52 protein-coding genes and 1 pseudogene (2 of these 53 running past the window's edge) are annotated in these 56,868 nt (G+C 58.0%); 33 read left to right on the top strand and 20 right to left on the bottom strand.

Going from position 1 to position 56,868, the window contains the following annotated elements:
* Positions 1-562, bottom strand: partial view of a carbonic anhydrase gene (locus AC6BYQ_RS05395; RefSeq protein ID WP_063919049.1) — the 5' portion only. The gene continues 92 nt to the left of window position 1, outside the view; the window shows 562 of its 654 coding nt (coding positions 1-562); the start codon lies at positions 560-562; the stop codon falls past the left edge of the window.
* A 114-nt stretch (positions 563-676) separates the two neighbouring features.
* On the opposite strand from AC6BYQ_RS05395, the gene cynR reads away from it, so the two are divergent.
* Positions 677-1,627: a transcriptional regulator CynR gene (cynR, locus tag AC6BYQ_RS05390; protein WP_498056451.1), complete on the top strand. Its 951-nt coding sequence runs from the start codon at positions 677-679 to the stop codon at positions 1,625-1,627.
* Here the strand turns inward: cynR and AC6BYQ_RS05385 are convergent.
* Positions 1,551-1,982, bottom strand: a complete 432-nt coding sequence (locus AC6BYQ_RS05385) for a hypothetical protein (protein ID WP_498056450.1) — start codon at positions 1,980-1,982, stop codon at positions 1,551-1,553. The two genes, cynR and AC6BYQ_RS05385, sit on opposite strands and share 77 nt — an antisense overlap.
* Positions 1,983-2,073: 91 nt before the next feature.
* On the opposite strand from AC6BYQ_RS05385, the gene AC6BYQ_RS05380 reads away from it, so the two are divergent.
* Both AC6BYQ_RS05380 and AC6BYQ_RS05375 read left to right on the top strand, forming a co-directional pair.
* On the top strand, positions 2,074-2,985 hold the full coding sequence (locus AC6BYQ_RS05380) for an alpha/beta hydrolase family protein (protein WP_498056449.1): 912 nt from the start codon (positions 2,074-2,076) through the stop codon (positions 2,983-2,985).
* 204 nt (positions 2,986-3,189) lie between these two features.
* Entirely contained in the window at positions 3,190-4,782 is a 1,593-nt protein-coding gene (locus tag AC6BYQ_RS05375) for an ABC-F family ATPase (protein ID WP_071532835.1), read from the top strand.
* Between the two features lie 104 nt (positions 4,783-4,886).
* Here AC6BYQ_RS05375 and AC6BYQ_RS05370 read toward each other — a convergent pair whose 3' ends face one another.
* Together AC6BYQ_RS05370 and AC6BYQ_RS05365 are read right to left on the bottom strand one after the other, a co-directional pair.
* On the bottom strand, positions 4,887-5,363 hold the full coding sequence (locus tag AC6BYQ_RS05370) for a FidL-like protein (RefSeq protein ID WP_498056448.1): 477 nt from the start codon (positions 5,361-5,363) through the stop codon (positions 4,887-4,889).
* A 1-nt stretch (position 5,364) separates the two neighbouring features.
* A complete protein-coding gene (locus tag AC6BYQ_RS05365) occupies positions 5,365-6,177 on the bottom strand; it encodes a winged helix-turn-helix domain-containing protein (protein ID WP_498056447.1) in 813 nt (270 codons plus the stop codon).
* Positions 6,178-7,249: 1,072 nt separating this feature from the next.
* On the opposite strand from AC6BYQ_RS05365, the gene AC6BYQ_RS05360 reads away from it, so the two are divergent.
* From AC6BYQ_RS05360 to AC6BYQ_RS05310, 11 genes are all read left to right on the top strand, one after another.
* On the top strand, positions 7,250-7,780 hold the full coding sequence (locus tag AC6BYQ_RS05360) for a fimbrial protein (RefSeq protein WP_498056446.1): 531 nt from the start codon (positions 7,250-7,252) through the stop codon (positions 7,778-7,780).
* 99 nt (positions 7,781-7,879) lie between these two features.
* A complete protein-coding gene (locus AC6BYQ_RS05355; protein ID WP_498056445.1) occupies positions 7,880-8,440 on the top strand; it encodes a fimbrial protein in 561 nt (186 codons plus the stop codon).
* 17 nt (positions 8,441-8,457) lie between these two features.
* On the top strand, positions 8,458-11,028 hold the full coding sequence (locus AC6BYQ_RS05350) for an outer membrane usher protein (protein ID WP_498056444.1): 2,571 nt from the start codon (positions 8,458-8,460) through the stop codon (positions 11,026-11,028).
* A gap of 29 nt (positions 11,029-11,057) precedes the next feature.
* Positions 11,058-11,810, top strand: a complete 753-nt coding sequence (locus AC6BYQ_RS05345; RefSeq protein WP_498056598.1) for a fimbria/pilus periplasmic chaperone — start codon at positions 11,058-11,060, stop codon at positions 11,808-11,810.
* A 46-nt stretch (positions 11,811-11,856) separates the two neighbouring features.
* The gene (locus AC6BYQ_RS05340; RefSeq protein WP_498056443.1) at positions 11,857-12,408 is read left to right on the top strand and encodes a fimbrial protein; all 552 of its coding nucleotides are present in this window, start codon (positions 11,857-11,859) and stop codon (positions 12,406-12,408) included.
* Complete coding sequence (locus AC6BYQ_RS05335; protein WP_498056442.1) at positions 12,401-12,964, top strand: fimbrial protein; 564 nt, start codon at positions 12,401-12,403, stop codon at positions 12,962-12,964. The genes AC6BYQ_RS05340 and AC6BYQ_RS05335 overlap by 8 nt, the downstream gene beginning before the upstream one ends.
* 16 nt (positions 12,965-12,980) lie before the next feature.
* The gene (locus AC6BYQ_RS05330; RefSeq protein WP_498056441.1) at positions 12,981-13,523 is read left to right on the top strand and encodes a fimbrial protein; all 543 of its coding nucleotides are present in this window, start codon (positions 12,981-12,983) and stop codon (positions 13,521-13,523) included.
* An 11-nt stretch (positions 13,524-13,534) separates the two neighbouring features.
* Positions 13,535-14,038: a fimbrial protein gene (locus AC6BYQ_RS05325; protein ID WP_498056440.1), complete on the top strand. Its 504-nt coding sequence runs from the start codon at positions 13,535-13,537 to the stop codon at positions 14,036-14,038.
* Between the two features lie 83 nt (positions 14,039-14,121).
* A complete protein-coding gene (locus tag AC6BYQ_RS05320) occupies positions 14,122-14,970 on the top strand; it encodes an MrpH family fimbial adhesin (RefSeq protein WP_498056439.1) in 849 nt (282 codons plus the stop codon).
* A 535-nt stretch (positions 14,971-15,505) separates the two neighbouring features.
* Positions 15,506-17,050 carry an EAL domain-containing protein gene (locus AC6BYQ_RS05315; protein ID WP_498056438.1) on the top strand — a complete coding sequence of 515 codons (1,545 nt, stop codon included), beginning with the start codon at positions 15,506-15,508 and terminating at the stop codon, positions 17,048-17,050.
* Between the two features lie 454 nt (positions 17,051-17,504).
* Entirely contained in the window at positions 17,505-18,062 is a 558-nt protein-coding gene (locus AC6BYQ_RS05310; RefSeq protein ID WP_498056437.1) for a helix-turn-helix transcriptional regulator, read from the top strand.
* Between the two features lie 206 nt (positions 18,063-18,268).
* Here the strand turns inward: AC6BYQ_RS05310 and moeB are convergent, their stop codons facing one another.
* Both moeB and moeA read right to left on the bottom strand, forming a co-directional pair.
* Positions 18,269-19,024 (bottom strand): molybdopterin-synthase adenylyltransferase MoeB, encoded by a 756-nt coding sequence (moeB, locus tag AC6BYQ_RS05305; RefSeq protein WP_498056436.1) that lies wholly within the window; start codon positions 19,022-19,024, stop codon positions 18,269-18,271.
* A 2-nt stretch (positions 19,025-19,026) separates the two neighbouring features.
* Positions 19,027-20,265: a molybdopterin molybdotransferase MoeA gene (gene moeA / locus AC6BYQ_RS05300; protein ID WP_498056435.1), complete on the bottom strand. Its 1,239-nt coding sequence runs from the start codon at positions 20,263-20,265 to the stop codon at positions 19,027-19,029.
* A 157-nt stretch (positions 20,266-20,422) separates the two neighbouring features.
* Between moeA and AC6BYQ_RS05295 the strand changes: the two genes are divergently transcribed.
* The 8 genes and pseudogenes from AC6BYQ_RS05295 (at position 20,423) to AC6BYQ_RS05260 (ending at position 28,281) form a co-directional block, all read left to right on the top strand.
* Positions 20,423-20,959 (top strand): DUF924 family protein, encoded by a 537-nt coding sequence (locus tag AC6BYQ_RS05295; RefSeq protein WP_016928462.1) that lies wholly within the window; start codon positions 20,423-20,425, stop codon positions 20,957-20,959.
* 358 nt (positions 20,960-21,317) lie between these two features.
* Positions 21,318-22,274 carry an isoaspartyl peptidase/L-asparaginase family protein gene (locus tag AC6BYQ_RS05290; RefSeq protein ID WP_063919054.1) on the top strand — a complete coding sequence of 319 codons (957 nt, stop codon included), beginning with the start codon at positions 21,318-21,320 and terminating at the stop codon, positions 22,272-22,274.
* A gap of 19 nt (positions 22,275-22,293) precedes the next feature.
* Entirely contained in the window at positions 22,294-24,171 is a 1,878-nt protein-coding gene (locus AC6BYQ_RS05285) for a dipeptide ABC transporter ATP-binding protein (RefSeq protein ID WP_498056434.1), read from the top strand.
* 23 nt (positions 24,172-24,194) lie between these two features.
* Positions 24,195-25,730 (top strand): glutathione ABC transporter substrate-binding protein GsiB, encoded by a 1,536-nt coding sequence (gene gsiB, locus AC6BYQ_RS05280; RefSeq protein WP_498056433.1) that lies wholly within the window; start codon positions 24,195-24,197, stop codon positions 25,728-25,730.
* Between the two features lie 52 nt (positions 25,731-25,782).
* The gene (gsiC, locus tag AC6BYQ_RS05275) at positions 25,783-26,703 is read left to right on the top strand and encodes a glutathione ABC transporter permease GsiC (protein ID WP_025302141.1); all 921 of its coding nucleotides are present in this window, start codon (positions 25,783-25,785) and stop codon (positions 26,701-26,703) included.
* A gap of 9 nt (positions 26,704-26,712) precedes the next feature.
* Entirely contained in the window at positions 26,713-27,621 is a 909-nt protein-coding gene (gsiD, locus tag AC6BYQ_RS05270) for a glutathione ABC transporter permease GsiD (protein WP_019454428.1), read from the top strand.
* A gap of 106 nt (positions 27,622-27,727) precedes the next feature.
* Complete coding sequence (locus AC6BYQ_RS05265; protein WP_029988820.1) at positions 27,728-27,964, top strand: type II toxin-antitoxin system CcdA family antitoxin; 237 nt, start codon at positions 27,728-27,730, stop codon at positions 27,962-27,964.
* Between the two features lie 2 nt (positions 27,965-27,966).
* Positions 27,967-28,281, top strand: a pseudogene (locus AC6BYQ_RS05260) (CcdB family protein).
* A 35-nt stretch (positions 28,282-28,316) separates the two neighbouring features.
* On the opposite strand, the gene fghA reads toward AC6BYQ_RS05260, so the two are convergent.
* Genes fghA through ptrR form a run of 3 tightly spaced genes read right to left on the bottom strand, consistent with a single transcriptional unit; the run spans position 28,317 to position 31,249 of the window.
* Positions 28,317-29,159: an S-formylglutathione hydrolase gene (gene fghA / locus AC6BYQ_RS05255; RefSeq protein WP_498056432.1), complete on the bottom strand. Its 843-nt coding sequence runs from the start codon at positions 29,157-29,159 to the stop codon at positions 28,317-28,319.
* 14 nt (positions 29,160-29,173) lie between these two features.
* On the bottom strand, positions 29,174-30,298 hold the full coding sequence (locus tag AC6BYQ_RS05250; protein ID WP_063919057.1) for an S-(hydroxymethyl)glutathione dehydrogenase/class III alcohol dehydrogenase: 1,125 nt from the start codon (positions 30,296-30,298) through the stop codon (positions 29,174-29,176).
* A gap of 30 nt (positions 30,299-30,328) precedes the next feature.
* On the bottom strand, positions 30,329-31,249 hold the full coding sequence (gene ptrR / locus AC6BYQ_RS05245) for a putrescine utilization regulator PtrR (protein ID WP_498056431.1): 921 nt from the start codon (positions 31,247-31,249) through the stop codon (positions 30,329-30,331).
* Positions 31,250-31,354: 105 nt separating this feature from the next.
* On the opposite strand from ptrR, the gene AC6BYQ_RS05240 reads away from it, so the two are divergent.
* The 7 genes from AC6BYQ_RS05240 to mglC all read left to right on the top strand — a co-directional run bounded on the left by AC6BYQ_RS05240 (position 31,355) and on the right by mglC (position 39,725).
* Positions 31,355-32,512: a YbfB/YjiJ family MFS transporter gene (locus tag AC6BYQ_RS05240; protein ID WP_498056430.1), complete on the top strand. Its 1,158-nt coding sequence runs from the start codon at positions 31,355-31,357 to the stop codon at positions 32,510-32,512.
* A 244-nt stretch (positions 32,513-32,756) separates the two neighbouring features.
* On the top strand, positions 32,757-33,422 hold the full coding sequence (gene folE / locus AC6BYQ_RS05235) for a GTP cyclohydrolase I FolE (RefSeq protein WP_004938969.1): 666 nt from the start codon (positions 32,757-32,759) through the stop codon (positions 33,420-33,422).
* Positions 33,423-33,501: 79 nt separating this feature from the next.
* Positions 33,502-34,674 (top strand): DUF418 domain-containing protein YeiB, encoded by a 1,173-nt coding sequence (gene yeiB / locus AC6BYQ_RS05230; protein ID WP_440528907.1) that lies wholly within the window; start codon positions 33,502-33,504, stop codon positions 34,672-34,674.
* Positions 34,675-34,801: 127 nt separating this feature from the next.
* Positions 34,802-35,839: an HTH-type transcriptional regulator GalS gene (gene galS / locus AC6BYQ_RS05225; protein ID WP_498056429.1), complete on the top strand. Its 1,038-nt coding sequence runs from the start codon at positions 34,802-34,804 to the stop codon at positions 35,837-35,839.
* Between the two features lie 264 nt (positions 35,840-36,103).
* Positions 36,104-37,096, top strand: coding sequence for a galactose/glucose ABC transporter substrate-binding protein MglB (gene mglB / locus AC6BYQ_RS05220; protein ID WP_498056428.1), 993 nt, complete (start codon positions 36,104-36,106; stop codon positions 37,094-37,096).
* Positions 37,097-37,194: 98 nt separating this feature from the next.
* Positions 37,195-38,703 carry a galactose/methyl galactoside ABC transporter ATP-binding protein MglA gene (mglA, locus tag AC6BYQ_RS05215; protein ID WP_019454418.1) on the top strand — a complete coding sequence of 503 codons (1,509 nt, stop codon included), beginning with the start codon at positions 37,195-37,197 and terminating at the stop codon, positions 38,701-38,703.
* Between the two features lie 11 nt (positions 38,704-38,714).
* Positions 38,715-39,725: a galactose/methyl galactoside ABC transporter permease MglC gene (mglC, locus tag AC6BYQ_RS05210; RefSeq protein ID WP_004938953.1), complete on the top strand. Its 1,011-nt coding sequence runs from the start codon at positions 38,715-38,717 to the stop codon at positions 39,723-39,725.
* A 63-nt stretch (positions 39,726-39,788) separates the two neighbouring features.
* On the opposite strand, the gene sanA is transcribed toward mglC, so the two are convergent.
* The 10 genes from sanA to metG form a co-directional block, all read right to left on the bottom strand.
* Positions 39,789-40,532: an outer membrane permeability protein SanA gene (gene sanA, locus AC6BYQ_RS05205; protein ID WP_004938948.1), complete on the bottom strand. Its 744-nt coding sequence runs from the start codon at positions 40,530-40,532 to the stop codon at positions 39,789-39,791.
* Positions 40,533-40,758: 226 nt separating this feature from the next.
* Entirely contained in the window at positions 40,759-41,700 is a 942-nt protein-coding gene (locus tag AC6BYQ_RS05200) for a glycosyltransferase family 2 protein (RefSeq protein WP_498056427.1), read from the bottom strand.
* A 211-nt stretch (positions 41,701-41,911) separates the two neighbouring features.
* Complete coding sequence (locus AC6BYQ_RS05195; RefSeq protein WP_498056426.1) at positions 41,912-43,351, bottom strand: MOP flippase family protein; 1,440 nt, start codon at positions 43,349-43,351, stop codon at positions 41,912-41,914.
* Between the two features lie 496 nt (positions 43,352-43,847).
* Entirely contained in the window at positions 43,848-45,545 is a 1,698-nt protein-coding gene (locus AC6BYQ_RS05190) for an NAD-dependent malic enzyme (RefSeq protein WP_498056425.1), read from the bottom strand.
* A 221-nt stretch (positions 45,546-45,766) separates the two neighbouring features.
* The gene (cdd, locus tag AC6BYQ_RS05185) at positions 45,767-46,651 is read right to left on the bottom strand and encodes a cytidine deaminase (protein WP_019454416.1); all 885 of its coding nucleotides are present in this window, start codon (positions 46,649-46,651) and stop codon (positions 45,767-45,769) included.
* A gap of 137 nt (positions 46,652-46,788) precedes the next feature.
* Positions 46,789-47,484 carry a CidB/LrgB family autolysis modulator gene (locus tag AC6BYQ_RS05180; RefSeq protein WP_063919061.1) on the bottom strand — a complete coding sequence of 232 codons (696 nt, stop codon included), beginning with the start codon at positions 47,482-47,484 and terminating at the stop codon, positions 46,789-46,791.
* On the bottom strand, positions 47,481-47,888 hold the full coding sequence (locus tag AC6BYQ_RS05175; RefSeq protein WP_019454414.1) for a CidA/LrgA family protein: 408 nt from the start codon (positions 47,886-47,888) through the stop codon (positions 47,481-47,483). Before AC6BYQ_RS05175 ends, AC6BYQ_RS05180 begins: the two co-directional genes overlap by 4 nt.
* Positions 47,889-48,026: 138 nt before the next feature.
* Positions 48,027-49,235, bottom strand: coding sequence for an MFS transporter (locus AC6BYQ_RS05170; protein WP_019454413.1), 1,209 nt, complete (start codon positions 49,233-49,235; stop codon positions 48,027-48,029).
* A gap of 131 nt (positions 49,236-49,366) precedes the next feature.
* On the bottom strand, positions 49,367-50,434 hold the full coding sequence (locus AC6BYQ_RS05165; protein WP_498056424.1) for a sugar ABC transporter substrate-binding protein: 1,068 nt from the start codon (positions 50,432-50,434) through the stop codon (positions 49,367-49,369).
* A gap of 222 nt (positions 50,435-50,656) precedes the next feature.
* Positions 50,657-52,684: a methionine--tRNA ligase gene (metG, locus tag AC6BYQ_RS05160; protein WP_025159975.1), complete on the bottom strand. Its 2,028-nt coding sequence runs from the start codon at positions 52,682-52,684 to the stop codon at positions 50,657-50,659.
* 159 nt (positions 52,685-52,843) lie between these two features.
* Between metG and apbC the strand changes: the two genes are divergently transcribed.
* Positions 52,844-53,956: an iron-sulfur cluster carrier protein ApbC gene (gene apbC, locus AC6BYQ_RS05155; protein ID WP_019454410.1), complete on the top strand. Its 1,113-nt coding sequence runs from the start codon at positions 52,844-52,846 to the stop codon at positions 53,954-53,956.
* A 48-nt stretch (positions 53,957-54,004) separates the two neighbouring features.
* Here the strand turns inward: apbC and AC6BYQ_RS05150 are convergent, their stop codons facing one another.
* Positions 54,005-54,634: a phosphatase PAP2 family protein gene (locus tag AC6BYQ_RS05150; protein ID WP_498056423.1), complete on the bottom strand. Its 630-nt coding sequence runs from the start codon at positions 54,632-54,634 to the stop codon at positions 54,005-54,007.
* 231 nt (positions 54,635-54,865) lie between these two features.
* Between AC6BYQ_RS05150 and udk the strand changes: the two genes are divergently transcribed.
* The 3 genes from udk to asmA form a co-directional block, all read left to right on the top strand.
* Positions 54,866-55,507, top strand: coding sequence for a uridine kinase (gene udk / locus AC6BYQ_RS05145; protein ID WP_004938922.1), 642 nt, complete (start codon positions 54,866-54,868; stop codon positions 55,505-55,507).
* 125 nt (positions 55,508-55,632) lie between these two features.
* Positions 55,633-56,214, top strand: coding sequence for a dCTP deaminase (gene dcd, locus AC6BYQ_RS05140; RefSeq protein WP_019454407.1), 582 nt, complete (start codon positions 55,633-55,635; stop codon positions 56,212-56,214).
* Between the two features lie 44 nt (positions 56,215-56,258).
* Positions 56,259-56,868, top strand: partial view of an outer membrane assembly protein AsmA gene (gene asmA, locus AC6BYQ_RS05135; RefSeq protein ID WP_498056422.1) — the start only. Its footprint extends 1,223 nt past the window's final position; the window shows 610 of its 1,833 coding nt (coding positions 1-610); its start codon is at positions 56,259-56,261; its stop codon lies beyond the right edge, outside the window.

The following is a 56,868-nucleotide window of genomic DNA, read 5'->3' as shown; positions in this document are numbered from 1 at the left end:
CGCCGCTGGCGATGTCATAGACCCAGCCGTGCAGCTTCAGGCGGCCCTGCTCCAGCGCCAGGGCGACGGAAGGGTGCGTTTTGATGTTGTTGAGCTGGGCGATGACGTTCTCGCGCACCATCGACATGACCCGCGCCTCATCGGTGGCGTGCGGATAAGCCTGATTGACCGCCCTGGCCGAATCGGCGTAGCGCAGCCAGCCGGCGACCGTCGGCAGGTGATCCAGACACTGGCAGGTGGCGATGGCGGTCATCGCGCCGCAGTCGGAATGGCCGCAGATCACGATATCCTCCACGCCCAGCGCGGCGACGGCGTACTCGACCGAGGCGGAGACCCCACCGGGTTCGGGGCCGAAGGAAGGCACGATGTTGCCGGCGTTGCGGATCACGAACAGATCGCCCGGCTCGCGCTGGGTGACCAGCTCTGGCACCAGACGGCTGTCGGAACACGAGATAAACAGGGTGCGCGGGTTTTGGCGGGTCGCCAGCCGCTGAAACAGCGCCGTGCGTTCAACAAAGGCTTCGCGCTGGAACTTCAGAAAGCCCTCAATCACCTCTTTCATCTTTTTCTCCCTGGGGTGTCGTTATGCGATGACGGCATGATGAACGCTTCTGGCTATAGGGTCTAAGACCCATTTATAATGATATCTATAGGTATTGCTAATAGCTGGGGCGCTATGCTGCTGCGACACATTCGATATTTTCTGGCCGTTGCCGAACAGGGCAATTTCACCCGCGCCGCTGAAGCGCTGCACGTCTCGCAACCGACGCTGTCGCAGCAGATCAAGCAGCTGGAGGAGGCGCTGGGGGCGCCGCTGTTCGATCGCAGCGGCAGAAGGGTGCAGCTGACCGATGCCGGGGAGGCCTGGATGCGCTATGCTCGGCTGGCGCTGCAGGATTTGGACGCCGGCGCGCGGGCGATCCATGACGTAGCGACGCTGGAGCGGGGCCATTTGCGGCTGGCGATGACCCCGACGTTCACCGCCTATCTGGTGGGGCCGGCGATCGATGCGTTCTACCGTCGCTATCCGGGAGTCACGTTGAGCATTGAGGAAATGGCGCAAGAGCGGATCGAAACGTTGCTGGCGCAGGATCGACTGGATCTGGGCATCGCTTTTGAGATGGCGCAGTCGGTGGAGGTGGAAGCCACGCCGTTGTTCAGCGAGACGCTGGAGCTGATGGTCGGCGCCGATCATCCCCTGGCGGCGCGGCGTCGGCCGCTGGCGCTGGCGGAGTGGCAACATCTGCCGCTGGCCTTGCTGAGCGGTGACTTCGCCACGCGGCAGTTTATCGATCGCTATTGCACGCAGCTCGGTTTTCGGCCGCAGGTGGCGGTGGAGGCCAATGCGCTGGGCGCCATCCTTGAGATCGTGCGGCGCGGGCAGCTCGCCACGCTGCTGCCGGCCGCCATTGCGCGCGAGAACCGGCAGTTGAAAAAGGTGGTGCTGGCCAACGCCATGCCGGCCCGGCAGGCGGTGTTGCTGCAGCGCAAAGGCGCTTACCGCAGCGCCGCCGCGCAGGCGTTTATCGCCGTATTGCAGCAACAGGGCGTTACGCCAACGCACTCCAGCGCTGCGTCATCCCGAGCAGATGCACCAGCCCGAAACCGAGGCAAATCAGCGAGCTGACGACGATGAAGCGTCGGCTGCGGCCGGTATCGCGCAGGGCGAAGGGGCCGGCGACGCCGCGCAGCAGGTAGATAAAGGTGATGATAAACAGCGCGGGCCGCAGCAGCGGCAGCGGCGCGATCAGGCCCGCGCCAGATAGCGCATACAGCGCCCAAATAAACAGCACCAGCGCGATACCGGCGGTGACGACGGCCGGGAACTTTTTACCCGCTTCCGCCGCCTTAATGAAGCGATCGCCGGCGCCGCATAGCCGATAGCCGCGCGGCCCGGCGGCGATCACCCAAATATGCAGCAGGGCGGCGATGGCGCTCAGCGCAGCGCCGATCAACAGCGCGGTGTTATAGAGGTGTGGCATGGTAGGGCTTCCCTGTCAGCAGAGTGGTTGGCATGAAGCGTAGACCAGAAAAGACGAATTAACCGAACGCAACAGGGAAGAGGAGCACGTGATGAGAGTGGCGACAGGCATGCTGAGCGTATTGGCGCTGTGGAGCGGGCTGGCGATAGCGCAATCTGCGGCGCTGACGCTGCCGCGGGAAGACAAATCGAGCATTCGTTACTATCTGGATGCCGCCGTGCCTGGGGAGACGTCGCCGGCGCTGCTGGTGATCCTGCAAGGCTCGGATTGCAACAGCGTGCGGCATATTCGTCTGGTCGCGCCAATGCGGCAGGTGTTACCGGCCGCAGACCTGCTGACGGTGGAGAAATACGGCATCGACGACCGGTTGCCGTACAGCGAAGACGTGCCGCGGTGGGATTGTCCGGACGCTTTCGTGCAGCGCGACACGCCGCAGCAGCGGGTGAGCGATGTCACCCAGGTGCTGCAGACGGTGATTAAGCAAAACGGCTATCGACAGGTTGCGGTGCTGGGGGGCAGCGAAGGGGCGGTGATCGCCAATCTGGTGACGGCCTCCTCGGGCCGGATTGACGCCACCCTGGCGTTCAGCGGCGGCGGACGATGGTTCATCGACGACGTGCGCCACAGCGCCGCCGGCGCGCCGGCGGAAGAGAAAGCCGGGCTGAACGCATTTTTACAGCAGGTGCTGGCGGCGCCGCCGTTCCCACTGAACGCCAGCGATCATGGCTATGGCTGGTGGCATGGCATGCTGAGCATCGATCAGCTCGCCACCCTGCGCAGCATCAAGACGCCGGTGCTGATCGTTCAGGGCGAGCGGGATCGCGCCGTTTCGCCGGGGGCGGTCGGGAAAATGATCGCCGAGCTGCGGGCCGCAGGCAAAACGAATATCACCTACCGGAATTATTCGGCATTGGACCATGTGATGCGGCGCGAGAACGGCGACAGCGAGATGACGCGGGTGGTGGCGGATATGCGCGCGTGGCTGGAGCAGCAGCTGCGTTGAGCGGCCATGCCACTCACAAATATTCTTGCTAATCAGGCGGTGCGCTCGTTGGGGCGTTTCGCTTGGGTATTTTCCGCTAAACCGCCTGCGGGCGGATGTGCCCGCAACCGCTCAAAATGTCACCGAAACTTCCCGCGATCTCTGCACCCCGTTGTGGCATAATGCGCGCCAAATCACATTCCCTATGTATAAAGAGCGAGCGCTGTGTTAAGCACTAACAACATCACCATGCAGTTCGGCAGTAAGCCGCTGTTTGAAAACATCTCTGTCAAATTCGGCGGCGGCAACCGTTACGGCCTGATCGGCGCCAACGGCTGCGGCAAGTCCACCTTTATGAAAATCCTCGGCGGCGATCTGGCACCGAGCGGCGGCAACGTGTTCCTCGATCCGAACGAGCGCCTGGGTAAACTGCGTCAGGACCAGTTCGCCTTCGAGCAGTACAGCGTGCTGGACACCGTGATCATGGGCCACACCGAACTGTGGGCGGTGAAGGAAGAGCGCGACCGCATCTACGCCTTGGCGGAGATGAGCGAAGAAGACGGCTATAAAGTGGCCGATCTGGAAGTGGCCTACGGCGAAATGGACGGCTACAGCGCCGAAGCGCGTGCCGGCGAACTGCTGCTAGGCGTCGGCATCCCGGTGGAACAACACTACGGTCCGATGAGCGAAATCGCGCCAGGCTGGAAACTGCGCGTGCTGCTGGCGCAGGCGCTGTTCTCCGATCCGGAAATCCTGCTGCTCGACGAACCGACCAACAACCTGGACATCGACACCATTCGCTGGCTGGAAAACGTGCTCAACGAGCGCAACAGCACCATGATCATCATTTCGCACGACCGTCACTTCCTGAACATGGTCTGCACTCACATGGCGGATCTGGACTACGGCGAACTGCGCGTTTATCCGGGCAACTACGACGAATACATGACCGCCGCCACTCAGGCGCGTGAGCGTCTGCTGGCGGACAACGCCAAGAAGAAGGCGCAGATCAATGAGCTGCAATCGTTCGTCAGCCGCTTCAGCGCCAACGCCTCCAAATCCAAGCAGGCCACCTCACGTGCCCGCCAGATCGACAAGATCCAGCTGGAAGAGGTGAAAGCCTCCAGCCGTCAGAACCCGTTCATCCGTTTCGAGCAGGACAAGAAGCTGTTCCGTAACGCGCTGGAAGTGGAGGCGCTCACCAAGGGCTTCGATGAAGGTCCGCTGTTCAACAAGCTGAACCTGATGGTGGAAGTGGGGGAGAAGGTCGCGGTGCTGGGCGCCAACGGCATCGGTAAAACCACCCTGCTGAAAACGCTGGTGGGCGACGCGCAGCCGGACAGTGGCACCGTGAAGTGGTCGGAAAATGCCCGTATCGGTTACTACGCGCAGGATCACGAATACGAGTTCGACGACACCCTGAGCGTGTTCGACTGGATGAGCCAGTGGAAGCAGGAAAAAGACGACGAGCAGGCGGTGCGCAGCGTGCTGGGCCGTCTGCTGTTCAGCCAGGACGACATCAAGAAGAAAGTGAAGGTGTTGTCCGGTGGCGAGAAGGGCCGCATGCTGTTCGGCAAGCTGATGATGCAGCGCCCGAATATTCTGGTGATGGACGAACCGACCAACCACCTGGATATGGAATCCATCGAATCGCTGAACATGGCGCTGGAGATGTACGAAGGCACGCTGATCTTCGTCTCCCACGACCGTGAGTTCGTCAGCTCGCTGGCGACGCGCATTCTGGAAATCACCCCGAACAAGGTGATCGACTTTACCGGCAACTACGAAGACTATCTGCGCAGCCAGGGTATCGTGTAACCCTCACGGCAACGCATCAGGGCGGGAATTATCCCGCCCTTTTTTTATTCTGCAATTCTTCCCGTGCGGCAGAGCGAAGCTAAGCGGCAGCGGATTTGCCTGGCTTAACGCGATATGCAGACCATCAGCGGTTTGGTCAGCGTCCTGAGCAGAATGAGATGTTCATTCAGCCGTACGATCCCGGCATAGTATGTGATGCCGGCCGCAGCAGGCAGAACCGCCTGATTCCAGACCGCATTGGGAGCGTTGTCTCCCGACTTTATTTTTTCGCTGCTGATGGTGACTTTGCTGATCCCAGTGATTTCTGAGGGCAATGTCGTGTAGTAATCATCACGGTTAACCGTGAACGTTTCCCCCTTAAAGGTCAGGGTTCCTGTCGAAAATACCACGCCGTAGTCACTTTTAGGGAAGATGATGGTGCTGTTCACTTTGGTGCCAACGTCTTGATTGGCAAAGCGCGTGTTAGCGATGTATTGCGCATCGCAGTAAAAGGCGCGATCCTTTGATTCAAAGGAGGTTGGGGCGTTATTCCAGAAATAAATTGCCAACAGAATGAAAATTAAACTCATCACTTGCTTCATGTTAATCGCCATCCGTTGAGATATAATTTGTACAGGATCTGTAACCGGCACCGTTTCCTTTAATGCAGGCGCTGAGTAGCCTGACGTTGAGTGGGCGGCTGGAGGGCTGCGACTCGATATAGAAAATATCCGTTTTATCTTTCAGACAGTCGATTTTTTTGGCAATTATTTGAGTGATAATGTTATTGAAATTAATATTGCTGGCATCACCGATCTGGTAGATATGACATTTATTATAAACATCAATAAGTTTGGCGCCACCATTGTTACTCAATACATCATTGTAGAGAAAACTGCCGGCAGCCAATAAAGCCGAGAGTACCAGTAACACATTTTTCATGTTCAATCGCAACCGTGGGGGTTTCCACTTTACTGACTTGATCGAGACGGTGCCGATCTCCTCAACGTCGGCCGTTATGGGATGTTCTAAACCAGAGGCCTGTATATCCTCTGTTGGCATTTCAGCCATCAATACCTCATCCCGGTTCCAGGGAGCAATGTCCGCTTCAAGCTTAAATCCTATTCGGGGAATAGTGATGATGATCTCTGTTGTTACGCCTAAATTGGTGAAAGCTTTGCGAAGTTCACTAATATGATTGCTCAAAAGCGAATAGGAAGAGGTGAAACCGTACTCTTCCCATACTTTTTTTAACAGCAGATCGCGAGAAAGATGCTGTGTATTACTCATAATCAACGTGGTTAACAAACGTGTCGCCGGATTAGATAATTCAGTGAAAATTTCCGGTGTATCGCAAAGGCTTAATAGTTTGGTGTCGGTGCCGAATATCACCGCGTTGTTAATGATATATTCCATAGTGAAGCCCTGTAAGTAAGGTCAAAATTTATAACTAAGATGCGCATGAATTCTGAGATTCATTCTGCGTGAATTATTAGATTTTTATTTCAATGGAAAGTCAATCGTTAATTGTTATCCGGTTTGTGCATTTTTTGTTGGATTATGTGTTATGTTTTCAGTGAAAGAGTTTTATTGACTACATATGTCAATTCAAATGCCTTTGTTAGTTATTAAAACTATAAATATGTTTTTATTTGGTTAATCATTTTGCATTGGCGCACACGTGCGAAATATGAGTTCGTCAGCTGCGGATAGGGTCCTGCTGCCTTGGTTTGTGTGATGAATTAGATATCCTAGCATGATAATCGTAATCATTAACGCCAAGGTCGTCACGGCTATGCCGGGGATAAAGGCATTCATTCCCAGGTGTTGGTCAGGTGCCAGTGGGGGCGGAATGATGATAAATTCGCCATTGTTTTTCCGTGAGCTGTAAAGCACATCGAGCGACCCAACCACATTTTCTAACCCATACGTACGTTTCTCTCCGGCTAATAACAGGTGAAAGCACCAAGTTATGAGTTATGTTGGCATATTGCAATTATGATTAAACAACTCATTGGTCTTTTGAGCTGGGGTCTCCGCTAATTAACGGCGTGTTATTCTTATTTATATGCCAAAGGCTTTCATTTTTATTCCCGGCGTTGTGCTTTCATAAACCCGTTGCTTCAACACCTGGCCTGGTGTCGCCCCTTCTTCCCCACAGAACCCTGGTGCCTGCATGTAATAAGTTAAGGTTTTTTATTCACTGCAACGGCAGTGGATATCGTGTTCATTTAGGTATGTACGCTTATTAAAACGCATTCGGTAGTTTTATTAACTAACTTTTTCAGGTTAAAAGAATTATATATCTGCGCATTCCGCTTCCTGCTTAATATTGTCTGGCGCTCAAAGGTACTGATTCTGCGGTGCTTTGATTAGCGAACAACCCATAAAGAGGTGTGCGTCAGCAATGTGTTCCTGAGGCGTATTTACTCTCAGGCGCTTTGCGGTGCACCACGCAACGCAAAAGAAAAGGAAAATAGGGATTTTTATGAAACTGAATAAGATCATGCTGGCAGCGGTTCTGGCATTTAGCGCATCTTCCGCCGTACAGGCGGCCAGTCCCGATCAGGGACACGGCACCGTTACATTTACCGGTTCTATTATTGATGCACCATGCTCTATTACGCCGGATACGGTGGACCAGACCGTTAAACTGGGTGAGGTCACGAAAAAAGCGTTGGAAAATAGCGGCACTTCAGTACCGCAAAACTTCAGCATCAAATTGACCCAGTGCGATACCGCAACGCTGAAAAATGTCTCCAGCACCTTTACCGGCGCGCCGGCGGTAGGCAATCCGGATAACCTCGGCATCACCGGTACTGCATCCGGCGCATCCATTGTGCTGACCGACGGCTCCGGTACGCAGATCAAACTGGGCCAGGCTTCCGCCGCGCAAAGAATCCAGGACGGCAACAATGACCTGGTCTTCTCCGCCTACCTGAAAGGCGACGGTGCCAGCGCCGCCCTGATCCCGGGCGATTTCACCTCTGTGGCTAACTTCACCCTGGCTTATCAATAAGCCGGGAGCGGCCGGCCTTCGCTCGGCTGGCCGCCTTCTCATCGTGGCTTCGGTTCACGGGGCCGAAGCCCCTTTCGCTTATGGGATGAAGAACACGTTATGAAGATCCGGGATAGGGAAACGCCCGCGCTGTCTTTCCTGCTGATATTGACGCTGCCTATCGGCATGACGATGGCTTCTGCCGCCATGGCGGCGGGGCAAGATCACGGCCGTGTCAGCATGAAAGGCAGCATCATCGATTCGGCCTGCGCTATCGCCACCCAAGATCGGGAGCAAACCGTCGAAATGGGCGCCGACACCCTGGGGGAGATGGTTCATAACCGGAGGGGACAGGAAAGGCCTTTCAGCATTCACCTGGTGAACTGCTCATTAACCCCGGCGGGGCAGAAGGATCCTCGCGGCGGTTGGCCGCAGTTTCAGGTGACGTTTGACGGCCCGGCGGCCGATGGCCTGTTCAGCGTGAACGGCGCGTCTGGCATAGGCATACAAATCGTCGATACCGAGGGGCATATCGCCGTGCCCGGCGCCGCGATGCCGGCGGTTGGGCTGCTGGCCGGTGCGCCACGTTTGGATTACGCCCTGCGGCTGGTCGGGAGCCGTCAACGGCTGAAGGCTGGGGACTATCGCAGCACGATACGTTTCAAGATTGATTACTACTGAAGGAAAAGGACATCGGGATGAGAGTGCGGGAATATAGCGAGACAGCACGAACCTTATCTGTTCGCGTCTTGCCACCGGGAGGGTGGTTGCGTCCTGCGGCGTTGGGCCTTTTTCTGGCGTTATGCAGTGAAAAAACTGCGCTGGCGAACGGCGATATCCAGTTCAATACCGAGGTGCTGGATGTCAAAGATCGCGCCCGAATCGATCTTGCCCAGTTCTCTCGCGCCGGCTATATCATGCCCGGCGAATATCAGATGACGATCCGCATCAACAAGAACGAGATCCCCGATCGGGCCCTGAGGTTTCTGCCGCCGGATAACGATCCTCAAGGAAGCGCGGCGTGCCTGACGCCGGAAATCGTCAGTCAGCTGGGGCTAAAGGAGGAGGCGCAACGAGAACTGACCTGGTGGCACCACCAGCAGTGCGCCGACCTCAGCCCTTTAAAAGGGGCAGAGATGCGCGGCGATCTTGGCGCCGGCGTGCTGTATATCAATCTGCCGCAGGCCTATCTCGAATATACCAGCGAGGACTGGGATCCGCCGGCGCGCTGGGATGACGGCATCCCGGGCCTGTTGTTTGATTACCAAATCAATGCCCAGACCCGGCGGCAGCAGGGCGGCATGCACGGGAACAATGTCAGCGGCAACGGCACGGCCGGCACCAACCTGGGAGCCTGGCGGCTGCGCGCCGATTGGCAGGCCCAGCGCGATAGCGCTGCCGGCCAGGGCAACAGCCGGCAGAGCTGGGACTGGAGCCGCTACTACGCCTATCGGGCTATCGCCGCGCTGCGGGCCAGGCTGACGCTGGGGGAAAACTATCTGACTTCCGGGATGTTTGACAGCTTCCGCTATACCGGAGCCGGCCTCGACAGCGATGACAACATGCTGCCGCCAAATCTGCGCGGCTACGCTCCTGAGGTGACCGGGGTAGCGAAAACCAACGCCAAAGTCACCATCAGCCAGCAGGGACGCGTGCTGTATGAGACCACCGTGGCGTCAGGCCCTTTTCGCATTCAGGATCTGAACACGGCCGTGAGCGGCAAGCTGGATGTGAAAGTGCAGGAGCAGGATGGGAGCGTGCAGAATTTTCAGGTGGATACCGCCAACATCCCTTATCTGACGCGTCCGGGAATGGTGCGCTATAAAACGGCGTTCGGCACGCCTTCCGATTACCGGCACCACCGGGAAGGGCCGACGTTCGCCAGCGGCGAGTTTTCCTGGGGGATCAACAACGGCTGGTCCCTGTACGGCGGCGGCCTGTTGGGCGGTGACTATACCGCGCTCGCCGTCGGCATCGGCCGCGATCTGCTGGCCTTCGGCGCGCTGTCGTTCGACGTCACCCAGTCGCATGCGCAATTGCCGCAGACGGAGGCGAAATCCGGCGGATCCTACCGGGTCAGTTACTCCAAACGTTTCGATGAATACGATTCGCAGGTCACTTTCGCCGGCTACCGTTTTTCCGAACGTAACTTTATGAGCATGTCGCAGTATCTTGATGCGCGCTATCACAGCAATACCCACATCGGCAACGGTAAGGAACTGTACACCGTCACGCTGAACAAACAGTTCCGCGATGTGAACCTGAGCGCCTATTTAAATTACAGCCACCAGACCTACTGGGATCGGCCGGCAAATGATACCTGGAGTCTCTCCTTCTCGCAGTATGTCGACGTCGGGCGGTTTAAAAACGTCAGCCTGAGCCTTTCGGCTTACCGAACGACCTACAACGGCGTGAACGATGACGGCATGTATCTTGGCCTGTCCGTTCCGTGGGGAGACAGCGGCACGTTCAGCTATGGCGGCCAGTATGGTGGGGGAACCAGCAACAACTCGGCGAGTTACTACAACCGCCTCGACAACAACAATAACTACCGCCTCAGCGCCGGGATAAGCAACGACGGTCGGGGCACCGGAAGCGGTTATTTCACCCACCAGGGCGATATGGCGGAGGTTAGCGCAAATGCCGACTTCCGCGGCAGCGACTACAGCGCGCTGGGCCTGTCGATGCAGGGCGGAATAACCGCTACCGCCGAAGGTGCGGCTCTGCATCGGACCACGATCGTGGGGGGAACGCGAATGATGGTGGATACCGACGGGGTGAGCGGCGTGCCGGTTGGCGGCTACGGCGGGGTGTCTTACACCAACGCCTTCGGCAAGGCGGTGGTCAGCGATATCAGCAGCTACTACCGCAACAGCGTAAGCGTCGATATGGACAAACTGCCGCCGAACGTGGATGCCACGCGCTCGGTGGTGCAAGGCACCTTGACCGAGGGGGCTATCGGCTACCGCAAATTCGCCGTGATCGCCGGGCAAAAGGCGATGGCGGTGCTGAAACTGGCCGATGGCAGTTCGCCGCCTTTCGGCGCGGTGGTGACAAATCATAACGGCGCGCAGACCGGGATCGTCGGCGACGACGGCAACGTCTGGTTATCGGGTCTGAATGCGGGAGAAAGCATGGCGGTGAGCTGGAGCGGCGCAGCACAGTGCCGCGTCGACTTACCGGATCCGTTACCGACAGATCTTTCCCGGCGCCTGTTGCTGCCGTGTCGTCTGGCGCCCGGTGCCGCACCTGCGGCGAATCCTTCCTGAGCCCTGAGTATTGCATAAGTGAGAGCATGATGAAGACACACCGTATTTTTTCCGTTTCCATCCTGTCCGTCGGCCTGGCGGCGCTGGTTAGCCCGCCGCTGCAGGCCGCGATTGCCTTGGATCGCACGCGGGTCATTTTCGACGGCAGCCATCCCTCGACCACCGTCAGTATTTCTAACCAGAATAAAACGCTGCCCTATCTGGCGCAGGCCTGGGTGGAAGATGCCGGCGGCAAGAAAATTGACGGGCCGCTCACCGCTCTGCCACCGCTGCAGCGCGTGGAGCCAGGGGCCAAGAGCCAGATTAAAATCCAGTCTACCGCCAACCTGACGGCGCTGCCGCAGGATCGGGAAAGCCTGTTCTGGTTTAACGTGCGGGAGATACCGCCGAAGGCCAGCACCGCCAATACCCTGCAGATTGCGCTGCAGACCCGGGTAAAAATGTTTTACCGCCCGGCGTCGTTGATTGCGCCCGCTAACGAAAATAACGTCTGGCAGAAACAGCTGACCTTAACCCGGCAGGGCGATCGTTATGTGGTGAATAACCCGACCGGCTATTTTGTCACCCTGGTCAACGCCGCGCCGACGGAAAAAGGTGCGGAGCTCTCCGGCTTCCAGCCGGTGATGGTGGAGCCGAAAGGCTCCGCACCATTGGGCGTCAGCGCTGGTGCGTTGGGCAGTCATCCGGTGCTGACGTTTATTAATGACTGGGGCGGCCGACCCCAGTTGATCTTCACCTGCGGCGGCGAGCGCTGCTCGGTCAGCTCGCTGAAAGAGGGCTGACGGCATGTTTATGGGGGCACCCTGGCAGCGCGGAACGATGATAGCCATGTTGCTGCTAACCGGCATGGTGCAGGCGGCGCCACACGATAACGGGCAGGCCGATGGCGCACATGGGCACTTACGCCTTCACGGCCTGCTGTTGGAAGGGGCGTGCCGGCTGGACATGACGTCGGCGTATCAGGCGGTTTTGCTGGGCGATACGCCGAGAGGCCGGCTGCGGCATCCCGGCGATCGGGGAAGGCCGGTGACGTTCCGCCTGCGGTTTCACGACTGTATTCGCCGTGGCGGAGCGGCGACCGACCCGCTGACGGGGACCCTCAGTTGGGATGCCCGACAGCCGGTTATCACCGTCAGCTTCCTGGCGCCGGCGGATGCGGATAGGCCGGCGTTGCTGAAAACTCGCGGCATATCGGGCGTGGCGCTGCATCTGCAGGATGGGCTGGGGCGGCTGGTACGCCCCGGCCAGCAGGGGCGGCCGCAGTTCATCGAGCCCGTAGGCGATGCGTTGATTTATACGGTAACGCCGGTCAGAACGCCGGCGCCATTAACCTCTGGGCCTTATCGGGCGGTGGCGGATTTCAGGGTGAGCTATGACTGAATCCCTATTGCAACTCACGCCCCGATGCGGGGGAACGGCCCTGGCGATATCGCTATGGCTTGCCGCTGCGCTGCCGGCGGCCGGGGCGCTAAGCCCCAATCTGCAGATCATCGGCAATCTGGTGGCTGAGCCCTGCACGCTGGACGCCAGCTCTGATTTAACCGTGGCGTTCGGCTCGGTGATTAAAAAAGATCTCTATCAATATAGCCGCAGCCGCAATCAGCCGTTCACCATCGTGCTGCAGGGATGCGATCTCAGCATGGGAAAACAGGCGGTCGTGACCTTTTCGGGGACGGGGGTGGTGGGGCTGCCGGGCTATCTGGCGGTCTCCGGTGCGGCCGGCGGTATCGGTATTGGCATTGGCATGGCGGAGGTGGGGCTGCCGCCGCTGCTGCTGCCGATAGGTCGCCCCTCAACGCCATTTGCGCTGGCCGCTGGCACGAATCGTCTCACGTTTCTCGCGTGGGTTGAGGCGGTACCGGAAGCGATAGCGAAGAAAACCATCGGCGCCGGGGATTTTTCAGCAACGGCGACGTTTGTTATGAGTTACCCATAATAGGCAGGGGGAAGTGATGAAAAGACCAGGCTATGGTGCCCTGTGGATGTTGATGCTGCTGGCCGCTGAGGCCGGAGCGGCGTCGGGAGACTCGGTCAGCATGAACATCAATATTACTGCCACTGTGATGGCTTCAGGGGCATGCACGTTTAATCAGGGGGGAAGCGTGACGGTGCCCTTCGGCGATGTGCGTTATACCACTCTGTCAGGGAGTAATCAGCTGAACGGCAGCTACCGGCAAAAGCTGGTCAGCGCGATGAGCTGCAGCGGTGATACCTCAGGCAATGCGCAAATGAAGCTCGATACGCTCACTGGCAGCACCGTTTCCTACCAGGGCGCGGCGTTGCTGCCGGTCATGCAGTCTTCGGTTCAGAGCCCGTCGCTGGCCATCCGTTTGCGGGTGAACAGCACTATCCAGAATGTCGGGCAGTGGTTCCGCGTCGATCTGCAAAACCCGCCGGCTCTTGAGGCTGAGCTGGTGCAAACCGGCAGCGGCGCGGATTTTGTCAGCGGTGCCACCTTTGCCGCGGCGGCCACGCTGACGATGGCTTTTAACTGAGGAACGCATCGATGAACTATCCGTATTTCAGGCTGCCCGTGTTGCTGGCGGTCGTTTTGTTGCTGCCGTCGCTGAGCCGGGGGGCGCAAACCGGCGACAGCGTGATGTTTGTTTTTACCGGCCGCCTGATGGCCGCGACGCCCTGTACGGTGAATGGCGATAAGCTGATCACCGTAGATTTCAAAACGGTGGCGGTGAACAAGGTAGACAACGGTCAGTATGTCCGCGATATCGATTATTCGCTGAACTGCCCGAGCGCCACTGCGTCCAGTACGGTCAGGCTGCTGCTGCGCGCCGATCCGTCATCATTCGATAGCCGGGCGATGAAAACGGATGTCCCGGCGCTGGGGGTGCAGGTGCTGAACGCCGGCGCGCCAATCAGCCTCAACGCGGCAATGAATATCGATCCGGGCAACCCGCCAAAGCTGCAGGCCAAGCTGGTGAAAGATCCTAGCGGTACTCTACCTGCGCGGGCATTTTCCGCCACCGGTACGCTGGTTGCGGAATATATTTGATGCCGACATGTTCAAAACTAAAAAGTGAATGATGTGATGAAAATATTCTTGTTGATTTGGAGAAAGTCGGTGGAGATCGAAATATGAAACTATATTTGATTTTTTTTCTGCTGTGTATTAATTCAATAAAATCGATAGCAGCATTACCGGCGTTCGGAAGTGGGGCGCTTGATCAGGTGATTATGCAAGAGTTTAACTGGCATATAGACGTCAATGGCAGTGTGATAATTGATTCTGTTGTAATAAACGGTTCTTTCTTGGATCTCTATCCCTGCTCAGCTGCCTTTAAGGAGCTAGGATCTTCAGCCGGAAACTTTAAGAATTGCCAGATTTTTATTGAAGCCGGGGGGCAGGTACAATATTCTCCACTTTATACCACAGTGAATGCATTGACGGCTACAGAGGCACTGGCTTTCTGGACCCGTAAGGGCGTCGTGTTAGGTAAAGGGAGTGCCAGCTCCTATGCTTTTATCGGTATTCGGGTTGCGGGTAGTAATGGAATCAGTGGGGCGTCTTACCTGCCGAAAGGTGCGATGTCAGGGGGAGGAGAAGGAAGTGGCGGCGTACCTCCGCAGGAAACTAAACCCCCTCTGAGCTGCCAGATTTCCAGCGGCAAGATTTCTCACGGTACGATTAATAATGATGCGGTTAATGGCAATCGTGCAGTAACCAATCTTGTCGTCAGCTGTAATAACAATGCGCGTGTTGTTTTCACCGCTCCGGGCTATACGCAGTCAGGTGTTTTGCTGCAGGGGAAAGGGACATTAAACGCACGTCTTTCCATTGGTAGTACGCCGCTGGAAAAGGGTTACACTCTGGATGTCTATAATTACACCACGTTAATTGTAACCTCGGAGCTGATGAGCCAGAATCCAGCTGCGCTATCCGGCAATTACTCGGCGTCTGTTGTACTGATTGCCACCTATTCATGAAGATCCGCGTTGAAAGAGCGTAACCGTAATGCGTCGATGAAGACCCAGGTGTTTGGTCATGGTTTTTCGTTCATTATGTTCACTCAAGGAATCGCTGAAATGAGCATGAGTCAAAAAATGATGGCTTGCATCCGATAAAGAGAATTATTAACGATGAGAATTGCTGTTTCTTATTTTTCTGTCATGCATCTTGCATAAAATACTTTGGCTGCGGTATTTCGCAAAAATTTATGCTCATGGCATTGAATATTAATAGATTACGCCATCGCCTATAGTCGCTGACCAGCGTTGTTCGGTAGTTTGCCGGTCTCTATTATCTATACCGGCATCTATACCGGTCATGTGCTACGTTATGCAATCAATAAAGCGCAGATATATCTGCGCAGTGGCAGCATAGTGTAACAGCCTGTGTGCAACGCTGCGGCCGCTCAGTAAGTCGGATACACTTGAGGATATCTGTGCCGGGCGCTGGCCGGGCATTGTTGCGTTGGTTTGAACGGGCCGCGTCAAACCTGGGGTTGAGGGCTGGGCGACGATGATGAGAAAAAATACAAAATATCATTTTTCCCTGATACTGCTGTTTTTCCTGCTTATTATCGGGTTGGGCATCGCCTTTTGCTATCTGCAGATGAGGTTTTCCCTGGCCGAAGACACTCAGGCGCGGTTGGCGCAGGCGGTGGTTGGCATCGATAAAACGCTCGGCCACGCTAAGCTGGCCGCCGGCCAGGCCGAGACATTTTTGGGGCGCCCCTGCAGTGAGGAGGTGCTCACGGGAATACGCACTATTGTGGCGACGGTCCCGGATGTACGGACCGTCAGCATGGTGAAGCAGAATGAAATCTACTGCACTTCTGTTTTTGGCGGCAAGACATTCGGTTTGAATCAGGCCGATTATCCGAATGGCTCGCTGATGATGATGCAGGGAAATCGCATGACTCCCGACAAGCCGCTTATCATCTATAGTTTGCGCGACGATCGCGGCAACACCGTTCTGATTGGCATCGATAGTTACTATTTATCGAATGTTCTGCAGATGCTGGGAAATGAAGACAATCTGTATTTTAAGGTGGGTGAACGTTATTTGCGCAAGGACAATACCGTAACCGACAACCCTCAGGTAAAGATTTCGCGGCAGCTGAATTCTGAACGGTTCGATTATGTCGTAATGGCCGAGCGTCAGAGCCATTCTCTGATAGAGACGTTTTTCCGCTATGAGCGAAATCTGTTTATCGCCATTTTGTTGCTGTCGCTGCTGTTGACGTTTTTGTTCCACAGTTATCTGCGCTATCGCGGGACGCTGGAGTTTATGCTCCGGGGGGCTATCCAGAAGAAACAGCTCAAGCCTTATATCCAACCTATTGTCAATGGCCTCGATGGACGAATCGTGGGGGGCGAAGTCCTGGTGCGCTGGGAGCACCCTAAGCTGGGCTTTATTCCACCGGACAAGTTTATTGCGGTTGCTGAACAAACCGGCCTGATTAAATCCGTAACGGCTATCTGTTTTGCCGATGTGATCCGATCTTTTTATGCGCATCAGCCGGCATTGCCGGAGGGATTGTTTATCTGCTTCAACGCCAGCGCAGTCAATTTCCAGGACGATGAAATCGTCGTGCTTTGTCGACACTTCCTGAAACAGCTGGAAAAAACGAAAACGCAGTTGGTTCTGGAAATTACCGAACGTGAGGCCATTGACAATACCCCACAGACTATCGCCATAACGGAACAGCTGAGGCAGCTCGGCGTTCAGTTTTCGCTTGATGATTTTGGCACCGGCTATGCCAACTACAGCTACCTACAACAGTTTCAGCCGGAATATATCAAAGTGGATAAAGTATTCACCGCAGGCGTGAGCGGCAGTAATGCGTCTGCGCTGGTAGTGAAGAACATGATAAACCTGGCGCGTAAATTCAACTGCCATATTATTGCGGAAGGCATTGAGGATGAGCAGCAGCTGGAAGTGCTCAAGGGACTTGGGGTCGTCATCTTTCAAGGATATTATTTCTCACGTCCGATACCCGTACCGGATTATATCAATATATTAAACCGTACGAACGGCGATGGAATAGAGAGCGTGCGGTGAAAAATAATGCGCAGCTCGCCGCTGTGTTTAATCTAGGCGTTCAGCTCGTCATGTTGATTTAACGATATATTATCGGGCGATTATGGACATCTTGCGGCCATGATAGACGTGGTGAGCCTATTTTTTTATGTGTTATCTGTCCATGTCGTTTCCTCTTCCTGATTGTTTTTTCGAAACTCGTGCTGCCATCTGATGTGTTCAGGGGTATTCATTACAATGAAGGTGAAAAAAGCCTTCGTTCAGATATATCAGTTAATTGAAATGCACATGGCGGTTTAGCTGTCTGAATTTTTCTGGTTTAAAGAATTATCTACCGCTGGCTTGGGGACTCTGCTTAATATTATTTGTCTTGCAGATATAGGACTCAACTCTCTCTGGAGCGTCGAGGTTTTGTCGTTTGCCATGTTCATTCGGGGTGCCGGTGAAATGTGCCTAAGTCAATAAAGTTGGTAATATGAATCCGATAAAAATAATCATCGATGATGAGAATTACTATTTCTCATTAGGCTTGCAGCAGTGTATTACCGGTTATGCGCAGGAAAATAATAAGCCAGTGCGGTTTTTAAGCCCGAAAGACGATGAGCGGCCCCATATTGTTTTTACGACGCCGGCACGGCGCAGAACGCACTGGTGCACCTCCTGGTTTTTAGGAAGCGTGCAGTTTGTGCTCATCAGGGAGAAAGCATTAGGAATAAAAAATGACATTGGGTGTGAAGTCTATCGTGCCGGGGCGGCTGATGCGCTGCCGCCGCTATTGGCCTGGCTGTTTTCTGATAACGCATGCGCCTTGCCTGGCGCAATACCGGAGCAGGTCAGGCGGTTTACCGTGCGTGAGAAACAAGTGATGAATTTTCTACGCAGCGGGCATGAACAATCGGAAGTGGCCAGAATGATGGGGGTCAGTGTAAAAACGGTGCATAGCCATAAGCGTTCGGCGATGAATAAGCTGTGCCTGACCCGCAGGCATGATTTTATCTATTGGCTGCTGTCGTATGAGGGATATTTTATCTAATCATGATGGCAATTTTTTCCATTCCTGGATGTGAGATAGATAAGCGCCAAAAAAGATCTGCAGAAGAATGCTGACAACGAGGCGGATGTGATTTCTGTGGATGTTGCAACCCGACGGCAGCCGGGTTGATCGCTGGGAGACAGAACGCCCGAAGAATATCATCGGGCGTTGCCGCGCTGGAATGCGCCATGTTCAGAGCTTGTCCGTCACTCCTTGCCGCACACTTCACAGTGCGGATCCTGCGGCAGTTTCATCTCCCGGAACTGCATGCTCATCGCATCGAACATCAACAGCTTGCCGCGCAGCGGCTGACCATAGTCGGCCAGCAGCTTGATGGCTTCCATCGCCTGCAGAGTGCCGATAGTGCCGACCAGCGGCGCCATCACGCCCGCTTCAACGCAGGTGAGGGCGCTGTCGCCGAACAATCGGCTCAGGCAGCGGTAGCAGGGCTCGCCCGGCTGATAGGTGAACACGCTGAGCTGCCCCTCCATGCGGATCGCCGCGCCGGAAACCAGCGGCTTGCGCTGCGCGTGGCACAGACGGTTCAGCGCATCGCGCGCCGCCACGTTGTCGGTGCAGTCCAGCACCAGATCGCAGGCGGCGATCTCTGCCGCGACTGCGTCATCTTCCAAACGACCGTCGATCGCGTCGATGCAGATATGCGGGTTGATGGCGCTCAGTTCCTGCCTGGCCGAGGCGACCTTGCTCATGCCGATGCGATCGTCGCGGTGCAGGATCTGGCGCTGCAGGTTGGAGAGCGAGACGGTGTCGAAATCCACCAGCACCAGATGGCCGACGCCGGCCGCCGCCAGGTAAGGCGCGGCGGCGCAGCCCAGCCCGCCCAGCCCGGCGATCAGCACGCGGGCGGCCCTCAGTTTCTCCTGGCCGTCGAAGTCAAAGCCGCGCAGCACGATCTGGCGGTTGTAGCGCAGCGCTTCGGCGTCGGTCAGTTCCGGCAGCATGTTCAGCTCCTCAGCAGGGCGTTGAACGGCTCAATCTCCACCGTTTCACCCGCCGCCACTGAACCGCGTTCGCGCTCCAGCACGATGAAACAGTTGCCCTGGCTGTAGGAGCTGAACACGTGCGAGCCCTGGTGGCCGGTGGTGCTCACCTCCAGTTCGCCCGCGGCGTTGCTGCTGAACACGCCGCGCTGGAAGTCGAGGCGGCCCGGCGATTTCTTCAACGGCGTCAGTACCCGCGCGCGCAGGCGCGGCGGCAGGCGCCAGTCGCTGTGGCCGGCCAGCTTCGCCAGCAGCGGTTGCACCAGTTGGTAGAAGGTCAGGGCGGCGGAGACCGGGTTGCCCGGCAGGCCGCAGAACCAGGCGTGGCCCAGTTTGCCGAAGGCGAACGGTTTGCCGGGTTTGATCGCCAGCTTCCAGAAGCTGACCTGGCCCAGTTCGTCGAGCATCTGTTTGGTGTAGTCGGCTTCGCCGACCGAGACGCCGCCGCTGCTGATCACCACGTCAGCCTGGCTGTCCGCCTGTGTAAAGGCGGCGCGCAGCGCGTCGCGATCGTCGCGGATAATGCCGAGATCGAGCACTTCACAGCCCAGCTGTTCCAGCATCAGGCGCACCGCGAAGCGGTTGGTGTCGTAGATCTGGCCCGCCTGCAGCGGCTGGCCAACCGGCTGCAGCTCGTCGCCGGTGGAGAACACCGCAACCTTCAGCTTACGCATCACCTGCACTTCAGCGACCCCGAGCGAAGCCAACAGCGGCAGCTGCGCGGCGCCCAGCTTCACGCCGGCCGGCAACACGCTCGCGCCCCGGCGAATGTCTTCGCCCGCCAGACGGATATTCTGGCCGGCTTCTGCCGGTGCACTAAAACGCACGCCCTGGTCGCTCACTTCGGCCTGTTCCTGCATGACTACCGCCTCCGCACCGGCTGGGATCGGCGCCCCGGTCATGATGCGCACGCAGCTGTTGGCCGGCCATTCGCCGTCGAACGGCGCACCGGCGAAGGCCTTACCGGCGACCGGCAGCGGAACGTCGGCCTGTAAATCGGCAAGGCGCACCGCATAGCCGTCCATCGCCGAGTTGGCGAACGGCGGCACGTCGAGCGGCGAGACTACCGGCGCGGCGGTGATGCGGCAGGCGGCGGCGGTCAGGGCGACGGATTCGGTTTGCTGCAGCGGGGCGATCTGCCCGAGCATTTTTTCCAGCGCTTGCTCCAGGGAGATGAGATCGGAAGTATGGCAATGATCCATAAGAGGAACTCCGTAATCAGGGTGCGCTCAAAGAGCGACAAAGTGCGGCTATTATGGCAGAGAACGCCGGGGGGGAGAACGGATTATGCCCGCCATCTTTCGCACTGCGTCGTGAGGGCGTTCGGGTATAAACTGGGGAAAACAGAGGAGAATCATGATGCATAAACAGGTTATCGAGTTCTGGTTCGACGAGATAGAACCCATCATGTGGTTCAAAAAGGACGACGACTTCGATCGTCTGCTGCACAGCCGCTTCGGCGAAATCTGGCGGGCGGCGGCGGCGGGGGAGCTGGCGCACTGGCGCGACACCATCGAGGGACGCTTGGCGGAGGTGATCGTGCTCGATCAGTTCAGCCGCAACCTGTTCCGCGGCACGCCGCAGTCGTTCGCCTGCGACGGCATGGCGCTGGTCCTGGCGCAGGAAGCGATCCGCAGCGGCGAGTGCGAACGGCTGAGCCGCGAGCAGCGAGGTTTCCTCTATCTGCCGTTCATGCATTCGGAATCGCCGCTGATTCACCAACAGGCGCTGGTGTTATATACCGAGCTCAATAACGGCGACCAGCTGGAGTTCGAGCTGCGGCATAAGGCGATTATCGATCGCTTCGGCCGCTACCCGCATCGCAACGCGATATTGGGGCGCACCAGCACGCCGGAAGAAGAGGCCTTTTTGCAGCAGCCAGGCTCGGGTTTTTAATCGTCGGATCATCTGCGCCCGGCCGGGGAAAAAACAGCAGGCCGGGCGTCGAAATAATGATTATTCAGCGCGAACGTTTATTTCATTACGCTACGCCCCTATTTCCACATGCGGGATTACCATTAATCCCAACCGCGCTGTCAGCGGTTTTTCGATTTTCATAACTCGCTGTTTTTATTCCAATAAGCTATTTCAAGGTGCGAAACGGTCTAAGCGCGCTACGCTAAAAGCGGGGCGTGGACGTTATGCTGTACTTCCACTGTCGGACCAAATAGAGTCGAAAAAGACTGAATAATAATGATACCGCGCTCAGCTTTTTCGCTGTGCAACGGCGGGATTAACACAGGGTGTCAGGCAAATGAGCAAACCAGTGATTGCCATTCATGGCGGCGCGGGCGCAATTACCCGGGCGGCGCTGAGTGCGGAAAAGGAACGGCAGTATATTCAGGCGTTGTCCGAGATCGTGGCCGCCGGGCAGGCGATATTGGCGCAGGGCGGCAGCGCGCTGGACGCGGTGACCGAAGCGGTGCGGCTGCTGGAGGAATGCCCGCTGTTCAACGCCGGCAAAGGGTCGGTGTTTACCCATCAAGGCACCCACGAGCTGGATGCCTGCGTGATGGACGGCCGCACCTGCGATGCTGGCGCCGTCGCCGGCGTCGGCCGCATTCGCAACCCGGTGCTGGCGGCGCGCGCGGTGCTGGAAAATAGCGAACACGTGCTGTTTGCCGCCGAAGGCGCCGAGAAGTTCGCCGCCGCCCACGGCCTGGAAATGGTTCCCCCCGATTTCTTCTTCACTCAGGAACGCTTTGATCAGCTGCACCGCGCCCAGGCGGAGCAGGGCCGGGTATGGCTCGATCACGACGGCGCGGCGCAGGCCGGCGATCCGCTCGATCCCGATCGCAAATTCGGCACGGTCGGCGCAGTGGCGCTGGATGCGCTGGGCAACCTCGCCGCCGCCACCTCCACCGGCGGCATGACCAACAAACAGGCCGGCCGGGTGGGCGACACGCCGATCATCGGCGCTGGCTGTTATGCCAACAATGCCACGGTGGCGGTTTCCAGCACCGGCACCGGCGAAATCTTCATGCGCGGCGTGGCGGCCTATGACGTCTCCGCCCTGATCGAATACGCCGGCCTCAGTTTGCAAGAGGCCAGCGATCGGGTGGTGATGGAGAAACTGCCGGCGCTGGGCGGCAGCGGCGGCATGATCGCCGTCGATCGCCACGGCAATATCGCGCTGCCGTTCAACAGCGAGGGGATGTACCGCGGTTTTGGCTATGTCGGCGATGCGCCGTCCGTCGGGATTTATCGCTAATCGTTCACCGGGAGGGTGCATGACCGACGTTTCATTCCAGCCCGCCGGCGGCGGCGGGCTGTCATTGCCGCCGCAGCGTGTGCTGTCGGTGCGCGATCTGAGCATCAGTTTTCCTCAATCGGAAGGCGCCGTGGAAGCGGTGCGCAGCCTGTCATTCGATCTCGATCGCGGCGAGACGCTGGCGATCGTCGGTGAGTCCGGCTCCGGCAAATCGGTCACTTCGCTGGGGCTGATGCGGTTGGTGGAGCAGGGCGGCGGGCGCATCGTCAGCGGCGCCATGACGCTGCGCCGCCGTGACGGCGCGCTGCTCGATCTGGCGCGCGCCTCGCAGAGCACGCTGCGCAGGGTGCGCGGCGCTGACATGGCGATGATCTTCCAGGAGCCGATGACCTCGCTCAACCCGGTGTTTCCGGTCGGCGAGCAGATCGCTGAATCGCTGCGCCTGCATCAGGGGATGGATCACCGCAGCGCGCGCCAGGAGGCGCTGCGCATGCTCGATCTGGTGCGTATTCCGGAGGCCAAAGAGGTGCTGGGGCGCTACCCGCACCAGCTTTCCGGCGGCATGCGCCAGCGGGTGATGATCGCCATAGCGCTCTCCTGCAAGCCGGCGCTGCTGATCGCCGATGAACCCACCACCGCCCTCGACGTCACCATTCAGGCGCAGATCCTGCAGCTGATCCGCGTGCTGCAACGGGAGATGCAGATGGGGGTGATCTTCATTACTCACGATATGGGCGTGGTGGCCGAGATCGCCGACCGGGTGCTGGTGATGCGCCGCGGTGAGCAGGTGGAGCAAAATCGGGTGCGTGAGCTGTTCGCCGCGCCGCAGCAGGACTACACGCGGGCGCTGCTGGCGGCGGTGCCGAAGCTGGGGGCGATGGCCGATCGCCCGCTGCCGGCGAAGTTTCCGTTGCCGGGTGACGAGGGCGATGAAGTGCCGCAGGATACCGTGCCGCCGAGTGCCGCGCCGATCCTGCAGGTGGAGCATCTGGTCACGCGTTTTGATCTGCGCGGCGGGCTGTTCAATCGGGTTACTCGCCGGGTACACGCGGTGGAAAACGTCAGTTTCGATCTTTACCCCGGCGAGACGCTGGGACTGGTGGGCGAGTCCGGCTGCGGCAAGTCCACCACCGGGCGCTCTTTGCTGAAGCTGGTGGACAGCCAGAGCGGCACCATCACCTTCGCCGGGCGGCGAATCGATCAGTTGAAGGGGCCGGCGCTGCAGCACCTGCGGCGCGATATTCAGTTCATCTTTCAGGATCCCTACGCCTCGCTCGATCCGCGCCTGACGGTTGGTTTCTCCATCATGGAGCCGCTGCTGGTGCACAACGTGATGCGCGGCCGGGAGGCGGAGCGGCGCGTGGCCTGGCTGCTGGAACGCGTCGGCCTGCTGCCGGAGCATGCGCGCCGCTACCCGCACGAGTTTTCCGGTGGCCAACGCCAGCGCATCTGCATCGCACGCGCGCTGGCGCTGAACCCGAAAGTGGTGATCGCCGACGAGGCGGTCTCGGCGCTGGACGTGTCGATTCAGGCGCAAATCGTCAATCTGTTGCTCGATCTGCAGCGCGAGTTCGGCATCGCTTTTCTGTTCATTTCACACGACATGGCGGTGGTGGAGCGCATCAGCCACCGGGTGGCGGTGATGTACCTCGGGCAAATTGTCGAGATCGGCCCGCGGCAGGCGGTGTTTGACAACCCGCAGCATCCCTACACCCGCAAGCTGATGGCGGCGGTGCCGGTGGCCGATCCCGCTCACGCCCACAAACGGCAGCCGTTGCCGGTCGATGAGATCCCCAGCCCGGTACGCGCGCTGGGTGATGAACCCGTTACCGCACCGCTGGTGCAGGTTGGCGCCGGGCACTTTGTCGCCCGCCACCCGATCGCCGGTGCTTATTAAAGACCTCAGGAGAGACAAGCGACATGAAGCACACATTCAAACGCAATGCGCTGTTGGCCGCCGTACTGCTGGCGACGGGAACTGGCCCGGTTTGGGCGGCCAAGGACGCGGTGATCGCCGTGGCGTCCAACTTCACCACCCTCGATCCTTACGACGCTAACGACACGTTGTCGCAGGCGGTGGCCAAGTCTTTCTATCAGGGGCTGTTCGGCTTCGACAAGGACATGAAGCTGGTGAACGTGCTGGCGGACAGCTATGAGGTCAGCAAAGACGGCCTGACCTACACCGTTAAACTGCGCCAGGGCATTAAATTCCACGACGGCACCGCGTTCAACGCCGAGGCGGTGAAGGTTAACCTCGACCGCGCCAGCAACCCGGACAGCCATCTCAAGCGCTACAACCTGTTCAAGATGATCGACAAAACCGAGGCGGTGGACGCCAATACGGTGAAAATCGTGCTGAAGGCGCCGTTCTCGGCGTTCGTCAACAATCTGGCGCACCCGGCGGCGGCGATCATCTCGCCGGCGGCGCTGAAGCAATACGGCAAGGAGATCGGTTTCCACCCGGTCGGCACCGGGCCGTACCAGTTCGAAACCTGGAACCAGACCGATTTCGTCAAGGTGAAGAAGTTCGATGGCTACTGGCAACCGGGGCTGCCGAAGCTCGACAGCATCACCTGGCGCCCGGTGGTGGATAACAACACCCGCGCGGCGATGTTGCAGACCGGCGAGGCGACCTTCGCCTTCCCGATCCCTTACGAGCAGGCCAAGGTGCTGGAAGGCAACGCCAAGCTGGACGTGGTAGCCGCGCCGTCGATCCTGCAACGTTACATCAGCATGAACGTCACCCAAAAGCCGTTCGATAATCCGAAGGTACGTCAGGCGCTGAACTATGCCATCAATAAGGACGCGCTGATCAAGGTAGCGTTCGCCGGCTACGCGGTGCCGGCGGAAGGGCCGGTGCCGCCGGCGATCGACTTCGCCGCCCGCTATAAGCCGTGGCCGTACGATCCGGCCAAGGCGCGCGAGTTGCTCAAAGAGGCCGGCTATCCGAACGGTTTCACCACCACGCTGTGGTCGTCCCACAACCACAGCACCGCGCAGAAGGTGCTGCAGTTCACTCAGCAGCAGCTGGCGCAGGTCGGGGTGAAAGTGACGGTGACGGCGATGGACGCCGGGCAGCGCGCGGCGCAGGTGGAAAGCGTCGGGGTGAAAGACACCGGCGTGCGGATGTTCTATACCGGCTGGTCGGCCTCGACCGGGGAGGCCGACTGGGCGCTGTCGCCGCTGTTCTCCACTCAGGCGGCACCGCCGAAGCAGTTCAACACCGCGTTCTACAGCAACCCGCAGGTGGACAAGGATCTGACCGACGCGCTGGCGACCACCGATCGCGCCGAGAAACAGAAACTGTACCAGGACGCGCAGGATCGCATCTGGGCCGACGCGCCCTGGATCTTCCTGGCGACCGAACGTCTGTTGTCGGCCAACAGCAAACAGCTGAGCGGCTTCTACGTGATGCCGGATACCTCGTTCAACTTTGATAACGCCGATCTGAAATAAGGCGCCCATCCCCGCCCGTGGCCAAGCGGCTGCGGACGGGGGAAGGAATGAGATGCTCAATTATTTTCTGAAACGACTGCTGGGCCTGATCCCGACGCTGCTGATCGTGGCGGTGCTGGTGTTTCTGTTCGTCCATCTGTTGCCGGGCGATCCGGCGCGGCTGGCGGCGGGGCCGGAGGCCGACGAGGCGGTGGTGCAACTGGTGCGCAAGGATCTGGGGCTGGATAAGCCGCTGCCGCAGCAGTTCGCGCACTTCTTCGTCAACGCGCTGCGGGGCGACTTCGGCATCTCGATGGTGTCCAAACGGCCGGTGAGCGAAGAGATCGCTTCTCGCTTTATGCCGACCTTCTGGCTGACCGTGGCCAGCATGCTGTGGGCGGTGGCGTTCGGTCTGGCGATCGGCGTGGTGTCTGCAGTGTGGCGCAACCGTTGGCCGGATCGTCTCGGCATGACGCTGGCGGTGTCGGGGATCTCGTTCCCGGCCTTTGCGCTCGGCATGCTGTTGATGCAGGTGTTCTCGGTCGAGCTGGGCTGGCTGCCGACGGTGGGCGCCGACAGCTGGCGGCACTACATTCTGCCTTCAATAACCCTGGGGGCGGCGGTGGCGGCGGTGATGGCGCGCTTCACTCGCGCTTCGTTCGTCGAAGTGTTGCAGGAGGACTACATGCGCACCGCGCGCGCCAAGGGCGTGCGGGAAAGCGTGGTGGTGATGAAACACGGCCTGCGTAACGCGATGATCCCGGTGGTGACCATGATGGGGCTACAGTTCGGCTTCCTGCTCGGCGGTTCGATCGTGGTGGAGAAGGTATTCAACTGGCCGGGGCTGGGGCGGTTGCTGGTGGACTCGGTGGAGATGCGCGATTACCCGGTGATCCAGGCTGAGGTGCTGCTGTTCTCGCTGGAGTTCATCCTGATCAACCTGCTGGTGGATATGCTGTACGCGGCGATCAACCCGGCGATTCGTTACCAATGAGGACGCGGCATGATTAAGCATTGGCGGCGCAACGCTGCACTGAAGGCGATGCCGCTTATCGACCCCAACGCGGTACGCACGCCGTGGGGTGAGTTTTGGCGGCGTTTTCGCCGCCAGCGGGCGGCGCTGGTCGCCGGTCTGTTGGTGCTGCTGCTGATCGCGGCGGCGCTGCTGGCGCCTTATCTGGCACCGTTCGATGCGGAAAACTATTTCGATTACGACCGGCTGAACGAAGGGCCTTCGCTGATGCACTGGCTGGGTGTGGATTCCCTCGGGCGCGATATCTTCAGCCGCATCCTCATGGGCACGCGCATTTCGCTGGCGGCCGGGGTGTTCTCAGTGCTGGCGGGCGGGGCGATCGGCACCTTGCTGGGGCTGCTGGCCGGCTACTATGAGGGCTGGTGGGATCGCCTCACCATGCGCGTGTGCGACGTGCTGTTCGCGTTTCCCGGCATTCTGCTGGCGATCGGCGTGGTGGCGATCATGGGCAGCGGCATGGCCAACGTGATTGTCGCGGTGGCGATCTTCAGCATTCCGGCCTTTGCTCGCCTGGTGCGCGGCAACACGCTGGTGCTGAAGCACCTGACCTATATCGAGTCGGCGCGCAGCATCGGCGCTTCGGACTGGACCATCATCCTGCGGCACATTCTGCCGGGCACGTTGTCGTCGATCGTAGTCTATTTCACCCTGCGCATCGGCACCTCGATCATCACCGCCGCCAGCCTGTCGTTTTTGGGCCTGGGCGCCCAGCCGCCGACGCCGGAGTGGGGGGCGATGCTCAACGAGGCACGCGCCGATATGGTGATCGCGCCGCACGTGGCGATCTTCCCCAGCCTGGCGATATTCATCACCGTGCTGGCGTTCAACCTGTTGGGCGACGGATTGCGCGACGCGCTCGATCCGAAGCTGAAGGGGTGATGCTTTAACGTATGGCGCATATTTGAACGGGCTCAAATGTCGTCTCAATGCTACTATCGTTCAATAAACCGTGTTGTTTGCACGAAAATGAGTGAGAGAGGTGCCGATGCCAGTAAAACAACGAACGACGCAAAGTGTGACCATGACGCTGGAACGCAGTTTGTTGAGCCGTGCGCGTGAGGCGGGGATTAATCTCAGTGCGACGCTAACTGCTGCTTTAGATGCTGAGTTGCGTCAGCATGAGAGGATAAAATGGCAGGAAGAAAACCGAGAGGCGCTTGAAGCGCTTAACCGATTTAATGATGAGCATGGTTGCTTTAGCGACGAATACAGGACGTTTTAGCGATGCAATTTACGGTGTATGCGAATAGGGGGAACAGCGCGGTTTATCCCCTGCTGCTTGATGTGACGAGCGATATCATTGGGCAATTAAATCGTCGGGTTGTGATCCCTTAGTTGCCCGTTGAAAAATACCCGGGGAGTACACGACCGGAGCGCTTGATCCCGTTGATCAGATTGATTGATGACAACGAGTACGCCGTGATGACATATGAAATGGCCAGCATCCCGGTTCGGGCTTTGGGGGCCGAGTTTTGTGATGTTTCCCAGTATCGGACCAGGATAAAAGCCGCCATCGACTTTCTTCTTGACGGTATTTGAAGAAATCCGGGCGGTTTAACCGCCCGGATTTTTTATCAGCGGAACAGGTGCTCGGCGTGGAAGCGCAGGTGATCTTCCACGAAGGTGGCGATGGTGAAGTAGCTGTGATCGTACCCCGGCTGAATGCGCAGCGTCAGCGGCCAGTCGCGCTGACGCGCCAGTTCGGCCAACCGCGCCGGCTGCAGCTGATCGGCAAGGAACTGGTCGTCGTCGCCCTGGTCGATAAGCACCGGCATTTTCTCCGCGCCGCTGGCCAGCAGATGGCAGCTGTCGTACTGCAGCCATTGGCTTTCGTCGCTGCCCAGATAGGCGGTGAACGCCTTGCGGCCCCACGGCACCTGACACGGGTTGACGATCGGCGCGAACGCCGACACCGAGTGGAAGCGCTGCGGATTGCGAAACGCCATCATCAGCGCGCCGTGGCCCCCCATCGAGTGACCGAAGATAGATTGACGATCGCTGACGCTGAAGTGCTGTGCGATCAGCGCCGGCAGTTCGGCGCTGACGTAATCGTACATGCGGAAGTGACGATCCCACGGCGCCTGGGTGGCGTTCAGGTAGAACCCGGCGCCCTGGCCCAGATCGTAGCCTTCGTCGTTCGGCACCTCGTCGCCGCGCGGGCTGGTGTCCGGCATCACCAGCACCAGACCCAGCTCGGCGGCGATGCGTTGCGCGCCGGCTTTCAACGTGAAGTTCTCGTCGTTGCAGGTCAGCCCCGACAGCCAGTACAGTACCGGCGGCGGGTTATCATCGCGCGGCGGCGGCAGGTAGATGCTGAATGTCATGTTGCAATTCAGGCTCTGCGCCGCGTGGCGATAACGCTGTTGCCAGCCGCCGAACATGCGGTGCTCTTCGAGAAGTTCCAATGACAACGTCATCTCTGCCTCCTGGCTTATTGGTCGAAGTGGATAACGGTGCGGATCGATTTGCCTTCGTGCATCAAATCGAACGCTTCGTTGATCTGCTCCAGCCCCATGGTGTGGGTGATAAAGTCGTTCAGCGCGAACTCGCCGTTCAGATAACGCTCGACGATGCCCGGCAGCTGCGAACGGCCCTTGACGCCGCCGAACGCCGAACCGCGCCAGACGCGGCCGGTCACCAGCTGGAACGGACGGGTGGCGATCTCTTCACCGGCGCCTGCGACGCCGATGATCACCGACTCGCCCCAGCCCTTGTGGCAGCATTCCAGCGCGGAGCGCATCACGTTAACGTTGCCGATGCACTCGAAGGAGAAATCGACCCCGCCATCGGTCAGTTCGACGATCACGTCCTGAATCGGCTTGTCGTAATCTTTCGGGTTGATCAGGTCGGTGGCGCCCAGTTTGCGCGCCAGATCGAATTTGCTGGTGTTGAGATCGATGCCGATGATGCGGCCTGCGCCGGCCATCTGCGCGCCGATGATCGCCGACAGGCCGATACCGCCCAGGCCGAAGATCGCCACGGTATCGCCCGGCTGCACCTTGGCGGTGTTGATCACCGCGCCCATGCCGGTGGTCACGCCGCAGCCCAGCAGGCACACTTCTTCCAGCGGCGCTTCCTTGTTGATTTTCGCCAGTGAGATTTCCGGCACCACGGTGTACTCAGAGAAGGTGGACGTGCCCATGTAGTGGAAGATCGGCTTGCCGTCCTTGAAGAAGCGGGTGGTGCCGTCCGGCATCAGCCCTTTACCCTGAGTGGCGCGGATCGCCTGGCACAGGTTGGTCTTGCCGGATTTACAGAATTTGCACTCGCCGCATTCCGGGGTGTAGAGCGGGATCACGTGGTCGCCGACCGCCACGCTGGTGACGCCTTCACCGACCGCTTCCACCACGCCGCCGCCTTCATGGCCGAGGATCGCCGGGAACACGCCCTCCGGATCTTTGCCGGACAGGGTGTAGGCGTCGGTATGGCAGACGCCGGTAGCGACGATCCGCACCAACACTTCGCCTTTTTGCGGTGGCATCAGATCGACTTCCTCAATCTTCAGCGGCTGGTTCGGGCCCCAGGCAACGGCGGCGCGGGTTTTGATCATCTCCATCATAGTCTCCTCAGTGGTTTTCTTTTTAAATCAGGCGATATCGTTAACGTCTGATAAATCGTCGGGGGTGCTTTCATCAACAGCGGCGGTTTCCGTCTGTTCAATAATCAATTCTTTCAGCGCGCGCACGTTCGGCCCGAACGCGTCGCGGCGCCACAGCAGCCAGGTGGCGGTGTCGGCCACTTCCGGCGGGAGGGCGTGAACCCGTACCCGCTCATGGCCCGGCAGCAGGCTGAGCACCGAGTGCGGGATCATCGCCAACCCGGCGCCGCTGGCGACGCAGGCCAGCATCGCGTGATAGGACTGGATCTCCATGACCTGCCCCGGCCGCGCCCCTTCGTTTTTGAACCAGGCTTCCAGCCGCAGGCGGTAGGAGCAGCTGGCGCGAAAGGCGAACAGCGTTTCGCCATTGGCGTCTTTGGCGCTGTGGATCGGCGCATGATCGAGACAGGAGATCACCACCATATGTTCAGGATAGGCGATACAGCCGTTCAACTCGTCATAAGGCACCGGGCCGTCGACCAGGGCGGCCGCCAACGTGCCGGCGCGCACCCGATCGGCGATTTCGCCGGAGGTGCCGGTGGTCAGCGACAGTGAAACCTGCGAGAAGCGCTGGTGGTAAGCCGCCAACAGCGAGGGCAGGCGGGTGGCGGCGGTGCTTTCCATCGAACCGAGGGCGAAGTTGCCCGCCGGTTCGCCGGCGTGGGTGATGCTCATCGCCTCGTCGCTCAGCGCCAGAATCCGGTTGGCGTAACACAGAAAGTTATGGCCCATCGGCGACAGGCGCAGACGCTGCTTTTCACGGATAAACAGATCGGCGCCGAGCTCCTGCTCGAGCTGGCGCAGCCGGGTGGTCAGATTCGACGGCACGCGGTGCAGCTGCTCGGCGGCGCGGGCGACCGAGCCGGTTTCCGCCACGCAGCAGAACATGCGAAGCTGGGTCAGATCCATTTCATTCTCTTTTCGTGATGAACTTGATAACTATTATTCAGTTTTTGTGAGTTTAATACTGCGGCATGATACTGGCAACCTTCTTTTAACCTTTTGGATATCGATATGGCTTTACGCATTGCCTTGAGTGGTTTTGTCGCGCTGATCGTCGCGATGGGCATCGGCCGCTTCGCTTTCACCCCTCAGGTGCCGCTGATGATCGCTGAACACCAGTTCAGCCTGACCGGCGCCGGGCTGGTGGCGGCGATCAACTATTTGGGCTACCTGTGCGGTGCCTATGATGCGATGCGCGCCACGCGCCACGTCGAACGGCGCCTGTGGCTCGGCGTGTGGGGCGCGGTGGCGCTGACGCTGCTGTCGGCGCTGGCGCAGGATGCGTGGACGCACGGCGCGCTGCGCTTCGTCATCGGTTGGGCCAGCGGCTGGGCGATGGTACTGGTGGCGGCCTGGACCAACGAGCGGTTGGCGCATTACGGTAGGCCGGCGCTGAGCGCGGCGGTGTTCGCCGGGCCGGGCGCCGGTATCTTCCTCAGCGGCATGCTGGCGGTGGGCATCAACACGCTGGGGCTGACGGCGGCGCAGGCCTGGCTGGCGTATGGCGTGCTGGCGCTGGTATTGATAGGAGCGATTAGCGCCTATCTGCCGCGGGCCGGCGAGTTGCACCGCCCGAACGCAGCCCTGGAGCCGCTGCTGTTGACGCCGGCGCTCAAACGTTTGGTGTGGAGTTACAGCCTGGCCGGCTTCGGCTACATCCTGCCGGCGACGTTCTTGTCGCAGATGGCGGCGGCGCGTTTTCCCGGCAGCCTGTTAGCGCAGTTCGTCTGGCCGATATTCGGCGGCGCGGCGATGCTGGGGATCGTCATCGGTATTCTGACCCGCCACCGCCTGACCACCCAGACCCGATTGGCGATCACGCTGTGGGTGCAGGCGCTGGGCGTGCTGAGCGCCGAAGTGGTGCCGGGCGTGGCCGGTCTGGCGCTCGGGGCGTTGTTGACCGGCGGCGGTTTTCTCTGCGTGGTGCAGCTCGCTCTTCAGCACGGCCGGGAGCTGGCGCCGCGCCATGCGCGCTACATGGCCGGGTTGCTGACTACCGGCTATGCGATCGGCCAGCTGGTAGGGCCGATGCTGTCGGCGCTGTCGACCGCTTTGACCCATCGGCTGGAGCCGGCGTTGTACGTGGCGGTGGCGGCGCTGTTGGCGGCCGGCGTATTGGTGGTCAATACGCCAGCGCGGCGATTGGCGCAAAAAGCGGCGCCGCGGTGATTAAAATCCATACAAAAAACGTGGAATCCCGCAGCCGGCCTGATTGTGCTAAATGCGAATATTTCACCTGTGGATGACGCACAATCACTGGATAATCGCCGCGCTCTCATCTACAGTGGGGGCAAAATCTTGACCGGGTTCACGTTATCTATCACGAAAACTCTGCCGTCACGAGAGCAAGCAATCCGTCGGCCGCACGCCATGCCTGGCCGCCGGCGGGTTCCGTCCGCAGGAGAACAAGTACATGACATCATTAAGTAAAGAAGCCGCGCTGGTGCATGCGGCGCTGGAAGAGCGTGGTCTGGAGACACCGCTGCGCGGGGAAGTGCTGGATCGCGAAACGCGCAAACGCCGCATCAAAGAGCACATGACCGAAATCATGCAGCTGCTGAATCTCGATCTGTCCGACGATAGCCTGGCGGAAACGCCGCATCGCATCGCCAAAATGTATGTCGACGAGATCTTCTCCGGCCTGGACTACGCCAACTTCCCGAAAATCACCGTCATCGAAAACAAGATGAAGGTGGATGAGATGGTGACGGTGCGCGACATCACGCTGACCAGCACCTGTGAACACCACTTCGTGACCATCGACGGCAAGGCCACCGTGGCCTATATCCCGAAAGACTCGGTGATCGGTCTGTCGAAGATCAACCGCATCGTGCAGTTCTTCTCCCAGCGTCCGCAGGTGCAAGAGCGCCTGACCCAGCAGATCCTGGTGGCGCTGCAAACTCTGCTCGGCACCAATAACGTGGCGGTATCGATCGATGCGGTCCATTATTGTGTCAAGGCGCGCGGCATCCGCGACGCGACCAGCGCCACCACCACCACCTCGTTGGGGGGGCTGTTCAAGTCCAGCCAGAACACCCGCCAGGAGTTCCTGCGCGCGGTGCGTCATCACCAGGGGTGATGGCGTTGCGGGGCGACCCGCAAGACGACAACAGGCGCCTGCGGGCGCCTTTTTCATGAGCGGAAGACAGCGATAAAAAATGAACAGTCATCCTCTGCCGCGTATCGCCACGCTGGACTGCGTGCGCGGCATCGCCATCCTCGGCATTTTATTGCTGAACATCAGCGCCTTCGGTTTGCCGAAGGCCGCCTACCTCAACCCGGCTTATCTGGGTATGCCGTCATCACGCGACGCCTGGACCTGGGCGCTGCTCGATCTCTTCGCCCAGGCCAAATTCCTGGCGATGTTCGCGCTGCTGTTCGGCGCCGGGCTGCAAATGCTGTTGCGACGAGGCAAAAGCTGGATCCGCGCGCGGCTGTCGTGGCTGGTGCTGTTTGGCCTCGCGCACGCGATCTTGTTGTGGGACGGTGACATTCTGCTGGCCTACGGGCTGATCGGCCTGGTGTGCTGGCGCCTGATCCGCGATGCCAAAGAAACCTTTCAACTGCTGAAAACCGGCGTGGTGCTGTATCTGATCGGCGTGGCGGTACTGCTACTGCTCGGGTTTGTTTCGCACGGCGAACCGGGCGGCTTCTGGCTGCCTGGCGTGGCGGAGTTACAGTACGAGAAGTTCTGGAAGCTGCAGGGCGGTTTCGAAGCCTGGCGCAGCCGCGCCGATCTGCTCTCTTCCAGCCTGTTGGCCATCGGCGCGCAGTATGGCTGGGAGCTGGCGGGGCTGATGCTGTTCGGCGCCGGGCTGATGCGCAGCGGCTGGCTGCGCGGCAGCTACTCCTCCGGCTATTATCTGCGGCAGGCGGCGTGGCTGCTGCCGCTCTCGGTGCTGATCCAACTGCCGGCGGTGGCGCTGCAATGGCAGGTGCATTGGGACTATCGCTGGAGCGGTTTCCTGCTGCAGGTGCCGCGCGAGCTGGGCGCGCCGCTGCAGGCGATGGGCTATCTGGCATTGTGCTATGGCTTCTGGCCCGCGTTGTCGCGCCTGCGCATCGCTCACTGGCTGAGCCAGGTGGGGCGCATGGCGCTGAGCAACTACCTGTTGCAAACGCTGATCTGCACCACGCTGTTTTATCGCTTCGGTCTCTATGAGCAGTTCGACCGGCTGCAGCTGTTGGCGTTTGTACCGCTGGTCTGGTTGATCAATCTGGCGTTTTCCGCACTGTGGCTGCGTTATTTCACCCAGGGACCGATGGAGTGGCTGTGGCGCAAGCTGACGCAGATGGCCGCCGGCGAAGCGGAAACCAAAGCGCCGAAATGAGCGCCCACCGGCAGGTTAAAAAAATGTATGTAAACGTTTTCTTTCCTGTGACGTAATTCACGCAGAACAGCGGGCCAATCGGGGTAGGATAGCGCCACCGGCCACTACCCCGATTTCAGGATCCTGCATGCCTCCAGTTCATCCGATCACCATTCGCGACGTGGCGAAACGCGCCGGGGTCTCTGTCGCGACCGTCTCCCGGGTACTCAATCATAGCGCGTTGACCAGCAAAGAGACGCGCGAGCTGGTGCTGCAGGCGGTGGCGGAGTTGGGCTACCGCCCCAACGCCAATGCACAGGCGTTGGCGACCCAAAGCAGCGATACCTTGGGCGTGGTGGTGATGGACGTGTCCGATCCGTTCTTCGGTGCGCTGGTGAAAGCGGTAGACACGGTGGCGCAGAAACACCACAAATATCTGCTGATCGGCAACAGCTATCATCAGGCGGACAAAGAGCGCCATGCGATCGAAGTGCTGATCCGCCAGCGTTGTAACGCCCTGATTGTCCATGCCAAAGCCCTGAGCGATGCCGAGCTGATCGGTTTTCTGGAGCAGGTGCCGGGCATGGTGCTGATCAACCGCATCATTTCCGGCTATGAATCGCGCTGCGTCGGGCTGGATAACGTCTGCGGCGCCGAGATGGCACTGCGCCTGTTGCTGTCGCAGGGCCATCGGCGCATCGGCTATCTGGGTTCCAACCACCCGATCGAGGACGGGCCGCTGCGTCAGCAGGGCTACGCACAGGCGATGGCCGCCGCCGGGCTGGCGACGCCCGACAGCTGGCGCGCCTACGGTTCGCCGGATCTGCAGGGCGGCGAGGCGGCGATGGTGGAGCTGCTGGGGCGCAACTTACAGCTAAGCGCGGTGTTCGCCTACAATGACGCCATGGCCGCCGGCGCCATGGCGGTACTGAAAGAAAACGGTATCACTGTGCCGCAGCATTTCTCGTTGATCGGCTTCGACGATATCCCCATCGCGCGGTACACCAGCCCCAAACTTACCACGGTGCGCTACCCGATCGTCTCGATGGCCACGCTGGCGACCGAGCTGGCATTGCAGGGCGCAGCTGGCCTGGCGGAGCCGCAGGCCGAGCATCTGTTCATGCCGACGCTGGTGCGCCGCCATTCCGTCGCTCCCTGGCAAAGTGAGGCGACGGTCACTCTCTGACGATTTAGTCTTGTGTAACCGTTTTCAATCTGTGAGAAAATTCACAGATTATTAACATCACGCCGTCTATGCTCTAGGCGTTTTCCGGCGCAAAGGCCCTTGCCGCTGTAACCTTTATCTCGCGCTGACGCAGCATTTCTCGGAAATAACAAGATCCACGGACGACAGGTGTTGAGTGGAAATCGCCTGGCCTGGGGTGTGCGCACTGCCGGTGACCATTGGCTCAAAGACGAGTAATACCCTACACAGAACCGGAGACTGACAATGAATAAGAAGGTTTTCACCCTGGCCGGCCTGGCCGCAGCCATGATGTTTGGCGCCGCAGCCCATGCTGATACCCGTATTGGCGTCACGATTTACAAATACGACGACAACTTCATGTCGGTGGTGCGCAAAGCGATCGAAAAAGACGCCAAGGCCTCGCCGGACGTCACCCTGCTGATGAATGACTCGCAGAACGACCAGTCCAAACAGAACGACCAGATTGACGTGCTGTTGGCCAAGGGCGTGAAAGCGCTGGCGATCAACCTGGTCGACCCGGCCGCGGCGCCGGTGGTTATCGATAAGGCGCGCGCAAACGATATCCCGGTGGTGTTCTACAACAAAGAACCTTCCCGCAAGGCGCTGGACAGCTACGACAAGGCGTATTACGTCGGCACCGACTCCAAAGAATCCGGCGTGATCCAGGGCGAGCTGATCACCAAGCACTGGAAAGCCAACCCGGCCTGGGATCTGAACAAAGACGGCCAGATCCAGTACGTGTTGCTGAAGGGCGAGCCGGGCCACCCGGATGCCGAGGCGCGCACCACCTACGTGGTGAAAACGCTGAACGAGAAGGGCATCAAGACCCAACAGCTGCAGATGGATACCGCGATGTGGGACACCGCACAGGCGAAAGACAAGATGGATGCCTGGCTCTCCGGCCCGAACGCCAACAAGATTGAAGTGGTGATCGCCAACAACGACGCCATGGCGATGGGCGCGGTGGAAGCGCTGAAAGCGCATAACAAGACCAGTATTCCGGTGTTTGGCGTCGATGCGCTGCCTGAAGCGTTGGCGTTGGTGAAATCCGGCGCGATGGCGGGCACGGTGTTGAACGATGCCGACAACCAGGCGAAAGCCACTTTCGAGCTGGCGAAGAACCTGGCGGCGGGCAAACCGGCCACTGAAGGCACCCAATATAAAATCGAAAATAAAGTCGTGCGTATTCCTTACGTCGGCGTAGATAAAGACAACCTGTCTCAGTTTGTTAAATAAGCGCTGAGATCCCGCTAAGACCCCGCCTGCGGCGCCAACACCAGGGATACCGCCGGCGGGGATGTTTACGACTGCAAATCGTTAAGCCAGGTGTATTTATGGCCGATAGTTCACGCGAATTTTTGCTGGAAATGACGGATATCTGTAAGTCGTTTCCCGGCGTCAAAGCCTTGGATAATGTCAATTTACGCGTCCGTCCGCACTCGATTCATGCCCTGATGGGGGAGAACGGGGCGGGGAAATCGACGTTGCTGAAATGCCTGTTCGGCATTTACAAGAAAGACAGCGGCAGCATCGTGTTTCAGGGCCGGGAAATCGATTTCAAGAGCTCGAAGGAGGCGCTGGAACACGGCGTTTCCATGGTGCACCAGGAGCTGAACCTGGTACTGCAACGCACCGTGATGGACAACATGTGGCTGGGGCGCTACCCGATCAAAGGCCTGTTTGTCGATCAGGATAAAATGCTCAAAGACACCCAGGCGATCTTCGACGAGCTGGATATCGACATCAACCCGCGCGAGAAGGTGGGTAATCTGTCGGTGTCGCAGATGCAGATGATCGAGATCGCCAAGGCGTTCTCCTACGACGCCAAGATCGTCATCATGGATGAACCGACCTCCTCGTTGACGGAGAAAGAGGTCAATCACCTGTTCACCATTATCCGCAAGCTGAAAGAGCGCGGCTGCGGCATTGTCTATATCTCGCACAAGATGGAGGAGATCTTCCAGCTGTGCGACGAGATAACGGTGCTGCGCGATGGCCAGTGGATCGCCACCCAGCCGCTGGAAGGGCTGGATATGGACAAGATCATCGCCATGATGGTCGGCCGCTCGCTGAGCCAGCGTTTCCCCGACAGGCAGAACACGCCGGGTGAAGTGATCCTCGAGGTGAAGAACCTGACTTCGCTGCGCCAGCCCTCGATCCGCGACGTTTCCTTCGATCTGCATCAGGGCGAGATCCTCGGCATCGCCGGGCTGGTGGGCGCCAAGCGCACCGATATCGTCGAGACGCTGTTCGGCATTCGCGAAAAGGTGGCGGGCACTATCAAGCTGCACGGCAAGGCGATCGACAACCACAGCGCCAACGAAGCGATCAACCACGGCTTTGCGTTGGTGACCGAAGAGCGGCGTTCCACCGGGATTTACGCTTACCTCGACGTGGGCTTCAACTCGCTGATCTCCAATATCCGCAATTATAAGAACAAGCTCGGCCTGCTGGACAACGCGCGAATGAAGAGCGACACCCAGTGGGTGATCGACGCCATGCGGGTGAAAACGCCGGGGCATCACACCCATATCGGTTCGCTGTCCGGCGGCAACCAGCAGAAGGTGATCATCGGCCGTTGGCTGCTGACGCAGCCGGAGATCCTGATGCTGGATGAACCGACGCGCGGCATCGACGTGGGCGCCAAGTTCGAGATCTATCAGTTGATGACCGAGCTGGCGAAGAAGGGCAAGGGGATCATTATCGTCTCCTCCGAAATGCCGGAGCTGTTGGGGATCACCGACCGCATTTTGGTGATGAGCAATGGTCAGGTTGCGGGCATCGTTAACACCAAACAGACCTCGCAAAATGAAATCTTACGTCTCGCCTCCCTGCACCTTTAAGGATCGGAATTATGAACGCGCTAAATAAAAAAACCTTATTTACCTATTTCAAGGAAGGCGGCATTTACGTGGTGTTGCTGGTGCTGTTGGCCATCATCATCATTCAGGATCCCACCTTCCTCAGCCTGATGAACCTGAGCAACATCCTGACGCAGTCTTCGGTGCGCATCATCATTGCGCTGGGCGTGGCGGGGCTGATCGTCACCCAGGGCACCGACCTGTCCGCCGGGCGCCAGGTGGGGCTGGCAGCGGTGGTGGCTGCGACGCTGCTGCAATCGATGGATAACGTCAACAAAGTGTTTCCGCACATGGAAACCTGGTCGATTCCCCTGGTTATTCTGCTGGTGTGTGCGGTCGGCGCGGTGATCGGCCTGGTCAACGGCTTGATTATCGCCTATCTCAACGTGACGCCGTTTATCACCACCTTGGGCACCATGATCATCGTCTACGGCATCAACTCGCTGTATTACGACTCGGTCGGCGCTTCGCCGGTCGCCGGCTTCGATCCGAAGTTCTCCACCTTTGCCCAGGGCTTTTTGCGCTTCGGTGACTTCAAGCTGTCGTACATTACCTTCTATGCGCTAATAGCCATCATATTCGTCTGGATCCTGTGGACCAAGACTCGCTTTGGCAAGAACATCTTCGCCATCGGCGGCAACCCGGAAGCGGCCAAGGTGTCCGGCGTCAACGTGCCGTTGAACCTGATCATGATCTATGCGCTGTCCGGCGTGTTTTACGCCTTTGGCGGCCTGCTGGAAGCGGGGCGCATCGGCAGCGCCACCAATAACCTCGGTTTTATGTACGAGCTGGACGCCATCGCCGCCTGCGTGGTGGGCGGCGTCTCGTTCGCCGGCGGTGTGGGTACGGTGTGGGGCGTGGTGACCGGGGTGATCATCTTCACCGTCATCAACTACGGTTTGACCTATATCGGCATCAACCCGTACTGGCAGTACATCATCAAGGGCAGCATCATCATCTTCGCCGTGGCGCTGGATTCGTTGAAATACGCCAAGAAGAAGTAGCTGTTTGGCTTCGCAGACAACAAGGCCGGCATATTGCCGGCCTTTCTTGTTGGGCATTGCGCGTCAGGGCTGTTTAGCTTTCTGCTTCTCTTCTTTCAGCTTGTGCTCCAGCTCCACCAACTGTTCCGGTGAGACGGCGGGATACCCCTGGGCGTCTTCCGGCACGGTGTGCATGGCGGAGATCGGGATCAGCGGGCCGAGGAAGCGCGGCTCGCGCTTGAGGATGTACAGATCGGTCAGTGCGCCCAGGCGGGCGAAGATCTCGCGAGCGCGCACCGTCATCATGTCTTTCGGCGACGGCACCGCGTAGCACTGCGCTTGAATCCCCATGTGCAGGGCGATAAACAGCGCCCGCTCGCAGTGGAAGCGTTGGGTGATGATGATGAAGTCGTTGGTGTCGAACACCTTGCGGGTGCGCACGATGGAATCCAGGGTGCGGAAGCCGGCATAGTCCAGCACGATATCGCTCGGCGCTACGCCGGCGGCGATCAGATCGCGTCGCATGGTCATCGGTTCGTTATAGCTTTGCTGGGCGTTGTCACCGCTCAGCAGCAGGTATTTCACCTTGCCGCTGTTATAGGCGTTGATCGCCCCCTGAATGCGGTAACGGTAATACTGGTTGATCACCCCGGTGCGGTAATACTTGGCGGTGCCGAGCACCACGCCGACCTGGCGGTGCGGCAATTCCTGCAGTTCGTCGTAGACGTAAGGCGCGGTTTTCCAGCTGATCCAGCGATCGAGCGCAATAGCCGAGCCCATCAACACCGCAATGATGATGAACAGGCTGATTATCAGGCGTTTCCACATGTTGTTGCCTTACGCGCGCCGGGCTGAAAAAGATGGATCAAGGCTACTTTACCTGACCGGGCGACGCAAGACGCGAACCGCCTGAAGCACGCGCTCCGCCGCATTTTTCGGCGGTTCAGGCCGAAAATGTTGATCTGCTTGGTGTTGGGAGACGCGCAGAAGGAATGGATAACAATGAAAAGGTAACCCTGAAACTCAACGTTTAGGGTTACTTTGTAGTGAATTTTTAAAAGTAAGATAGAATGAATTTGGCTAAGGTTTTTTTTCTGACATTCATCAAACCAATATCTTTGATGACATTAATATATTCTTTCTTCAGTTCTTTAGGTATGCGTTTGAAACAAGACTTAGCGTCGTTAAGTGATGAGCTAACACAGTGAGAAATAAAGCTATTTAAGCAATCGTTCAGTTCATCATCCGTTTGCGAACGTAATGCGATCATTTTTTTTGCCACGGTTAAATAACCGATAGCATTTCGTTCACTTTTCTTTGATGTCATGACTGAATTCGGGCGTATACGCCTTTTGTACAGGATGTCGTTTATACAAATGATATTGGATTTTTGTGATAACAGGATTTTAGTAGTAAATAAATTATCTTCATGCACTATGCCAGGATAAAATGGATTGTCCCTCACAAGTTGAGTCCTGGAAACGAACATGCACGGACTTACCGTATAGTTATTTAATTTCCATGACAGCTTGAAAAATTTATGGCTGTCCATCACTTCTTCGCATAAGCGGGAGTTTCTAATGTACTTAGGAGTAAAACCTGCAGTAAGCTCGTCATCTTCTTTATCGTAAAAACTTTCGCCATTGAAGAAAACAATGTCACTTTTAGTTGCGCTGAGAGCCGTGACGCATTTTGATATCAATGTATTATCAATAGCATCATCACTATCGAGGAAAATGACAAACTCACCTGTGGCTAGAGTTAATCCATTGTTCCTGGCGATGGACTGGCCTTGGTTTTTTTGCGTTAAAACTTTTAGTTTAGGATTAGTATGGGCAAGTTCAGATAATAACTCTTCAGTGGTGTCTGTAGAACCATCGTTGACAACGATGACTTCAATGTTTTCGTAATCCTGCCCAAGCGCAGAGTTCACGCACTCAACAATGTACTTATCTGTGTTGTAACTTGCTATAACAATGCTAACTTTAAGGTTCATATTGTTCAAACTCAAGCAGGGTTATTTTTGATGAGATTACCACGGGTATAGGGAAATTTAAACATAAAAATAAACGTATTGACTGAATGCTAAAGGTGATAGTCGTGTTAATGACTCATTTGTTATAGTTAAATGAAGCTAAAATGTCTGCTTCATTTTATATCCCTTTGACGAAGGTCCAAGAGCGAAATCTTGGACCTGCTGAGCTAAATTATGCCTTCTTTAATACAGAATTTTTGAGGTAAATAATTCTGTCGCGTAAGAAAATCATGGATGCGATGAGATATACAACAGCTCCGAGCAATGACACACATAGCAATGAGAATATGCCATTAATTACGATGTTTAAGTGAGAAATATGTAATAACCAGTAGAGTGCTGCGAACATAATTCCTGAGCAAATTCCTGGTCCAATAAGCCTGACAATAACCTCGAAGAGGTTGCCTCCTAGCAGTCGCATTGTGATAAACATTGCAGGAATGAAGTTTATGACATTGGCAACGAAATAAAGCATGGTGAGTGTAATAATGTCGTATTGTACACCAATGATAAATGCGTTTAGCAATAGGAATGCGCCAAAAGCTCCCAGCAAAAGCAATATGCCAGCACGTCCTTTTGACATTAAAACTGCACCTGTAGAGCTGGTCACTGCCTGAACAATACCCGTTGGCGCTAACCAAAGCATAATTGTTGCACTCAACTCCCATTCAGGGCCAAAAACAACATTGAAGAAAGGTTCTCGCAGCGTTGCTAATCCTACCATAAGAGGGAAAACAATAAATGTAATTACATCAATTGATTTAATGAATAATTTCTTGACCTCTGCTTCATTATCTTGTTGGCGGCTCATAATAGGGAATAATGAGCGAGATGCTATGAATGTCAGGTTTTGTAGCGGGAATAACATGATTCTGTAGGCCAGAGAGTAAGAGCCGAGAACGTTAGCGCTCATATAGCGGCCGATAAGCATGCTGTCGGCGTTTCTGGAGAAGTAATTGACAAAGTTGAATAATGTAAGATTACTACTAAAGGAAAAAATCAACTTCAACTCATCTTTGTTGAAAATTTTCTTTATGCTTGGGCGCCAATCACTTTTTATCCAAAGCAGGGTCGTTGATATAATTGCTGTCAGTAAATTTGATATGACAAGGCTATAAACGCCGGCACCCATATATGCCAGTATAATCGCGGCAATAAGAGATATAATACCTGCTGACAACTCAATCAAAGAGACAGTCATGAATTTTGAATTTCTTTCCAATAACGCCAGGTGGGTGGAGCCGCTGCTGGCAATAGGAAATGAAATAGACAGGAGAAGCAAGACGTCGACTAATCGTGGCTCCTTGAATAAATGTGCGATTAGCGGTGACAAAATTACCATTGCAATGGCGATGATTGTTCCCATTGTAATGTTGAGACCGAAAATAGCATTAATTGTGCTGTTCTTTAACTCTCGATGTTGAATTATGGCCGCAGAAGTGCCCAAATCCCTGATCAAAAGGGAAAAGTTGATTACGACATAAGCCATGGCCATTAAACCGAACTCCCCCGGAGGAATCAGCCTTGCCAAAACGAGCATGCTCATTAGCTGGGTGAAAACCTTACCCATTTGTGACAGAGTTACCCATTTTGCATTACTTAATGCGTTCATAAAAAACCTTAAAACTAATTTAGACCCTGAAAATAATGTTCACATTTAAACAATAAGGACATCGTCAATAAGTAACTTGCTGAATTCCCATTAATTTAAAAACGTTATTAAAAAATAGAAGTCTCGTCAATATAATACTGTATTCTCTTATTTTTCAAAATCATATGCCTTAAAAAATAACCTATGGGGTATTTAGACATAGCAAGTCACATTTTTCAAGGATTCTGTAGGCGAAGAGAGCATTATCAGAATAGGTTGAGATTGACAGAAGGACCAACTTCAAAGCTGAGCCGTGAAGTTTGCTGGCGAGATGGTTAAAATGCATTCATAACTGTGAGGTCGTCAGCAAGTACACGGAAGGATGGTACGGCAATAATACCTTGGCACTCAGGCGGTGTGCTCTGATAAGAAAGCCCTTGGCAGAACCACAAGGGTTACGAAAAATTGCAGGCCTATCGTTGTCGTCTCAGGGACGGCTACGATAGGCCTGGATAATTTAGAACGAGGTGCGCTTGTAGCTGCGGTACTGCGGCCGCCAGAAGTTGTGCTCGATGGCTTTCGACAGCGCGTCTTCGGAGGTGACGATCGCCACGCCCTGCAGCTGCGCGGCTTTGCCCACTTCCATGGCGATGCACTTCGACACGCCCTGAATATCGTCGATATTCGGCAGCAGCGCGCCGTGGCCGTCGGTAGCCAGCGGCGAACAGTCCGCCAGCGCGCGGCTGGCGGCCATCAGCATGGAATCAGTGACGCGGATGGCGCCGGAGGCCAGCACGCCGAGGCCGATGCCCGGGAAGATGTAGGAGTTGTTGCACTGGGCGATCGGGAACAGCTGGTCTTTATAGCTCACCGGGGCGAAAGGACTGCCGGTTGCCACCAGGGCGGCGCCGTCGGTCCAGTTGATGATGTCTTCCGGACGGGCTTCCACGCGTGAGGTCGGGTTGGACAGCGGCATCACGATAGGGCGTTCGCAGTGCTTATGCATCTCGCGGATCAGCTCTTCGGTAAACAGCCCCGGCTGACCGGACACGCCGATCAGAATGGTCGGCTTGGCGTTGCGCACGACGTCCAGCAGCGAAATGGCGTCGCTGGCGGTTTCCCAGCCGGCGAGATTTTCGCTCTTCTGCACCAGCTTGCTCTGGAAATCGAGCAGGTTCGGCAGCTTGTCGGTCAGCAGGCCGAAACGGTCGACCATGAACACGCGGGCGCGCGCTTCGTCTTCGCTCAACCCTTCGGACTTCATCTGCGCGATGATCTGCTCGGCGATGCCGCAGCCGGCGGAACCGGCGCCGAGGAAGGTGACGGTTTGATCGCGCAGCTGGCTGCCGGCGGCGCGGCTGGCGGCGATCAGGCTGCCGAGGGTGACCGCAGCGGTGCCCTGAATGTCATCGTTGAAGCAGCAGATCTCGTCGCGGTAGCGGTTCAGCAACGGGGTGGCGTTGTTCTGCGCGAAGTCTTCGAACTGCAGCAGCACGTTCGGCCAGCGGCGTTTGACCGCCTGAATAAACTCTTCGACAAAGGCGTGGTACTCCTCGCCGGAGATGCGCGGATGGCGCCAGCCCATGTACAGCGGATCGTTGAGGCGCTGCGGGTTGTTGGTGCCGACGTCCAGCACCACCGGCAGGGTGTAGGCCGGGCTGATGCCGCCGCAGGCGGTGTACAGCGACAGCTTGCCGATCGGAATCCCCATGCCGCCGATGCCCTGATCGCCCAGGCCGAGGATGCGTTCGCCGTCGGTGACCACGATCACCTTGACGTTCTGCTTGGTGGCGTTTTGCAGCATGTCATCGATGCGATCGCGGTTCGGGTAGGAGATGAACAGCCCGCGCGCGCGGCGGTAGATATCGGAGAAGTGTTCGCAGGCCTCGCCGACGGTCGGGGTGTAGATGATCGGCATCATCTCGCTCAGGTGCGAGTCCAGCAGGCGGTAGAACAGGGTTTCGTTGGTGTCCTGGATGTTGCGCAGATAGATGTGCTTATCGTTATCGTTCTTGAAATCCTGATACTGGCGGTAGGCGCGTTCCACCTGTTCTTCGATGGTTTCCACCGCTTCCGGCAGCAGGCCGTGCAGGTTGAAGTGGCTACGTTCTTCCTCGGTGAAAGCGCTGCCTTTGTTCAGCAGCGGAAATTCCAGCAGAATTGGGCCGGCGTAAGGGATGTAGAGCGGGCGTTTGCTTTCGTATTCTAGTTCCATCAGTTTTACTCTTCACGTATCAGATAACTTTATTGCCGACGATCCTAAAAGATAAAGAGCAGATGTACAGCATTTGTTGCCAGATGATGAACCAGGTTGGCGTAATTATCGACAATCAAATGATTTTTTAACTAAATAAAGTGTCTGCGGCGGCGTCGGGGCATTGTATTTGGCGGGCGGGGCTGTTAGCGGCGGAACCGGATGGCTCCGCCGTGGTGCGCTTAGAACGCGGTGCGGCTGACGTTCTGGCAGCCCAGCGCCGCCAGGGTGGCGCGGGTGGCGTCCCATTGGCTGATGATCGCGTCCTGCGGTTCGGCCAGCACGGCGCGGCGGATGTTCTGGCAGTCGCCGCCGGAGAGGTTCAGCAGGATCAGCGCGGCCTGCAGCGGCGGCAGGCTCGGGTTGAAGGCGGCGTTTTCCGCATAGCGGCCGGCGTAGATGTTGCCGTCTGCCGTTTCCAGCGCCACGCCGCTATGGGCGCGGCTGTATGGCGCGTGGCTTCGGTTGGCCGCCGCCAGCGCCGCTTGCGCCAGCGCATCGTTCAACGCCAGCTGATGGCCGTGATCGACCTCGTCCATCAGCAGTGAGGCGACATCCAGATCTTTCGGGCCGAAGGCGTCCGGCAGATAGTCCGCCAGCGTGGCCGGCGCGCGACCCGGCAGGCGGATTTGCAGCTCGCCGCCGCTGTTCAGCTCATTCATAAACTGGCGGCAGTGGCCGCACGGCGTGTAGTTGACGGTGACCGAGGCCAGCGCTTTTTCGCCGCGCAGCCAGGCGTGCGTCACCGCACTCTGTTCCGCATGCACGGATTGCTGCAGTGGCGCGCCGCTGAACTCCATATTGGCGCCGAAATAGAGATTGCCGCTCTGCCCGCGCGCGATGGCGCCGACGTGGAAATGCGATATCGGGGTTAACGAGCAGGCCGCCGCCAGCGGCAGCAGAGCGAATGCCAGCGCGTCATCGTCCAGTCCGCAGCCTGAGCGGATCGCCGCCGCTTGCTCGGCCGTGAACATCGCCGGAAAGTCGGACGCGTCCAGATAGGGCTGCAGGGCGGATTGCAGTGTCGCGGGCAGTGCGCTGAAAGCGGTGTGAAAACGCGGATGCATAGAAGGTCTCTCTACAGGTTAACGGGATAACATTCTAGGCAGCGCGGCAATATTAAAGTGTGACAAATATCTCTTAATTGATGAAATAAATGCAATGAAATACATAAATGCGAGATGTATCGCAAGTTTAATCCTGTTTAACCGAACAGGTGCAGCAGCACCGGGAACAGAAATGGCGCCAGTAGTGAGGTGATGATGCCGCAGATCACCAGCGCCAGCGAGCCGAAGGCGCCTTCCTGGTAGTCCATCTCCGCGCAGCGCGCGGTGCCCAGCGCGTGAGATGCGGTGCCCATCGCCAGGCCGCGCGCCGAGTGGGTGGTGATTTTCAACAGGTTGAACAGCGTATGGCCGAACACGGCGCCGAGGATGCCGACGAAAATGACGCAGACCGCGCTGATCGCCGGAATACCGCCGAGCGAGTCCGCGACGGCCATGGCGATTGGCGTAGTGACCGATTTCGGCAGAATAGAAGCGGCGATTTCCGGCGTAGCGCCCAGCCACAGGGCGATGGCGCCGCCGCTGATCATGGCGGTCAGGCTGCCGATGAAGCACACCGCGATAATCGACTTCCAGCGCGCGCGAATTTGGTGCAGCTGCTCATACAGCGGGAAGGCCAGCGCGACGACCGCCGGCTGCAGCAGATCGTTGAGGATCCTGCTGCCCTGAAAATAGCGCTCATAGGGGATGCCGGTGAGCAGCAGCAGCGGGATGATCACCGCCATGGACACCAGCAGCGGGTTGAGCAGCGGCATGTTCAGTTTGCGCGCCAGCCAGCGCGCGGCGAAGTAGACCGCCAGCGTCAGCGGCAGCGACCACCAGATTTCATGGATCATGGGTTGCCCTCCGTATCGTCGGGCTTACCGACGATGCGGCGCTCGCGGTGGAAATAATGTGAGGTATAGCCGACCACCACCAGCACCATCAGCGTGCTGATGAGGCAAGAGATAACCAGCGGGCCCAGGTGCGCCACGATCTGGTCGTAGTATTTCATGACCCCGACGCCGATCGGCACGAACAGCAGCACCATATAGCGGATCAGTAAATGGCAGCCGGGTTTAACCCACTTGGCCGGCAGGATCTGGGTGGAAAGCAGGGCGAACAGCAGCAGCATGCCGAGGATGCTGCCGGGAATGGCGAACGGCAGCAGCGCCGCCAGCGCGTTGCCGACGAACAGACAAAGGTAGATGAGGAGCAGGGCCCTGAGGTATTTCCAGCACAGTGTGAGCACGTTGGCCATTGTCTTTTCCCGTTTAACTGATGCATTCATCATACAATTAAACTGTGAGCCATGCCACAGATCGCACCATGAATTCTCGCTATGGCCGCCATGCACGATCGTTGGGTTGACAGCCTGGATTAAGTGTAGCGCGCCGGATTAAGGTGCATCTTCAGCCGCCGTCGCCTGTTCCGCCAGCCGATGGCCGAGGAAGAAAAACAGCAGGCTGAGCAGCGCGGCGACGATCAGCATCACGAACATCAACGGCGGCGCGGCGTAGCTGAGCAGCACCCCGCACAGCACTGGGTTGATGGCGCCGCCCAGCGCGCTGAGGTTCTGTACCCCATAGTAGCTGCCTTTCAGGTGCGGCGGCGCGATAAAGTCGATGAACATGTATTCCACCGGGATAACGATGATTTCGCCGAGGGTAAACACCGCCATCGCCGCCAGCCACAGCCAGACCGCCTCGCCGGCGACCATAAAGCCGAGCAGCCCGACGATGAAAAACAGCGTGCCCAGCGCCAGCCAGCGCAGCATGTTTTCCTGGCGCATGCCGCGACTGAGCAGGTATTGCAGGGCGATGACGATGCTGGCGTTGACGATCATCACCAGCCCGATGATTTTGTAGGCGAACTCGGCGCTGGAAACGGTGATCAGGTACTGCGACAGATAGCCGGTGAACTGTCCGAACACCACGGCGCCTAGGGTGCTGCCGAGGGTGAAGTAGATCAGCCGGCGATCGCTGCGCAAGATGGTCAGCGTCTGGCGGAAGTTGGGCAGTGAGGCTGATGCGGCGATAGGGGCTGCGTGCTGTTCCCGCCCGCGCAAGCGCAGGCTCAGCGCCGCCACCGTCGCCAGCGCCAACCCGCCCGACAGGTAAAACGGTAGCAGCGGGTTGAGGCCGGCCACCAGTACGCCGAGCGCCGAGCCGATCGCCCAGCCGACGTTGACCAGCGTGTAGTTGATTGAGAAAGCCTTGATGCGCTGCTCGACCGGCAACCAGTCGGCGAAGCAGGCCTTGATGGTGATGCTCAGCACCGAATAACAGGTGTGCAGGATCGCCAGCACCACGATCACGCCGCCGGGGCGCGGGATCCAGGGAATAGCGAAGAAGCTGAGCGCAAACAATAAAATCGACAGCAGGATCAGGCGATTTTTGCTGAATTTGTCCACCAGATAGCCGCCGTACAGGCTGGCGATGATGCCGAGGGTGAGGCTGACGCCCAGGATCACGCCCACGCTCTTCGGCAACAGGTGGAAATGCTCGGTAAGGTAGATGGTGATGAACGGCAGCGTGACGCCGCGACCGATGGTCAACACCAGCGAACTGGCCAGCAGCACGTTAATCTGCGAGGGGAATCCCTTCATTCGAAACCTGTTTATGCATACAGTTATTAGGCGATGCAAATAACATAGCGCATTTTGGCGGGGACGGAAGGGGGAGGCCGATAATTAGTTGAAAAACAGAGGCTGCGTCGGCAGCCCCGTGAAAAACAGCATTATTTACCGTGTTCTGCCTGTAGCGTGGCGAACCACGGCTGAACGAAATCGCTGCTGCTGCCCCAGCCGGGGATGATCTTCGCCAGGCCGGCGACGTTGACCGGCCCCGGCTGCGCCAGTAACAGCGCCTGCGGAATGACCGTCGCTTTGAACTGATAGTTGTCCGGCGTGCTTTCTCCGGCGATTTTGTTGGCCACCAGGCGCAGGTTGATCGCGCCGATCAGTTTCGGATCCACCGCGACGCTGACCTGCCACGGGCTGTCGGCCTCACGCATTAGCTGCAGATCCTGGTTGGAGATATCGATACTGTACAGTTTGATTTCGGTGCGTCCGTTCTCTTTCAGCGCCTTGTAAGCCCCTTGGGTAAAGGCATCCCAGGTGCCCCAGATGGCGTCTATCTTGCCTTTCGGGTATTTCGCCAGCACCGCGCCCACCTTGTTGGCGGTATCGCCTTGTACGTCGGATGAGACCGCGCCGATCGATTCCAGCTCATGAATGCCCGGATGCTGTTTCAGCAACTGCTGATAGGCGGCCTGGCGGCGCTCCATCGGCGGGAAGCCGGCCACCCAGAGTTTGATGATGTTGGCCTGGCCGTTGAAATCTTTCACCAGCTGGCCGAAGGAGGCGTTGGCCAGCGAAGCGTCGTCCTGCTGCGAGACGGTGACGCCAGGAACGCTGCCGCTGACGTCGGTATCGAAAGCCGCGACGGCGATGCCGGCCGCCGCGAGGCGTTTGACCAGATCGGTGGAATAGGGGGCTCGCCCCTGCGAGAGAATGACGCCGTCATATTTCTGGCTGATGGCCTGGTTGACGAAGTCCTGGAAGCGCGCGTCGTCGCCGTTGCTGAGGAAGGTATCCACCTTGAAGCCCAGTTTGCGCCCTTCCTGAATGGCGCCCGCCAGAAATTGCGTGGTGTTGTCGTCGGAACCGAGATTACGGATCACCGCGATGCGCACCGGCCCCTGATGCTGAGCGATGGCAACCGGCACGGCGGCCTGTTCCGCCGCCTGCAGCGGCAGAGCGGACAACAGGCTGAGGGCGAGCAGCGAAGTCTTGAGATTTTTCATTATTATAGGCTCCAAAAAAGCAGGGAAACGGTCCCGGTGAAGGTCTGTTATAGCAGTCTTTCTGTCTGGACGTCTATTTGTTGTTTCGGAGCATCATAGCCGGATGCGGCGGGCGTGGGAATCAGGGCGGTTATGACTTTTTCTTAATGCTTATAACCCTGAGTTTGGGGCAATAAAAAAGGGCCGAGCAAGCTCGACCCTTGAAACCGCGCGTTAGTGCGATTACTTGACCTGCATGCCAGGCTGCGCGCCGCTGTCCGGGCTCAGCAGGAAGATCTCTTTCCCGCCAGGGCCCGCCGCCATCACCATGCCTTCTGACACGCCGAAGCGCATTTTGCGCGGCGCCAGGTTGGCGACCATGATGGTCAGACGGCCTTCCAGCGCCTTCGGATCCGGGTAAGCGGAGCGAATGCCGGAGAAGATCTGGCGCGATTCGCCGCCCAGATCCAGCTGCAGCTTCAGCAGCTTGTCGGAGCCCTCGACGAAGTCGGCGCTCTTGATCAGCGCGATGCGCATGTCGACCTTGGCGAAGTCGTCGAAGGTGATGGTTTCCTGGATCGGATCGTCGGCCAATGGACCGGTCACCGGTTTGGCGGCGGCCATGTCTTCCTTCGAGGCGTTGACCATCTCGCTGACCTTGTCCAGATCGATGCGGTTGAACAGCGCTTTGAATGCGTTTACCTGGTGACCCAGCAACGGCTGCGGGATCGCGTCCCAGCTCAGCTCGGCGTTGAGGAACGCTTCGGCGCGTTCGGTCAGCGAAGGCAGCACCGGCTTCAGGTAAGTCATCAACACGCGGAACAGGTTGATGCCCATCGAGCAGATGGCCTGCAGATCGGCGTCGCGGCCTTCTTCCTTCGCCACCACCCACGGTGCCTGCTCATCCACATAACGGTTGGCCAGATCGGCCAGCGCCATGATCTCGCGGATCGCGCGGCTGAACTCGCGGCCGGCGTAGGCTTCGGCGATGCTCTGCGCCGCGTCGACGAAGGTCTGGTACAGCGCCGGATCGGCCAGGCTGTCGGCCAGCTTGCCGCCGAAGCGCTTGTTGATAAAGCCGGCGTTGCGTGAAGCCAGATTCACCACCTTGTTGACGATATCGGCGTTCACGCGCTGCACGAAGTCTTCCAGATTGAGATCGATGTCATCAATGCGTGAAGAGAGCTTGGCGGCGTAGTAATAGCGCAGGCAGTCGGCGTCCAGATGCTGCAGGTAGGTGCCGGCCTTGATGAAGGTGCCGCGCGACTTGGACATCTTGGCGCCGTTCACCGTCACGTAGCCGTGCACGAACAGGTTGGTCGGTTTGCGGAAGTTGCTGCCTTCCAGCATCGCCGGCCAGAACAGGCTGTGGAAGTAGACGATGTCCTTGCCGATAAAGTGATACAGCTCGGTGGTGGACTCTTTGCGCCAGAATTCGTCGAAGTCCAGATCGCCGCGCTTGTCGCACAGGTTCTTGAAGGAACCCATGTAACCGATCGGCGCGTCCAGCCAGACGTAGAAGTATTTGCCCGGCGCATCCGGGATTTCAAAGCCGAAGTAAGGCGCATCGCGGGAGATGTCCCACTGCTGCAGGCCGGATTCGAACCACTCCTGCATTTTGTTCGCCACCTGCTCTTGCAGCGCGCCGGAGCGCGTCCACGCCTGCAGCATTTCGCTGAAGGCCGGCAGATCGAAGAAGAAGTGTTCGGAGTCGCGCATCACCGGCGTCGCGCCGGAAACCACGGACTTCGGATCGATCAGTTCCGTCGGACTGTAGGTGGCGCCGCACACTTCGCAGTTGTCGCCGTACTGATCCGGCGATTTGCATTTCGGGCAGGTGCCCTTCACGAAACGGTCCGGCAGGAACATGCCTTTCTCCGGATCGTATAGCTGAGAAATGGTGCGGTTCTTGATAAAACCGTTTTCTTTCAGGCGGCTGTAAATCAGGGTGGACAGCTCACGGTTTTCATCGCTATGGGTCGAATGGTAGTTGTCATAGCTGATGCCAAAGCCGGCGAAATCCTGTTGGTGCTCCTGGCTCATCTCCGCGATCATTTCTTCCGGTTTGACGCCCAGTTGCTGCGCTTTCAGCATGATCGGCGTGCCGTGCGCGTCGTCCGCGCAGATGAAATGCACTTCGTGGCCGCGCATTCGTTGGTAACGCACCCAGATATCCGCCTGGATGTGCTCGAGCATGTGGCCGAGATGGATGGAACCATTTGCGTACGGTAGCGCGCACGTCACCAATAATTTTTTCGCGACTTGAGCCATAGTGAGAACTTGCTTTCTGTAATGAATAAAAGGGCCTTCGATGTTAACCGATCGCGCCCTTCGCTGCTAGGGCGGTTTCTTACAGGTTATACGCGCCAGCTACCGGGCAGTTCTGATATGCTTAGCCGGAAGCGACTCATTCAAAATCAAGGAGCCGGGATGAACGCAAAATCCCCTGAGCAGACCAACCCCGAAGTTCTGCGCGCCCTGGTGACCGGTGTACTGGCCGCCTTTGAACACCCGACGTTGAAAAACAATCTGACTGCGCTGAAGGCTATTCATCACTGCGCATTATTGGACGATGTACTGCATATCGAACTGACGATGCCGTTTGCCTGGCAGAGCGGCTTTGAAGCGCTGCAGGCGAGCGTCGGCCCTGAGCTGCTGCGCGTGACCGGCGCCGCCGCCATCGACTGGAAGTTGAAACACGATATCACGACGCTGAAACGCGCCAACGGCCAGGCCGGGATCAAAGGCGTGCGCAACATCATCGCCGTCAGCTCCGGCAAAGGCGGGGTGGGGAAATCCAGCACCGCCGTCAACCTGGCGCTGGCGCTGGCCGCCGAAGGCGCCAAGGTCGGTATCCTTGACGCCGACATTTACGGCCCGTCAATCCCGAACATGCTGGGCACCGAACATGAGCGGCCGACCTCGCCGGACGGTCAGCACATGGCGCCAATCATGGCGCACGGCCTGGCGACCAACTCCATCGGTTACCTGGTGACCGACGACAACGCTATGGTGTGGCGCGGCCCGATGGCCAGCAAGGCGCTGATGCAGCTGCTGCAGGATACGTTGTGGCCGGATCTGGATTACCTGGTGCTGGACATGCCGCCGGGCACCGGCGACATCCAGCTGACGCTGTCGCAGAACATTCCGGTGACCGGCGCGCTGGTGGTCACCACGCCGCAGGATATCGCCTTGCTGGATGCCGCCAAGGGCATCGTGATGTTCGAAAAAGTACACGTGCCGGTGCTGGGCATTGTCGAGAACATGAGCGTGCATATCTGCAGCAACTGCGGCCACCATGAGCCGATCTTCGGCACCGGCGGCGCCGAGAAGCTGGTGCAGAAATACCACAGCCGTCTGTTGGGTCAGATGCCGCTGCATATCTCGCTGCGTGAAGACCTGGATCGCGGTACGCCGACGGTGATCAGCCGCCCGGACAGCGAATTCGCCGAGATGTATCGCCAGCTCGCCGGCCGCGTGGCCGCGCAGATGTACTGGCAGGGCGAGGCGATCCCGACGGAGATTGCGTTCCGCGCGCTGTAATTGGCCTGGAATAATGATGAAAGAACCCGGCTTAAGCGCCGGGTTTTTTTATGGGGTATGGGTAGGCTTGTGCAGATCCGCACGGGTATAAGGGCGTTCGATTTGCGCCAGCGTTTTGGCGATATGCTCCAGCAATCCCTGAGTGGGAGCCGGTTGCCGCTGCCCTACCAGCGCCAGCGGCAAGGCCAGTGCGATGACAAGGTGGGGCCAGGAGAGACGTGGGCGATCCTTGGTGCGTTGCAACCACAGGAACAGGGCGCTGGCCAGGTAGCCTAAAATCAGCCCGCTGATCACCTCGGATACCGAGTGCACGCGAATTTCCAGCCGCGACACGCCGATAGCGAAAGGCAATATCCATCCGGTCAATAGCGCAAGGCTGCGCACCGGATGGGAAAACCGGCCGCTCAACGCCCAGAGCAGCGGCGGCCAGATGCTGGCGGCGAGAGCCGAATGGCCGCTGAATCCGGTGAAATCATAATTTGCGTTACCAATACCCCAGCCCATAAAGGCCAGTTTGGACAGACAGACCACCCCGCCGGTGAAGCCGAAGATCAGCGCCCACTGCCAGCCTGCCGCACGGGTGGCGGAAGACGTAAGCAGCAACAAACACAGAATCAGCGCGCAGGGCAACAGCAACATGCTGTCGCCGAAAAAAGTCAGAAAATACCAATCCAGCACATCACTCTCCGATGAAAGACTACGGGGTCCAGAAGTCAGCGCTGGAGTTTAACCTGTTGCCGGGCATTGCCCTAGCCGTGAGATTCTTAAAATACCGCCGTGCCGATAAGACGCGATAGCCCGAATTCGCCGGTCGTCGCGCAATATACAGTGGCGCAAACCCCGACGACTCCCTATAATTGTCGCGTTTTAGTTCCCCCCTTCACATTACGAAATCAGGTCTTTAATTTTATGACTGACAATCCGCATCAGTGCGTCATTATTGGTATAGCTGGCGCATCTGCCTCCGGAAAAAGCCTTATTGCCAGCACGTTGTACCGCGAACTCCGCGAACAGGTCGGCGATGAGCACATCGGCGTTATTCCAGAAGACAGTTACTATAAAGACCAGACTCACCTGACCATGGAAGAACGGGTCAAAACCAACTATGACCACCCGAGCGCCATGGATCACAATCTGCTGTTCCAGCATCTGCAGATGCTGAAGGCCGGCAAAGCGATCGAACTGCCGCTGTACAGCTACACCGAACACACGCGCAAGAAAGAAACCGTTCATCTGGAACCTAAAAAAGTGATCATTCTGGAAGGGATCTTGCTGCTGACGGATATTCGTTTGCGCCAGGAGATGAACTTCTCGATCTTTGTCGACACGCCGCTCGATATCTGCCTGATGCGCCGTATGAAGCGCGACGTCAACGAGCGCGGCCGCTCGATGGATTCGGTGATGGCGCAATACCAGAAGACCGTGCGCCCGATGTTCCTGCAGTTTATCGAACCTTCCAAACAATACGCCGATATCATCGTCCCGCGCGGTGGCAAAAACCGCATCGCGATCGATATTCTGAAAGCCAAAATCAGCCAATTCTTTGAATAATACCGCTTAATGGCCGGAAATGTGCATTTCCGGCCGACGGCCAACTATTTGCAGCCCGGCGTAGACCTTTCGCCCGTTGTGTGGCAATTTTTGTTTAGTTACGCGTTTTGATGGAGAAGAAACACATGAGACTGTGCGACCGCGATATAGAAGCCTGGCTGGATAGCGAGAAACTGGTGATTTCCCCGCGTCCGCCGCTCGAACGCATCAACGGGGCCACAGTAGATGTCCGTTTGGGCAATCAGTTCCGCGTGTTCAGTGGCCATACCGCGCCTTTTATCGATCTCAGCGGGCCGAAAGATGAAGTCAGCGCTGCATTGGATCGCGTGATGAGCGACGAAATTGTCCTGCCGGAAGGCGAGGCGTTTTTCCTCCATCCCGGCGAGCTGGCCCTGGCGGTGACGTTCGAATCCGTGACGCTGCCGGACGATCTGGTGGGTTGGCTCGACGGCCGTTCTTCCCTGGCGCGTCTGGGATTGATGGTGCACGTCACCGCGCACCGCATCGACCCGGGCTGGCATGGGCGCATCGTGCTGGAGTTTTACAACTCCGGCAAGCTGCCGCTGGCGCTGCGGCCGGGGATGCTGATCGGCGCCTTGAGCTTTGAGCCGTTGTCCGGCCCGGCGGCCCGGCCGTACAACAGCCGCCAGGACGCAAAATATCGCGATCAGCAGGGCGCAGTAGCCAGTCGAATCGACAAGGACTAACGGCGCGGGATGCACCGTCGGTGTGGCGCTGACAAGAGGGTGGCATGAGAAGATTACTGACGACATTGGCGATTTTACTGGTGGTAGTGGTGGCGGGAATGTCCGCACTGGTGCTGCTGGTGAATCCGAATGATTTTCGCGGTTACATGGTCAAGAAGGTCGAGCAGAAAAGCGGTTATCAGCTGACGCTCGAAGGCGATCTGCGTTGGCATATCTGGCCGCAGCTCAGCATTTTGGCCGGGCGCATGACGCTGACTGCGCCGGGCGCCAAGGCGCCGGTGGTCAGTGCGGAAAACATGCGCCTCGATGTCAAACTGTTGCCTCTGTTGTCGCATCAGCTGTTTGTGAAACAGGTGATGCTGAAAAACGCCGTCATTCGCCTCACGCCCGACAGTGAAGAACATTCGCAGGTGGATGCGCCGATAGCTCCGGCCGGCAGCGGCACTGACGCGGCAGATGCGGCCTGGAAGTTTGATATCGATGACTTGCGGGTCGTGGACAGCCTGCTGATTTGGCAGCGCGCCGACAACGATCAAATCAATGTTCGGGACATCAATCTCACCCTGCAGCAAACGGCGAAACGGCAGGCGCAGCTTGAACTGTCCAGCCGGGTCAACCGCGATCAGCGTGACCTGACCTTCAGCATGGCGGCCG

The organism is Serratia sp. LTN-2 (assembly GCF_059740205.1).
This window is presented reverse-complemented; position numbering and strand designations above follow the sequence as displayed.

Bases quoted from the DNA above. Each gene is read 5' to 3' on its own strand.
- cynR (WP_498056451.1), top strand. From the start codon at position 677: ATGCTGCTGCGACACATTCGATATTTTCTGGCCGTTGCCGAACAGGGC.
- AC6BYQ_RS05385 (WP_498056450.1), bottom strand. From the start codon at position 1,982: ATGCCACACCTCTATAACACCGCGCTGTTGATCGGCGCTGCGCTGAGC.
- AC6BYQ_RS05380 (WP_498056449.1), top strand. From the start codon at position 2,074: ATGAGAGTGGCGACAGGCATGCTGAGCGTATTGGCGCTGTGGAGCGGG.
- AC6BYQ_RS05370 (WP_498056448.1), bottom strand. From the start codon at position 5,363: ATGAAGCAAGTGATGAGTTTAATTTTCATTCTGTTGGCAATTTATTTC.
- AC6BYQ_RS05365 (WP_498056447.1), bottom strand. From the start codon at position 6,177: ATGGAATATATCATTAACAACGCGGTGATATTCGGCACCGACACCAAA.
- AC6BYQ_RS05360 (WP_498056446.1), top strand. From the start codon at position 7,250: ATGAAACTGAATAAGATCATGCTGGCAGCGGTTCTGGCATTTAGCGCA.
- AC6BYQ_RS05355 (WP_498056445.1), top strand. From the start codon at position 7,880: ATGAAGATCCGGGATAGGGAAACGCCCGCGCTGTCTTTCCTGCTGATA.
- AC6BYQ_RS05350 (WP_498056444.1), top strand. From the start codon at position 8,458: ATGAGAGTGCGGGAATATAGCGAGACAGCACGAACCTTATCTGTTCGC.
- AC6BYQ_RS05345 (WP_498056598.1), top strand. From the start codon at position 11,058: ATGAAGACACACCGTATTTTTTCCGTTTCCATCCTGTCCGTCGGCCTG.
- AC6BYQ_RS05340 (WP_498056443.1), top strand. From the start codon at position 11,857: ATGTTGCTGCTAACCGGCATGGTGCAGGCGGCGCCACACGATAACGGG.
- AC6BYQ_RS05335 (WP_498056442.1), top strand. From the start codon at position 12,401: ATGACTGAATCCCTATTGCAACTCACGCCCCGATGCGGGGGAACGGCC.
- AC6BYQ_RS05330 (WP_498056441.1), top strand. From the start codon at position 12,981: ATGAAAAGACCAGGCTATGGTGCCCTGTGGATGTTGATGCTGCTGGCC.
- AC6BYQ_RS05325 (WP_498056440.1), top strand. From the start codon at position 13,535: ATGAACTATCCGTATTTCAGGCTGCCCGTGTTGCTGGCGGTCGTTTTG.
- AC6BYQ_RS05320 (WP_498056439.1), top strand. From the start codon at position 14,122: ATGAAACTATATTTGATTTTTTTTCTGCTGTGTATTAATTCAATAAAA.
- AC6BYQ_RS05315 (WP_498056438.1), top strand. From the start codon at position 15,506: ATGATGAGAAAAAATACAAAATATCATTTTTCCCTGATACTGCTGTTT.
- AC6BYQ_RS05310 (WP_498056437.1), top strand. From the start codon at position 17,505: ATGAATCCGATAAAAATAATCATCGATGATGAGAATTACTATTTCTCA.
- moeB (WP_498056436.1), bottom strand. From the start codon at position 19,024: ATGCTGCCGGAACTGACCGACGCCGAAGCGCTGCGCTACAACCGCCAG.
- moeA (WP_498056435.1), bottom strand. From the start codon at position 20,265: ATGGATCATTGCCATACTTCCGATCTCATCTCCCTGGAGCAAGCGCTG.
- AC6BYQ_RS05295 (WP_016928462.1), top strand. From the start codon at position 20,423: ATGCATAAACAGGTTATCGAGTTCTGGTTCGACGAGATAGAACCCATC.
- AC6BYQ_RS05290 (WP_063919054.1), top strand. From the start codon at position 21,318: ATGAGCAAACCAGTGATTGCCATTCATGGCGGCGCGGGCGCAATTACC.
- AC6BYQ_RS05285 (WP_498056434.1), top strand. From the start codon at position 22,294: ATGACCGACGTTTCATTCCAGCCCGCCGGCGGCGGCGGGCTGTCATTG.
- gsiB (WP_498056433.1), top strand. From the start codon at position 24,195: ATGAAGCACACATTCAAACGCAATGCGCTGTTGGCCGCCGTACTGCTG.
- gsiC (WP_025302141.1), top strand. From the start codon at position 25,783: ATGCTCAATTATTTTCTGAAACGACTGCTGGGCCTGATCCCGACGCTG.
- gsiD (WP_019454428.1), top strand. From the start codon at position 26,713: ATGATTAAGCATTGGCGGCGCAACGCTGCACTGAAGGCGATGCCGCTT.
- AC6BYQ_RS05265 (WP_029988820.1), top strand. From the start codon at position 27,728: ATGCCAGTAAAACAACGAACGACGCAAAGTGTGACCATGACGCTGGAA.
- fghA (WP_498056432.1), bottom strand. From the start codon at position 29,159: ATGACGTTGTCATTGGAACTTCTCGAAGAGCACCGCATGTTCGGCGGC.
- AC6BYQ_RS05250 (WP_063919057.1), bottom strand. From the start codon at position 30,298: ATGGAGATGATCAAAACCCGCGCCGCCGTTGCCTGGGGCCCGAACCAG.
- ptrR (WP_498056431.1), bottom strand. From the start codon at position 31,249: ATGGATCTGACCCAGCTTCGCATGTTCTGCTGCGTGGCGGAAACCGGC.
- AC6BYQ_RS05240 (WP_498056430.1), top strand. From the start codon at position 31,355: ATGGCTTTACGCATTGCCTTGAGTGGTTTTGTCGCGCTGATCGTCGCG.
- folE (WP_004938969.1), top strand. From the start codon at position 32,757: ATGACATCATTAAGTAAAGAAGCCGCGCTGGTGCATGCGGCGCTGGAA.
- yeiB (WP_440528907.1), top strand. From the start codon at position 33,502: ATGAACAGTCATCCTCTGCCGCGTATCGCCACGCTGGACTGCGTGCGC.
- galS (WP_498056429.1), top strand. From the start codon at position 34,802: ATGCCTCCAGTTCATCCGATCACCATTCGCGACGTGGCGAAACGCGCC.
- mglB (WP_498056428.1), top strand. From the start codon at position 36,104: ATGAATAAGAAGGTTTTCACCCTGGCCGGCCTGGCCGCAGCCATGATG.
- mglA (WP_019454418.1), top strand. From the start codon at position 37,195: ATGGCCGATAGTTCACGCGAATTTTTGCTGGAAATGACGGATATCTGT.
- mglC (WP_004938953.1), top strand. From the start codon at position 38,715: ATGAACGCGCTAAATAAAAAAACCTTATTTACCTATTTCAAGGAAGGC.
- sanA (WP_004938948.1), bottom strand. From the start codon at position 40,532: ATGTGGAAACGCCTGATAATCAGCCTGTTCATCATCATTGCGGTGTTG.
- AC6BYQ_RS05200 (WP_498056427.1), bottom strand. From the start codon at position 41,700: ATGAACCTTAAAGTTAGCATTGTTATAGCAAGTTACAACACAGATAAG.
- AC6BYQ_RS05195 (WP_498056426.1), bottom strand. From the start codon at position 43,351: ATGAACGCATTAAGTAATGCAAAATGGGTAACTCTGTCACAAATGGGT.
- AC6BYQ_RS05190 (WP_498056425.1), bottom strand. From the start codon at position 45,545: ATGGAACTAGAATACGAAAGCAAACGCCCGCTCTACATCCCTTACGCC.
- cdd (WP_019454416.1), bottom strand. From the start codon at position 46,651: ATGCATCCGCGTTTTCACACCGCTTTCAGCGCACTGCCCGCGACACTG.
- AC6BYQ_RS05180 (WP_063919061.1), bottom strand. From the start codon at position 47,484: ATGATCCATGAAATCTGGTGGTCGCTGCCGCTGACGCTGGCGGTCTAC.
- AC6BYQ_RS05175 (WP_019454414.1), bottom strand. From the start codon at position 47,888: ATGGCCAACGTGCTCACACTGTGCTGGAAATACCTCAGGGCCCTGCTC.
- AC6BYQ_RS05170 (WP_019454413.1), bottom strand. From the start codon at position 49,235: ATGAAGGGATTCCCCTCGCAGATTAACGTGCTGCTGGCCAGTTCGCTG.
- AC6BYQ_RS05165 (WP_498056424.1), bottom strand. From the start codon at position 50,434: ATGAAAAATCTCAAGACTTCGCTGCTCGCCCTCAGCCTGTTGTCCGCT.
- metG (WP_025159975.1), bottom strand. From the start codon at position 52,684: ATGGCTCAAGTCGCGAAAAAATTATTGGTGACGTGCGCGCTACCGTAC.
- apbC (WP_019454410.1), top strand. From the start codon at position 52,844: ATGAACGCAAAATCCCCTGAGCAGACCAACCCCGAAGTTCTGCGCGCC.
- udk (WP_004938922.1), top strand. From the start codon at position 54,866: ATGACTGACAATCCGCATCAGTGCGTCATTATTGGTATAGCTGGCGCA.
- dcd (WP_019454407.1), top strand. From the start codon at position 55,633: ATGAGACTGTGCGACCGCGATATAGAAGCCTGGCTGGATAGCGAGAAA.